44 protein-coding genes (2 of these 44 cut by a window edge) are annotated in these 57,671 nt (G+C 70.5%); 18 read left to right on the top strand and 26 right to left on the bottom strand.

The window, feature by feature from the left end:
- A protein-coding gene (locus IEY73_RS02195; RefSeq protein ID WP_189077303.1) for an FAD-dependent monooxygenase crosses the window boundary here: on the bottom strand, positions 1-937 show its 5' portion. 299 nt of this gene lie to the left of the window's left edge; 937 of the gene's 1,236 nt are visible here — the first part of the coding sequence; the start codon lies at positions 935-937; its stop codon lies off the left edge, out of view.
- A gap of 108 nt (positions 938-1,045) precedes the next feature.
- Here IEY73_RS02195 and IEY73_RS02190 point away from each other — a divergent pair, with 108 nt between their 5' ends.
- Positions 1,046-1,489: a MarR family winged helix-turn-helix transcriptional regulator gene (locus IEY73_RS02190; protein WP_189077302.1), complete on the top strand. Its 444-nt coding sequence runs from the start codon at positions 1,046-1,048 to the stop codon at positions 1,487-1,489.
- Positions 1,490-1,767: 278 nt separating this feature from the next.
- The gene (locus IEY73_RS02185) at positions 1,768-2,691 is read left to right on the top strand and encodes an alpha/beta hydrolase family protein (RefSeq protein WP_189077301.1); all 924 of its coding nucleotides are present in this window, start codon (positions 1,768-1,770) and stop codon (positions 2,689-2,691) included.
- Here the strand turns inward: IEY73_RS02185 and IEY73_RS02180 are convergent.
- The 7 genes from IEY73_RS02180 to IEY73_RS02150 all read right to left on the bottom strand — a co-directional run bounded on the left by IEY73_RS02180 (position 2,654) and on the right by IEY73_RS02150 (position 15,072).
- Positions 2,654-3,496 carry a hypothetical protein gene (locus IEY73_RS02180; protein ID WP_189077300.1) on the bottom strand — a complete coding sequence of 281 codons (843 nt, stop codon included), beginning with the start codon at positions 3,494-3,496 and terminating at the stop codon, positions 2,654-2,656. The genes IEY73_RS02185 and IEY73_RS02180 overlap by 38 nt on opposite strands.
- Before the next feature lie 5 nt (positions 3,497-3,501).
- The gene (locus IEY73_RS02175; protein ID WP_189077299.1) at positions 3,502-5,040 is read right to left on the bottom strand and encodes a class I SAM-dependent methyltransferase; all 1,539 of its coding nucleotides are present in this window, start codon (positions 5,038-5,040) and stop codon (positions 3,502-3,504) included.
- A 209-nt stretch (positions 5,041-5,249) separates the two neighbouring features.
- On the bottom strand, positions 5,250-11,405 hold the full coding sequence (locus IEY73_RS02170; RefSeq protein WP_229715378.1) for a glycoside hydrolase domain-containing protein: 6,156 nt from the start codon (positions 11,403-11,405) through the stop codon (positions 5,250-5,252).
- Positions 11,406-11,668: 263 nt separating this feature from the next.
- A complete protein-coding gene (locus IEY73_RS02165) occupies positions 11,669-12,238 on the bottom strand; it encodes an SRPBCC domain-containing protein (protein WP_189077297.1) in 570 nt (189 codons plus the stop codon).
- Positions 12,235-12,561, bottom strand: coding sequence for an ArsR/SmtB family transcription factor (locus IEY73_RS02160; protein ID WP_189077296.1), 327 nt, complete (start codon positions 12,559-12,561; stop codon positions 12,235-12,237). The genes IEY73_RS02165 and IEY73_RS02160 overlap by 4 nt, the downstream gene beginning before the upstream one ends.
- Positions 12,562-12,634: 73 nt before the next feature.
- Positions 12,635-14,353, bottom strand: a complete 1,719-nt coding sequence (locus IEY73_RS02155) for a hypothetical protein (protein WP_189077295.1) — start codon at positions 14,351-14,353, stop codon at positions 12,635-12,637.
- Between the two features lie 2 nt (positions 14,354-14,355).
- Entirely contained in the window at positions 14,356-15,072 is a 717-nt protein-coding gene (locus IEY73_RS02150; protein ID WP_189077294.1) for a hypothetical protein, read from the bottom strand.
- A gap of 106 nt (positions 15,073-15,178) precedes the next feature.
- On the opposite strand from IEY73_RS02150, the gene IEY73_RS02145 reads away from it, so the two are divergent.
- From IEY73_RS02145 to IEY73_RS02135, 3 genes are all read left to right on the top strand, one after another.
- A complete protein-coding gene (locus tag IEY73_RS02145) occupies positions 15,179-15,535 on the top strand; it encodes a hypothetical protein (RefSeq protein ID WP_189077293.1) in 357 nt (118 codons plus the stop codon).
- A 169-nt stretch (positions 15,536-15,704) separates the two neighbouring features.
- Positions 15,705-16,556, top strand: coding sequence for a hypothetical protein (locus IEY73_RS02140; RefSeq protein ID WP_189077292.1), 852 nt, complete (start codon positions 15,705-15,707; stop codon positions 16,554-16,556).
- 61 nt (positions 16,557-16,617) lie between these two features.
- Positions 16,618-17,076 (top strand): hypothetical protein, encoded by a 459-nt coding sequence (locus tag IEY73_RS02135; protein ID WP_189077291.1) that lies wholly within the window; start codon positions 16,618-16,620, stop codon positions 17,074-17,076.
- 100 nt (positions 17,077-17,176) lie between these two features.
- Here the strand turns inward: IEY73_RS02135 and IEY73_RS02130 are convergent, their stop codons facing one another.
- Positions 17,177-18,526 (bottom strand): glycoside hydrolase family 16 protein, encoded by a 1,350-nt coding sequence (locus IEY73_RS02130; protein ID WP_189077290.1) that lies wholly within the window; start codon positions 18,524-18,526, stop codon positions 17,177-17,179.
- Positions 18,527-18,657: 131 nt separating this feature from the next.
- Between IEY73_RS02130 and IEY73_RS02125 the strand changes: the two genes are divergently transcribed.
- Positions 18,658-19,356 carry a haloacid dehalogenase type II gene (locus IEY73_RS02125; RefSeq protein ID WP_189077289.1) on the top strand — a complete coding sequence of 233 codons (699 nt, stop codon included), beginning with the start codon at positions 18,658-18,660 and terminating at the stop codon, positions 19,354-19,356.
- Here the strand turns inward: IEY73_RS02125 and IEY73_RS02120 are convergent.
- Positions 19,310-20,896 carry a flavin monoamine oxidase family protein gene (locus tag IEY73_RS02120; protein ID WP_189077288.1) on the bottom strand — a complete coding sequence of 529 codons (1,587 nt, stop codon included), beginning with the start codon at positions 20,894-20,896 and terminating at the stop codon, positions 19,310-19,312. The two genes, IEY73_RS02125 and IEY73_RS02120, sit on opposite strands and share 47 nt — an antisense overlap.
- Before the next feature lie 23 nt (positions 20,897-20,919).
- Complete coding sequence (locus IEY73_RS02115; protein ID WP_229715376.1) at positions 20,920-21,606, bottom strand: DUF2306 domain-containing protein; 687 nt, start codon at positions 21,604-21,606, stop codon at positions 20,920-20,922.
- A 132-nt stretch (positions 21,607-21,738) separates the two neighbouring features.
- On the opposite strand from IEY73_RS02115, the gene IEY73_RS02110 reads away from it, so the two are divergent.
- Both IEY73_RS02110 and IEY73_RS02105 read left to right on the top strand, forming a co-directional pair.
- Entirely contained in the window at positions 21,739-22,875 is a 1,137-nt protein-coding gene (locus tag IEY73_RS02110; RefSeq protein WP_229715374.1) for a sensor histidine kinase, read from the top strand.
- Positions 22,872-23,540, top strand: a complete 669-nt coding sequence (locus IEY73_RS02105; protein ID WP_189077286.1) for a response regulator — start codon at positions 22,872-22,874, stop codon at positions 23,538-23,540. The genes IEY73_RS02110 and IEY73_RS02105 overlap by 4 nt, the downstream gene beginning before the upstream one ends.
- Before the next feature lie 33 nt (positions 23,541-23,573).
- On the opposite strand, the gene IEY73_RS02100 is transcribed toward IEY73_RS02105, so the two are convergent.
- Positions 23,574-24,083, bottom strand: coding sequence for a lytic transglycosylase domain-containing protein (locus tag IEY73_RS02100; RefSeq protein ID WP_189077793.1), 510 nt, complete (start codon positions 24,081-24,083; stop codon positions 23,574-23,576).
- Positions 24,084-24,327: 244 nt separating this feature from the next.
- Between IEY73_RS02100 and IEY73_RS02095 the strand changes: the two genes are divergently transcribed.
- Entirely contained in the window at positions 24,328-27,330 is a 3,003-nt protein-coding gene (locus IEY73_RS02095; RefSeq protein WP_229715372.1) for a discoidin domain-containing protein, read from the top strand.
- Positions 27,331-27,365: 35 nt separating this feature from the next.
- Here IEY73_RS02095 and IEY73_RS02090 read toward each other — a convergent pair whose 3' ends face one another.
- The 4 genes from IEY73_RS02090 to IEY73_RS02075 all read right to left on the bottom strand — a co-directional run bounded on the left by IEY73_RS02090 (position 27,366) and on the right by IEY73_RS02075 (position 30,713).
- Positions 27,366-28,445 (bottom strand): aldo/keto reductase, encoded by a 1,080-nt coding sequence (locus tag IEY73_RS02090; RefSeq protein WP_189077792.1) that lies wholly within the window; start codon positions 28,443-28,445, stop codon positions 27,366-27,368.
- A gap of 87 nt (positions 28,446-28,532) precedes the next feature.
- Positions 28,533-29,474 (bottom strand): AraC family transcriptional regulator, encoded by a 942-nt coding sequence (locus IEY73_RS02085; RefSeq protein WP_229715370.1) that lies wholly within the window; start codon positions 29,472-29,474, stop codon positions 28,533-28,535.
- A gap of 73 nt (positions 29,475-29,547) precedes the next feature.
- Complete coding sequence (locus tag IEY73_RS02080; protein WP_189077284.1) at positions 29,548-30,222, bottom strand: response regulator transcription factor; 675 nt, start codon at positions 30,220-30,222, stop codon at positions 29,548-29,550.
- Positions 30,219-30,713 (bottom strand): hypothetical protein, encoded by a 495-nt coding sequence (locus IEY73_RS02075; protein ID WP_189077283.1) that lies wholly within the window; start codon positions 30,711-30,713, stop codon positions 30,219-30,221. Before IEY73_RS02075 ends, IEY73_RS02080 begins: the two co-directional genes overlap by 4 nt.
- A gap of 59 nt (positions 30,714-30,772) precedes the next feature.
- Here IEY73_RS02075 and IEY73_RS02070 point away from each other — a divergent pair, with 59 nt between their 5' ends.
- Entirely contained in the window at positions 30,773-32,119 is a 1,347-nt protein-coding gene (locus tag IEY73_RS02070) for a sensor histidine kinase (RefSeq protein ID WP_189077282.1), read from the top strand.
- Positions 32,120-32,161: 42 nt separating this feature from the next.
- On the opposite strand, the gene IEY73_RS02065 is transcribed toward IEY73_RS02070, so the two are convergent.
- On the bottom strand, positions 32,162-32,893 hold the full coding sequence (locus tag IEY73_RS02065; protein ID WP_189077281.1) for a SigB/SigF/SigG family RNA polymerase sigma factor: 732 nt from the start codon (positions 32,891-32,893) through the stop codon (positions 32,162-32,164).
- 164 nt (positions 32,894-33,057) lie between these two features.
- On the opposite strand from IEY73_RS02065, the gene IEY73_RS02060 reads away from it, so the two are divergent.
- From IEY73_RS02060 to IEY73_RS02040, 5 genes are all read left to right on the top strand, one after another.
- Positions 33,058-33,546 carry a DUF6069 family protein gene (locus IEY73_RS02060; RefSeq protein ID WP_229715368.1) on the top strand — a complete coding sequence of 163 codons (489 nt, stop codon included), beginning with the start codon at positions 33,058-33,060 and terminating at the stop codon, positions 33,544-33,546.
- A 129-nt stretch (positions 33,547-33,675) separates the two neighbouring features.
- Complete coding sequence (locus IEY73_RS02055) at positions 33,676-35,493, top strand: phosphatidylglycerol lysyltransferase domain-containing protein (protein ID WP_189077280.1); 1,818 nt, start codon at positions 33,676-33,678, stop codon at positions 35,491-35,493.
- Positions 35,490-37,649: a transglycosylase domain-containing protein gene (locus tag IEY73_RS02050; RefSeq protein ID WP_189077279.1), complete on the top strand. Its 2,160-nt coding sequence runs from the start codon at positions 35,490-35,492 to the stop codon at positions 37,647-37,649. The genes IEY73_RS02055 and IEY73_RS02050 overlap by 4 nt, the downstream gene beginning before the upstream one ends.
- Positions 37,650-38,011: 362 nt before the next feature.
- Positions 38,012-38,602, top strand: a complete 591-nt coding sequence (locus tag IEY73_RS02045; RefSeq protein WP_189077278.1) for a hypothetical protein — start codon at positions 38,012-38,014, stop codon at positions 38,600-38,602.
- Between the two features lie 357 nt (positions 38,603-38,959).
- Positions 38,960-39,328, top strand: coding sequence for a hypothetical protein (locus IEY73_RS02040; RefSeq protein WP_189077277.1), 369 nt, complete (start codon positions 38,960-38,962; stop codon positions 39,326-39,328).
- A gap of 34 nt (positions 39,329-39,362) precedes the next feature.
- On the opposite strand, the gene IEY73_RS02035 is transcribed toward IEY73_RS02040, so the two are convergent.
- Positions 39,363-42,269: an AfsR/SARP family transcriptional regulator gene (locus tag IEY73_RS02035; protein WP_189077276.1), complete on the bottom strand. Its 2,907-nt coding sequence runs from the start codon at positions 42,267-42,269 to the stop codon at positions 39,363-39,365.
- A 124-nt stretch (positions 42,270-42,393) separates the two neighbouring features.
- Here IEY73_RS02035 and IEY73_RS02030 point away from each other — a divergent pair, with 124 nt between their 5' ends.
- A complete protein-coding gene (locus IEY73_RS02030; protein ID WP_189077275.1) occupies positions 42,394-42,801 on the top strand; it encodes a cellulose binding domain-containing protein in 408 nt (135 codons plus the stop codon).
- Between the two features lie 66 nt (positions 42,802-42,867).
- On the opposite strand, the gene IEY73_RS02025 is transcribed toward IEY73_RS02030, so the two are convergent.
- Positions 42,868-43,893 (bottom strand): DUF1996 domain-containing protein, encoded by a 1,026-nt coding sequence (locus IEY73_RS02025; protein ID WP_229715367.1) that lies wholly within the window; start codon positions 43,891-43,893, stop codon positions 42,868-42,870.
- A 263-nt stretch (positions 43,894-44,156) separates the two neighbouring features.
- Entirely contained in the window at positions 44,157-47,654 is a 3,498-nt protein-coding gene (locus tag IEY73_RS02020; protein ID WP_229715365.1) for a phosphatidylinositol-specific phospholipase C domain-containing protein, read from the bottom strand.
- Positions 47,655-47,790: 136 nt separating this feature from the next.
- On the opposite strand from IEY73_RS02020, the gene IEY73_RS34190 reads away from it, so the two are divergent.
- Entirely contained in the window at positions 47,791-48,882 is a 1,092-nt protein-coding gene (locus IEY73_RS34190; RefSeq protein ID WP_306661461.1) for a protein kinase domain-containing protein, read from the top strand.
- Positions 48,883-48,945: 63 nt separating this feature from the next.
- On the opposite strand, the gene IEY73_RS02010 is transcribed toward IEY73_RS34190, so the two are convergent.
- Genes IEY73_RS02010 through IEY73_RS01985 form a run of 6 tightly spaced genes read right to left on the bottom strand, consistent with a single transcriptional unit; the run spans position 48,946 to position 56,895 of the window.
- Entirely contained in the window at positions 48,946-51,009 is a 2,064-nt protein-coding gene (locus tag IEY73_RS02010; protein ID WP_189077273.1) for a transglutaminase TgpA family protein, read from the bottom strand.
- Positions 51,006-52,085 (bottom strand): DUF58 domain-containing protein, encoded by a 1,080-nt coding sequence (locus tag IEY73_RS02005; protein WP_189077272.1) that lies wholly within the window; start codon positions 52,083-52,085, stop codon positions 51,006-51,008. The genes IEY73_RS02010 and IEY73_RS02005 overlap by 4 nt, the downstream gene beginning before the upstream one ends.
- A 2-nt stretch (positions 52,086-52,087) precedes the next feature.
- On the bottom strand, positions 52,088-53,059 hold the full coding sequence (locus IEY73_RS02000; RefSeq protein ID WP_229715363.1) for an AAA family ATPase: 972 nt from the start codon (positions 53,057-53,059) through the stop codon (positions 52,088-52,090).
- Positions 53,056-54,927 carry a fibronectin type III domain-containing protein gene (locus tag IEY73_RS01995; protein WP_229715517.1) on the bottom strand — a complete coding sequence of 624 codons (1,872 nt, stop codon included), beginning with the start codon at positions 54,925-54,927 and terminating at the stop codon, positions 53,056-53,058. The genes IEY73_RS02000 and IEY73_RS01995 overlap by 4 nt, the downstream gene beginning before the upstream one ends.
- A 55-nt stretch (positions 54,928-54,982) precedes the next feature.
- A complete protein-coding gene (locus IEY73_RS01990; RefSeq protein WP_189077270.1) occupies positions 54,983-56,233 on the bottom strand; it encodes a sensor histidine kinase in 1,251 nt (416 codons plus the stop codon).
- Complete coding sequence (locus tag IEY73_RS01985) at positions 56,230-56,895, bottom strand: winged helix-turn-helix domain-containing protein (protein WP_189077787.1); 666 nt, start codon at positions 56,893-56,895, stop codon at positions 56,230-56,232. Before IEY73_RS01985 ends, IEY73_RS01990 begins: the two co-directional genes overlap by 4 nt.
- Before the next feature lie 120 nt (positions 56,896-57,015).
- Here IEY73_RS01985 and IEY73_RS01980 point away from each other — a divergent pair, with 120 nt between their 5' ends.
- On the top strand, positions 57,016-57,671 hold the 5' portion of the coding sequence (locus tag IEY73_RS01980; RefSeq protein ID WP_189077269.1) for an AfsR/SARP family transcriptional regulator. The gene runs 67 nt beyond the window's last position; the window shows 656 of its 723 coding nt (coding positions 1-656); it begins with the start codon at positions 57,016-57,018; its stop codon lies off the right edge, out of view.

The following is a 57,671-nucleotide window of genomic DNA, read 5'->3' as shown; positions in this document are numbered from 1 at the left end:
CCGCGGCGAGCACGTACGCGCCGACCAACGCCAGGCTGGTCCCCATCCCGCTCAACGGCGCCGGGCAGTAGGCGGCGTCGCCGACCAGGCCGACGCGCCCTCTGCTCCACCGCGCAATCCGCACCTGGCCGACCGCGTCGAAGTAGTACGGGGCGGCGTCCAGCCCGTCCAGGATCCGAGGGGCCACCCAGCCCACGCCGGCGAACCTCCGCCGCAGGATCGCCGTCTGGTCCGGCCGGCTGAGATCCGCCAGTCCGCGGGTGTCGGACATGAAGGCGAGCGTGGCCCGGATGGTGCCGAAGTTGTCCGGGCGCACGGTCACCGCCCGCCGTCCGGGAACCGTGTGCCAGCGCCACCAGTCGGTGTCGTCCGCGGCGCGGGGGATCGTCAGGTAAGCCAGGTAGAGGCCGAGATGCTTGATCTGAGCGTCGGGCATCACCATCGATCGGGTCCGCGACGTCAGCCCCTCGGCGATCACCACGACGTCGAACGACCGCGGCGCGCCGTGGCGGAAGGTCACGTCGACCCGATCACCCCGGTCGTCGAGACCGGTGATCTGATCACCGAAAATGTACTCCGTGGCAGGTTGGGTGGTCTCGACGATGACACGGGACAGTTCGCCGCGCAGGATCTCCAGTTCCGCGGTCGCACCGTCGATCGCGGAGGCGGTCTTCGGAAAGGACGCGACGGTGCGCCCCCGCTCGTCCACGATCTCGGTGCCCTGTTCGCCGCTGGCGGTGGCGAAGACGGCATCCTCGACGCCCATCCGGCGGATCACCTCGCGGGCGGCGCCGCGTACGTCGATGTTCTGGCCGGCGTCACGCAGGCCCTCGAAGCGTTCGACGATGGTCGTGGTCCAGCCGGCGAGGTTGAGCCAGTGCGCCAGAGCCGGGCCGGCGATGCTGGCGCCGGAGATCAGAATGCGAGGTGCGGGCATGGATGATGACACGTCCTTCGGCGTCGAGGGGGCTACGGCAGCCGGGAGGAGCCGCGCCTTCGCAAAATATATAGTTTCTCTAGTAACTAGGCAATGGAGCTAGGTCCGATGGACGATCAGCCGTACGAGCTGCCAGAGCTGGCCGACGCCACGATCGCGGTGCAGCACGTGATCAACGCCTCGCACGAACTCACCGCGCGGGCCTCCCGCGAACTCGGCATCAACGCCACAGACATGAGCGCCCTGTCGCTGCTGGAGCAGCACGGGCCGATGGGACCCGCCGAGCTCGCGTCGCGGCTGGGGATCCGGTCGCCCTCGGTGACCGTGCTCATCGACCGGCTGGAGAAAGCCGGCCATGTGGAACGCACCAGTCATCCCCACGACCGGCGCCGCGTCACCGTCGCCGCAACGCCGACGGCGCACCGGGCAACACTGGACTTCCTGCGACCGTCGATCCTCGCGATCGACGAGGCCAGCAGGGCGCTCACCCCCGACGAGAACCGCGCCGTTGTCGACTTTCTGCGAGACGTCATGCGCGCCATGCGGGCATAGGGGCGACTCGTCCCGTCCGGTCCGACACGGTTTCGGCGGCACGCGGACGCCATTGCGCCTGCGGACTATAAAATGAGTCAGGCTGCACGCCATGACGTTGGCCGTAACGCACCTTCGGCAGACCTCTGAGCATCATTTCCATCCGAGCCCGGGTCCAGATGTCGATGTGGCCTCAGAGATCAGCACTGCCTACGCCATCACCACCGTGCCGCGCGATTTGCAACAATGCAAGCGCCACATGGTACCTTGACGCAAACCGGCGATTGCGAGGAACGACGATGATCCCAGCAAACCGCTCCCCTAACGGCTATCTGGCCCGCGCACGCACCACCGATGATATTGAGCTCGAAGGATTTGTCGTCGAGGCGCTTGATGTCAAGACGGCACCAACGACTCTGGTCCATGTTCATGGGATGTTTGAAAACTTTCACATGCCGGCCTTCGTCGATGAAATGCTTAGCCGCGTATCGGAGACTGGAATGACGATGGTTGCGGTGAACACCCGCGCACAAGACTATACCCACTACCACCGTCATTGGTCAGACGGATCGTATACATGGAAGCGCAACGGCGGTTCTTATGAGATATTCAGCAACTGCCTGCCAGATCTGGATGGCTGGATCGACTATTGCCATACTCAGATCGGCGCGAAAAGAATCATCCTCTCGGGACACAGCCACGGTGCGCTGAAGGTCGCATACTATGCTGCAAAACGCCAGAACGCGCGGATAGACGGCCTCATTCTGATGTCGCCGTCGGACGATATTGAAATGCAGGAAGCGGCATTGGGTGAACGTTATGACGAGGCGTTAGAGCTAGCATCGTCACTCATCGCGGCGGGAAACGGTGAGGAATTTGTGCCCGACTGGATGTACAGCAGTCCCATCTCGGCGGAAATGTACCGCGACATGTTCGGCACGCAGAGTGACTTGAATATCTTTCGACTTCGCCGGCCCGAGTCGTCGAGCGGCTTGGCAGCCTCGGTCAATATTCCGACATTGCTCCTCTATGGCGAGCACGACATCGCAACCGCGGGCTTGCCGTCAGCGGAGGCGGCCGCGGCATGCAGATCCCTGCTGGGCGAGAAGGCCGACGTCACGACGGCGGTTGTGGCGGGCGCTGACCATCAGTATCTCAACCATGAAGAGGAATTAGTAGCTCTCGTCACCGGGTGGGCGGCCCGGCACGTCGATAAATCCTGATAGAAGAGAGCCCCTGAAAGTTGTAAAACGGCAGAGGTTCAGCGATCACAGTTTGTGCACCCCAGCGCACGTACCACGGTGCAATATTCGCTCCGGTCTGTGCATAGACAACGACCGGTACCCGCGCGGCTCCAGCATTGATGAGTATTTGCTGCAACGTATTGGTCGACAAAGCCATGCCCGTCACCACGACAGCGCTAAACGTGTGGAGAGACTCCAGCAGCTTTGATCCATGACGTATCAGAATTCCATTGCGCAGGCGCGAATTCACAAGAGGCCGGTACAGGTCAAAAGCCTCAACCCGTCGGCTGAGGTGAAGAAGCTCATCTGCGATAAGCGCGGACACGCCGACGAGGGCCACCGATCCGTCGTCGCGATTGCTGATCGGCTGTGCGGATCTCAGCGCGGCAGCGGTTTCCCTCGCGACGATACGTGCACGCCACAAAGCCTTCTCTTCGGGACTGCCGTCAAGCAACTCCTCGGCATCGGGGGTGATTGACCGAGAGGGGTGCGCGCATAATGCATCGGCAACTGCAATTCGCACGGGGAGGGACGCCTGCCGTGCAACCGAGTAGTGCTTCCCAACCAGCCACTGCAGATCCTTGTCCAGGATATCCTGCGCTACGAACGAGCAGCCCTGGTATTCAATGGTGATTACTAGGTATTCGGCCTTGAAAGTAATCTCTCGCCTTGATGGGCGTAGCCACAGGACGGTTCGCCAGGCGCCGGTGATGACCAGTTCCTGCGATTCCTCGTCAGACAACAGACCTTCTGCTGTCGACCAGATCGAGTCGATGAGGGACACGACTCTCAACGCTTTCGTGCAATGACTAACAATTGTGAACTGAAACGTGGCAGGCGCGGTGCCAGGACGCGTTCCAGTGGGCCGATCACTTTAAGCATTGATTCGACGATGCGTGGCTGGCGCAACCTCAAGGATCGCGGTATTAGAGGGGTTATCAAGCCGAGGCCGAGAATCTTGATCTCAAATCCTCGCAGCAGATTGCGCACCTCGGCGCAGGTGTAAAGGTGGCTGTACACCTCGACGTCCTCTCCGTCCACCGCGTGTACCCAGGTCTCGGTCTGCCGAGGATCGCTCTTGCGCGATACTATACGGGGTGATTTCACGTGCCAGTACCGCGATATGGGACGCTGACGGTTGTCCAGCATTAAAAGCGCTAAGCCATCCGGTTTCAGCACGCGGCGAATCTCGCCGAATGCGCGCGCGTATCGAACAGTATGATCAAGCGCGTTGAACGGTGAGATCACGCCGTCGAAGGCACCCTCTTGAAAGGGCAGGCCAGACGCCTCCGCGGTCACCAGTTCCGTGTTGCCTGCATGCCGCGCGATACGCAGCATATTCTGGGATATGTCTAGGCCGACTGGCCGGATTCCAAGGTGCCTCGCCATGAGGGCCAGCCAATGTCCCGTGCCGCATCCAATTTCTAGGATCGACGAATTCGGCTGGAGATTCTCTCGCATATGCCGCCACACTTCACTGACGTCGAAGGCGATGGCCGGATCAGCCTCGGAGCCGTAAAAGTCGCGCACGAACACCTGCGAAGATGCGTCATAAAATTTGGCCGTTTCGACAACCTTGTCATCCATCGAAGAGCCTCCCTCCTGAATACCTTCCGTGCTGGAAGCGCGCCGCATCACGGGCGTGCGGTCATTGCGTGCCGGACCACCCCGAATATTGTGGATGGCATCGCCCGCGGGCGTCGGCCGAGGGTCGCCTGCAGATTCTGGAACTGAATCGGCGATGCGGCGGGCGATGCGGCCAGCAAATATGCGCTCAGAGGCGAGCGCAGCCGCATAGGCGAACAGCCACAACGCGAAGGACGCAGCCAGCCGCACCACCGGGGAAAAGCCTACTACCGTGTCGACGGCATACATCGCCACGAAAAGGACGGTCATCAGCCCGGATGATACGTTGTATGAATGCAGCCGTGCGGCATGCGACGAGGAACGCCGGATGAGGATCACATTAATCACGATCCCCCGCGCCGCCCGCAGTGCCATGAAGATGGCGAAGTATTGGGAACTTCCGCTAGAGAAATAGATCAGACCAAAGTAAATGAAGAGCGCGATGAAGTCCAAGCGGATAGCGGCCGCACCAAGTGACACATTTACTTCAAGACTGTGTTCGCCGTACCAGTCATAAATCAGATACAGCAATGCGGTTCCAGTCAATGCGGCCTCAGCCCAATGACGCCCGATGACCATATCCAACTTTTGTAAGCCGTAGCCCAGGAGACCGGCATAGACGAGGTCGGTGAAGGAGATGACGTAACGCGATCTCCCGCCCCCGGACGTACCGACCGGGCCGGCAGCATCGTCCTCGGCCAAGATACCTACGCACCTCTCCGGCGACGACTACAGCACGACCCGATCCTCGTTTCACCAAGGCAGGTGGGTGAACCCTGTCAACCTGACATCGAGCGCGGCAATGCCCCGCAGTCGATCGCCACCCTTCGATGACCGTACGTCGCCGTCGGCAACGCGTCCATCGAACCGTGCCATCCCGTGCCGAGCGGCCGTACGGTCCCGGCCCGACCCTATTTTCTGTGACCGCCCGGCTTCGCTGGTTCCTTCGACGGGCCCGGGTGGCCGGGGCGGCCCGGGCCGTGGTCGCCACCGGTGCGGAAGAAGACCACCGTGTACGTACCGGTGATCTCGCCGTTTGCCGAGGTCACCGTGAGCACGCGGGTGCCGTCTCTCGCGGTCGAGGCCGATACCGTCGCGCCGCTCTCGGTCGGCTGCGCGGCGACGGTGGGCAGGCGCCGGTTCCGGGGCCAGTCGACCATGTACGTCCGCGTGGCGGCGTCGAACCCGTCGACCGCCACGTGGTCGACGGTCAGCGCCGAGGCGGTCGCCACGCTCGCCCTCGTCTCGTCCGGGTAGTTCGTGACCGTGACCGTACCGTCGTCGTTGATCTCGACCCGCGCGGTCATCGCCCGCGCGAGGTCGATGCGCTGCCAGCTCGGGTCGCCCGCGGCGGTCAGATCCAGCGGGTAGCCGGAGTCGAGCGCCGTCTGCTCCAGGATCTGCACCCGCTGCGCGTTCGTGAGCCCGGGGAACGCGGTGGTCAGCAGCGCGCCGGCCTCGTTGGGGACGTTCGCCGGGACACTCGGCCGCCCCACCCGCGGGAACCCGTACGTCAGCCGCTGCGTGTACAGCGACTCGGCGCCCTCGGCGTCGAGCCCGCGGTACGGCTCGCCCGCGCAGGCGGGCAGCGTGTCGAAACCGTCCTGGCGGCAGGCGTCGAGCAGTACCGACTCGATCTCGTCGTGCGACTGCATCAGCAGGTCCTCGAAGGCCGGATCCGCCCACCGGTGCGCGACCGTGGCCTGCCCGGTCATGCGGGATCCCATCACGTCGAGCGGGTAGTGGAAGCCGAGCACGATCCGGTTGTCGCCGTACTCCGAGGTCCGCGCGAGGATCTGCGGTGCGAGTTCCGGCAGCAGCGTGGCGAGGTACGTGCCCGCCGTGTAGCCGCCGTACGTGTGGCCGCTGGGGAACGAGCCGTCGCCGGCGAGCCCGCCGTACGAGCCGTTGCTCGAGTCGCGGACCAGCCCGCCCTCGCCGACCAGTCCCATGCGGACGTACGGGCGCTGGTAGGCGTACGTGTTCTTGGCCGCCCCGGTGCCGTCGAGCCCGGAGGTGATGCGGCCGAGAAGCGCGTCGGTCTTCGGCAGCTTGCCGTCGCCGCGCGCCTGAAGGTAAAGGTCGCCCAGCCGCGAGCCGAGCCCGTCCGCCATCGTGGTGTCCGCGCCGTGGTCCGCGTCGTTCTCGGCACGCTTGACCTGAGCGCTCGACGCCGAGCCGTTGATCTCCAGGGCCTTCGTGTCGTTGTACGCCGACACGGAGTCGAGGTCCGCGACCTTCTCGTTCGCGCCGCGCACGTCGGTGCCGAGCTGTGGGAAGCCGCGCAGCAGGTGCACGAAGTACGGGCTGCCGTCCGGCGTGGCCGGCCACGAGTCCGAGTCGTACCGTGCCGACAGGACCTCCGAGGGGAACGGTCCGGGTGTGGCCGCCGTGGTACGCGGCGCCGCGACCGGCGCGGCGCGCCCGGCTCGGCTGTCCGGGGCGCCGACGGTGACCGGTTCGGTGAACGTGGACCAGGTGGAGGGCCCGACCTTGTTCACCGCGCGCACCCGGGCCCGCACCACCGTGCCGCGCCGGAGCCTGGTGAACACCGCCGACGTCTGCCCGGCATCGCGGACGACCAGTTCGTGCCGGTCGTCGAGGGCGACTCGGAAGCCCGTCACGGGCGAGCCGCCGTCATCCTCGGGAGGTGACCAGCGCACCGTGACGCTGCCCGCGGCGGGCTCGATGGAGACGGCCGCGGGCACCGCCGGGGCCTCGTTCGGCTTGACCGTCAGCCCGGACAGCGCGCTCGTGAGAGCCGCGTCCGCGTCGTTCAGCGTCGCGTCGGTCGCGTCCCCGTCGGCGAGCGCGGCCTTGGCCGCGTCGAGCGCGGCGGTCAACGCGGCCCACGAGGTCTCGGTGTAGCGACGTGTCTGCACGGAGCCGGCCCGCCCGACGGTGTTCTCCAGCGCCCGGCGGGCCCGCGGTACGAGCTGCCCGAACGCCAGCCGCAGGGCTCGCGCCCGGGCGTCCACCTCGGACTGGGTGGCGGTGCCCCGGTCGGCGACCGCGCGCGCCGCGGCGAGTTCCCGCTCGAACACCCCGAAGTCGATGCTGCCGTAGCGGGCCTCGTCGTCGGCGAATGCCTGCGCCGCGGTGATCGCGGCGGTCAGCGCCGACGTGTCCGCGGGGCCGTCGCCCGGCGGGTCCTCACCCGTGGGGGCCTTGGCGAACGTCACCGACGTGACGTTCGCAACGTACGGCTGCGCGTCGCTGTGGGTGGTGGAGCGGAACACCGCGACCACGTCCCGTACGCCCGCGAACACCGACGCGGGGACCCCGGCCGTGGCCGTGCCCTGGGTGCCCCAGCCGTCGCCGGTGTAGGGCAGGGGAACGTCGACCATGCGCTCGTCATCGGCCGCGCCGAGGTGCAGTTCGATGTGCGAGTCCGACGCCGCGCGCGAGCGGGGCTTGTCGTACGACACGGCGACGCTTGCCACGCCGTCGCCGAGGTCGACGCCGGTCCACCGCGCCCACGCGCCGTCGGTCACGTTCTCGAACAGCCCGCGCGAGGTGTTCAGCGGCAGCCGGCCGTCGCCGGTCTGGGCGGCGTTCGGCGCGGTGAGCGGATCGAGCGTGGCGTCCGGGTTTCCGGGGTCTTCCCCGGGCGCGGTCGCGCGGAACTGGAACCAGTCGAAGTTGGACACCCAGTCCTGTTCCGCCGGGGCGTGGAAGACGAGCGTCACGTCGCGGGCCTGCAGGAGCGTCCCGGGGTCGGTGATCTCCGCCTGGGTGGTGACGTAGGCGCCCCAGCTTCCGGTGCCGGGCAGCTCCGCCCGGCCGACAACCGGGCCGTCCTGCGTCCCGGCACGCACCTCCACAGAGCTTGGCGTGCCGCTGGGCGCATAGCTGCTCGCGTACCGGATGGTCAGCGCCTTCGGCCCGACGCCAGCGAAGTCGAGGTTCCGGTACCGGATCCACGACCCGTCGCGGACGCCGCCGAGGTTGCCGTTGGAGTTGTACGCCTCGTTCTTCAGGTCGCCGCCCGACCACTCGTCGGACTGCTCCGCCTCCAGCACGCGGTAGCCGCCCTTGTCGAGGGTGAGCGCGTCGATCGCGCCGTTCAGCGACTCGGTCGCGGTGCGCAGCGTGGCGGTGGTCGACGCGTCGTCCGCGAGTGCCGTCTGGGCGCGTTCCAGCGCTGCCCGGAACGCGTGGTACGAGGCGTAGGAATAGTTGCCCTGACGCACCAGCACGCCCTCGTCGACAAGCGTCCGCAGCGCCGCCCGCGCCGCCTCGGCGACCGAGATCGACAGCGCGGTGCGTGACGACAGGCCGTCGCCGGTCACCCGCGAGGCCGGCACGTGACCGGCGAACGCGGAGTCGGCGAAGGTGATGAAAAAACGGGCGCCCACCGTGGTCGAGCCGGACAGCACCACGCGGACCTTCCTGGCGTCGGCGACCACCACCTTGGCCGAGACGCCGTCCGGCAGGCCGGTCACCGTGGCCGCGCCGGTCGCGACCAGGTCCGTGCCGCGCCGGCCGGCGAACCTGGCGCCGCCGCGCAGCGAGAGATCGATCGTGCCGTCCACGGTGCCGTCGGCGCGAGCGGCGATGGTCGTGGACGACGCGTGCACGGTGGAGCCGTGCGTGCTGCCGCCGTCGCCGTCGCCGGCGGTGCTCATCGAGTAGGCCGGCGTGCCGTGCGCGCCCCAGCCGGACGGTTGCGCACCCATCCGCAGGTTCAGCGCGCCGCCGCCGATGAGCGTGCGGTAGTCGAGCCAGGTGTTACCGAAGGCATGGCCGTTCAGCGCGGCGGACTGGACGTAATACGAGTCGCCGGAGACGCCGCCCGCCGACACGGAGAACCGGTGTCCGTCGTCGTACGAGATCGTCGTACGGTCGAAGAACGGCGAGCCGATCTGATACTGCGAAGAGCCGGCGGTCACCGGGAACAGGCCGATGGCGGCGGCGACGAACATCGTCGACATGGTGCCCGCGTCGTTGTCCATCGTCGGCAGGAAGCCGCGCGGGTCGAGACGGTAGACCGCGGTCTTGAGCGGCGGGTGCAGTTCGCCGCCGCCGCTGGGATATTCGTCGGTGCTGCCCGTGGCGATGTAGCGGTTCCAGCTCTCCTTGGTATAGATCGTGCGCACCCATTTCTGGGTCAGGCTCGGCACCCCCACGTAGTTGAACAGATAGGGCGCCTGAAGGTCGATCTCGTTCGCGTTGGAGTGCAGCATGGCGAGACCGTTGCCGGGGTCGTCCTCGCCCATGAAGTGGGTGACCGCACGCCGCGCCGCGTCCCGGCCGCCCATGGCCGCGACCACGCCGTCCATGTCATAGGCCGGGTACCAGTTGTACTGCCAGAGCGTGCCCTGGTAGAGGTTCGCCGCCTCGAAGCGGGCGTGGTCGACGTCGTCCCAGGCGCCGTCCGCGTCGCGCGGGGTGAGCAGCCCGGCCTCGGTGCCGTCGGCCGCCGTCCACGCGCCGGGCTTGTAGAGGTTCGCCATCGGGAAGGCGGCCTGCTCGCGCAGTTTCTTCGCGTCGTCGGCCCGGCCGAGCGCGTCGGCGATGATCGCCAGCGCCCACTGGTCGTATCCGCGCTGCACCGTGTCGCCGGGGCGGTTCTCGACGTACCCCTGGCGGAGCTGGTTGCCGTTGTAGTAGCCGACGTAGTCCTTGAGCGCCGGGTACGCCTGGGCGAGGCGGTCGAAGCCGGTGAAGCCCTTGGAGAGCGCGTCGGCGATGATGACCGCCGAACGCTCCCAGCGCACCGTCGGTACGGAGTGGGTGAGCCCGCCGATGCCCTTGCCGGTGCTCTGCACGTCGGCGAACAGGTAGACCAGCGACTGGATCATGTCGCGGTACATCTCGGGATCGACGTACGCGAACACCGAGTACTTCCGGAAGTCGTCCCAGGACGACCATCCGTCGTAGTAGGTGAACTCGTCGACCTTGTGCACCACGCCGTCCACCCCGCGATAGGTGCCGGAGGTGCTCGTGGCGTTCATCGGAAGCGCGAACATGCGGTACAGGTGGGTGTAGAAGAGGCGGCGCAGCGTGCCGTCCGGGTCGGCCCGCACCGAGGCCGAGACGTCCACCCGGCCGAGTCGTGCGTTCCACACGCCCCTGGTCTGGGCGCGCACGTCGTCGAAGGAGAGGCCGCCCACCTCGGCGCGCTGGTCGACGCGCGCCTGGTCCGCGGTGATCGGCGACACCGTGATCCGCAGCCCGATCTCGCCCGCGTCCGCGGGCGCGAACGTCAGCACCGCGCCGGTGTCGGTGCCGCGCCGGGACGCCGCGTCGCCGAACTCGCCCGATCCCCACGTCGCGACCGACACGACCGGCTGCTCGGTTTCGGCGTAATAGTGCAGCGCGTACGACGCGCCGTTGAAGGTGCCGCTGATGTCGCCGGACAGCGCGACCCGGCCGCTGTCGAGACGCGTCACCTCGACCGACGAGCCGGTCCGGCTGGTGAAGTTGTTGTTCAGGTCGACGACGAGTTCGGGCGCCGCGCCGTCCGGGAAGGCGTAGCGGTGCACCGCCGTACGGGTCGTCGCGGTCACCTCGGCGTTTATCGCACCCGGACCGCCGCGCACCGCGCCGTCGCGGCCCGAGATCTCGCCCAGCGACACCTGGTAGTAGCCGGGGGCGGCGGTCTCGTCGTCGTGGGTGAACGGGTGGGCGTACGAGGCGGTGGACGGCCGGGCGGCGTACTCCACCTGGGTCGGCACGACGAGGATGTCGCCGCCGCCGCCGGACCCGCCGACCCCGTCGAGGTTGGTCTGCGTGAACCCGGCGATGTGGGACTGACGGTAGTCGTAGCCGGTGTGGTTGCGGCCCGGCATGGTGAGCGGGTTGACCTTCACGATGCCGTTCGGCGCCTGGGCACCGGGCAGGTCGTTGCCGTCGTCGCCGGAGGTGGACACGAACGGGTCCACAAACGACGTGTAATCCGTCGTCGCGGCGGGCGCGGCGAACGCCGGCGAGGCGATCACTCCCCCGGACGCCGCGGCCACCACGGCGGCCACCGCGGCGGTGCGCCACCGGCGCCGACCGCGGGCCGCTCGCGCCGGTCCGGTGTGGACTTCCCCGCGGAGGCGGAACCAACTCGATGTCACGGAACAACTCCCCACCAGGTCGGCCAACGACATGACCTTGCCGGTGCGGCATGTCGGGTCGGCGAACAGTCGTCCAGCCGAACGTGAACAAAATTCGGCGAACATCGAGAAGATATCGAAGTCGATGGACCTTTGTCAGCCGTGGAGCCGAAGCCGGACGGGTGGGGCGGATGCGGCTACGGTGCCCAGCCTCGGCTGCTGGACGCACCTCGCCGCGCGCTGACGGCGCCGGGACCGCCCCGGACAAGGCGACGAGGGACCACTCAGGCGGGGCCGTGCTTGTCCTCCCACTCCTGCGGCGGTCCCATCGTTGACGCCTCGGGGCCGAACCGGGCCGCGTAGACCTTGTTGACCTCACGCCAACGGTCCCCGTGCTCGGTGTCGTTCCGGTCGCCGGCGAGGTCGGTGGCGAGGTCGGTGGCGAGGTCGTCGAGGCAGAGGTGCCACGCCGCGCCGTCGCGTGCCGCCTTGCCGAACTCCGCCATCGTCACGGTCAGTGTGAGCACGGTCCGCGCGTCGCCGTCCGGCGCGAGTTCGAAGCGGAGGATGTCGCCGCCCCAATCGAACTCGAGGACCGACGGCGGATCGACGACGCGCATCGCGCCGGTCATCGCAGGCATGTCGATGTCGGTGAACCGGAACGTCAGGGCCGCCCCCGGCGCCCGTTCCCCGTCGATGGTCGTGGGGAACCACGCGGCCAGGTCCTTGTCGTCGGTCAGCGCGCGCCACACCGCGTCCCGCGGGTGCCCCAGATGGCGCGTGTAGCGGACGACCGCGCGGCCGTCCTCGGTGTGCAGCTTGCCGTAGCGGTCCTCAACGGACTGTCGGGTCACGATGGCTCTCCCTCGGTGTGGGCTGTCCGGTCCAGGTGGCGTTCCAGGGCGTCCAACCGGTCGGCCCACAGCCGCCGATAGGGCGCCAGCCACTCGTCAACGGCGCGCAGCGGCTCGGGCCGGATGCTGTAGAGCCGGCGCTGCGCGTCGACCCGCACGTCGACCAGCCCGGCGTCGCGCAGCACCCGCAGATGCTTGGAGACGGCCGGCTGACTGACCGGCAACGCCGCCACCAGGTCGCCCACCGGGCGGGGGCCGTCCAGCAGCAGATCGAGGATCTGTTGGCGGTGTGGCTCAGCGAGCGCGGCGAGAGCGGCAACCATGACCCGAAAGTATCCGAACGGCAATATAACCGTCAAGGAATATAACCATGCCGTATGCCATCGCCGATGGTCGCTAGCGCCCACCGATCGCGGGTAGCGCGGACAACCGCCGTTCGGTGTCGGCGATCCGCCGATCGGTGCGCATGGTCGCGTCGGCATCGTCGAGGTGTTGATAGGCGAAGCGGAGATTCTGCAGGAAGACGAGTTTCCGTTCCAGATAGGTGCTGCGGAGCGCGTCGATGCGGTTCATCATCGCCAGCGCCCGTTCGAACCCGGCGGCGGCCTCGGCGTAGGAACCGGTTCCGGCCAGGGCGTCGAGCGCCTGCCCGGCCCGCGCCTCGGCGGCCAGCCACCGGGCGTGGCGGTCGGCCGCAGCAGTCAGGTCGGCGCCCCGCTGCAGCCGAAGGACCTCGGCGAACTCGGCGTCTGCCCGCTCCCAGCCGGGCTCGATGCCGGCCAGGCTCAGGCATTGGGCGGTCAGACCCAGGCCGAGGTGCGCCTTCACGTCCAGAAGCGGGTTCGGAGCCTGCCGCCCGGCTCGGCCCAGACGCAGCGAGCGCCGGTAGTGGCCGATCGCCTCGTGGAGCCGGCGCGCGTCGGATTTGCCCGGTGCGCAGGGGTCGGGCGCCCGGAGAGCCTCGGCGAGGCCGATCTCCGCACGCCGGTAGCCGCGGTCTTCGGCGAGCGCGCGCCGGAAGTAGCCCGCGGCCCCTGCCGGATCCTGTCTGCCGACCGCGTTGCCGATCATCAGATGCAGGACGGCCCGGCGGATGTGCTGGTCGCCGACGCTGCCCGCGACGGTGTCGAACTCGTGGCCGGCTCGGCGGAACTGCTGCTCGGCCGCCGGGAAATCCGCCAGCGCGTACGAGCCCAGGCCGCGGACGAAGAGCACGACAGCGCTGAGGTAGCGCCGCGTGGCGGCGGTGAGGCTCTCGTTGAGGCTCAGGTTCTGGTCGACGACGTCGACGGGCTCGCTCACGCTGATGTCGTGCCGCCCGGCGAATTCGGGGGTCTCGGCGAGGGTTCGGTCCGCGATGAAGATCTCCACCGTGGTGCTCAGCCGGTCCGCCGTGAGCCGGAACACCGGCCGGAGGACGACGTCCGCGCCGTGCTCGGCGGCGATCCTGCGCAGCGCGGCGTCCGCCGCGTCGTCGGCCACCGTCTCGGACGGCGCGCGGCGGATCTGGACCGACGACATGGCGCCCGCCCAGGCACGCAGGTCGCGGTCGATCGATCCGTCGAGCCGCTCGGCGAGCAGGGCGTACCGGTCGCCGCCGTGCCACCCGCGCGGAGCGAGCACGATGTTGTACAGGCCGGTCATCGCCGCCGGTCCGGCCGCCTCCCCGGCCGGCAGCGATGTCGCGGTCACGAGGAGGATGACAGCGGCGAGAAGCAGGCGGCCACGCCGCCATCTCCGCCGCGTCGGTGGGGCCGCCGCGACGGTCGGTCGCTCGGCGTGGCGGCCCCGTTCGGCGAGGTCCGCATGTTCCCAATCGATGCGCCACCGCGGCAACACCCGGGCGAGTTCATCCTCGCGCCCGGCGTGGCGAAGGCAGCCGATGACGTACGCCCGGGTGGTCTCCCAGGTCGGCAGGCGGCGCCCACCCGCCGCCTCGGAGAGCGTGCCCGACGCGCAGTGCGACAGCACGCTGAGCACCCGGTACGGCGGCGCCTGGCACTCGATCCGCAGGTCGCGCAGCCGCTGGGCGAAGACCCGTCGATGTTCCGGGGCGGCCGGATCGATCAGCGCCTCCTTGCGACCCCGCCGTGCCGGCGGTCCCGCGCCGGGCATCGTCATCCGCCCGGCGCGGTCGTGCAGAACACGTTTGTCGAGGTCGGTCCCAGACCGCCGGGGTCCGTCGAATCGCCGAGATCCGGATGGCTCACTCCCCAGCAGGCCACCGGGTCGCCCGGAGCCGTGCGCAGCACGGCGCGCCCGCCGCCGCGCGCATCGACCGGCACGGGAAACGACGTGCGGTAGTGGTGGAAATAGTACAGATTGAGCACGACCGTGCGGCTCGGCGGGAAGCCCGCGACGTACATGTGGACGTCTTCGCCCAGGACGACCTGGCCCGGCGGCTTGTCGAGCCACAGCCGAGGTGTTGCCGGCCGGACCACCGTGAACACCTCGGTGACCGTGCTGCTGCCCTGCTGTGCTGCGACCCGGTAGGCCCCCGCAGGGTCGTTCGGCAGCCGCGGCCAGCGGTAGACGAACCCCTCCTCCGAGCCACGCGCCAGGGTCTTCGCGATCGCTCTGCCGACCGGGGGCGCGATGGTGATGCGCAGTTGCCGGTCGTGCCGGAATCCGTAGAAGCAGATTATGAAGGCCGTCGGGATCACCGATCCACTGCCGAGCTGGATCTTCGGCGCGTGGGCCTCACCCTCGAAGGCACAGGTCTGACCGCCGCCGAAGAAGAACGACACCTGTTCCGGGACGCCCTCGGGCAGGGGGTCGTCGCGCCGCAACAGCCCCCGCAACGGCGCCGGATCATCGGCGCGGGCCGGCGGCACCGGCGGACCGGGTGCGGCCGGTACGGTTCGCCGCCCCGCGCGTTTCGTGGCACCCGGCTCGGGTCTTTTCGAGATGCCCCGCGTGCCAACCGGGGAAGAGCCGGTCATGGCGGGTGAAGACGGCCGCCGGACCGGCGCCGGCGGCAACGGCGCGGGTGCGGAAAGAGGGGGTACGGGCCGGGCGGTGGACGGCCGGACCGGGGGCGCGATGGCCGCGCCGGACACGGGCGGTCGTCGCGTGGCAGCCGGATCCGGCTCGCCCGGCGAATGCGCGATCCATCCCGCCGGGACCGCCAGCGCGACCCCCACCGCCGTGCCGGCGACGACCCTCCGCCGCATCCGGGTGGCGCCCGGTCCGCTGCCGTCACCCACCTCGCCGCCTCCCCCGCGTCGTCTGCCACCCATGGTGGACATCAACGCGGTGAAGCCGTCGACAGAGTCGGATTCCGGTCATCGCATCTGATCGCCGATGTTCGCCCCTCGCCCACGAACAATTCGCTGACCAGCATGAACAACGGCGTTTGTTCGGCCATCGACGGCACCCGTAGCGAACGGCCGAACCCGCCGATAGACCGGTCCACATGCCACGAAACCAACGCCCGACCGGCTCACCGGGGTGGGCCGGACGGACGGTGACCGTCCTCGTCGCGACGACGCTGCTGGTCTCCGGCTGCCACGCCGCCGACCCGCACCGGCCTCCGGGCATCACCGCGGATCAGTCCACGCTGCTGGACCGGGCCGAGCAGTTCCTGATCCGCGACTGCATGCGGCGGCACGGCTTCGCCTACACCGTGGTCCCTCGTGCTACGCAGCCGCGATACCGGGACTTCCCGTACGTGGTCGACGACCCCGGCTGGGCGCGGGCCCACGGATACGGCACCGACCTGCTACGCCGGCGCGACGCCGCCGCCCGGGCGGAACCCAACACGCGGCGCTGGGACCGCATGCCGGAGTCGACGCGCGCGGCAGCCTTGTTCGCGCTCAACGGCATGCCCGGCGCGCGTACCGACCTGACTGCGGTGCTTCCGTCCGGAGTGACCACCCGGCGCAGCGCGACCAGTTGCACGTCGCAGGCGGAACGGCGGCTCTACGACGACCTGCCGACCTGGTACCGGGCCACTCGGGTGACCGAGAACCTGGCCCCGGTCCGCATCCGCCTGGTGGCCGACGACGCACGGTTCCGGCGCGCGGTGGCGCGATGGGGCCGGTGCATGGCCGACGCCGGCCACGACTACGACACTCCGGCGCTGGCCCGCGCGGCGGTCCTGTCGGCCGTCCCGCCGATGCCGCGGCGGCGAGAGGTCGCGCTGGCGGTCACCGAGGCGACGTGCGCCGGCCAGACCGGCCTGTCCGGCACCGCGCGCCGGCTCGACCGGCAGTACGCACGCACGGTCGACGGCCGGTACGCCACGGCCATCGCCGACCGGAAGCGGCTGCAACGCACCGCCATCCCCCGCGCCCAGGCCGTCGTCCTGGCGCGCTGAGGGGGCCCACGACTCCATGGCAGTCCGCCATGGTGCACCACCAACGATCGGGGAGAATCGAATGAAAAGGATCTACGGCCTGCTGGCCGGCGCGACCCTCGGGCTTGCGCTGCTGGTGGGGCTGCCGGCCACGGCCAACGCACAGCAGGCCGCCGCACCGTCGGCGCAGGCCCAGGCCCAGGCCACGGCGCTCGGCGACGGCTACTTCTACGCCTGGGACCTGCCCTACAAGTCCGGGGCCAGTTGCGCCTGGTTCAATTCGGACAACAACTGGGGCGACGACTGCGGCGGCTTCCGCAACCGGGCGTCGTCGGTCATGAACAACAGCGCGCACGGCAACTACGCCAACCTGTACTACCACCCCAACGGGACCGGCGCGTGGGCCTGCATCGCCCCCGGGGACACCTGGCAGGACCTGACCTACTACTACTTCACCTGGGGACCTGCCGACGGCAAGGGTCAATCGACGAACAACAACATCGCCAGCTTCCGGTGGACCACCACGCAGTGCGGGCAGTGACGCGGAGGTAGCCCTCGCCCGCCATGCAACACGCCGATGAGCTGCCCCTCCCACCATCGGGGGTGGAGGGGCAGCTCCGTTGCGAAGGCTCGCGGTCGGGCTACAGGTCCCAGCCGCGCACCCAATCGACCTCGGTGACGGCGCTGTGCCCGGCAGCGTCGCCGTGGTCGTCGTTCTGGATGGTCAGGTGACCGGCGGGCATATCGCAGAGGTTCCCATACGAGGCGCAGTTGAACTGGTACCAGAGAACCCCGTCGACCCAGCCGGCCATCCTGGTCGACGACCACTCGAATGCCACGTTGTGCCACTGCGAGGTGCCGCCGGACGGGCACTTGTCCGGCAGCCCTTCCTGCCTGTTGTCGACGCTGGGATAGTGCAGGAAGCCGGTGTAGCAGGACGAGCCCGCGGTGTGTTCCCGCCAGTCGTATTCACCGTATCGGGGCCAGCCCTCATTGATGTAGGGCCAGATGATGAACAGGCTCTTCCAGCCGGTACCCGTGGACTTGACCCGGGCCTCCCAGCGCCCGTGAGTCTGGTCCCGCTCGTGCGACATGCCGCAGGTGTCGCGATTGGTTTCGGAGACCAGCTTCAAGGTTCCGTTGGACACCTGGCAGTTCTCCGGCTTCCGGACGCCATGCTGGTTGCCCGGATCGTCGTAGAGTCCCCACGCCGAGCTCGGAGCGGTGCCGTTGAAATCGTCGCTCCAGACCGGCGCCCCCCAGTTCTGCGTGGCCTGTGCGGTGTCACCCGACGACGGCGGTGGAGTTCCGTCGCCGCCGCCGGCGGTCGCCGTCGCGGTGACCGCCGGAAGATCCCCCGACGCGGTCTTCGGAATCAGGGTGAAGGTGTACGTCGTCCCGACGACCAGCGAATTGAACGTATGACTACGGTCCCCCGCCGCCTTGTCAGTGGACCAGGCAGGAGTCCCCCGGTCGTCGTAACCGTCCCGGCCGACATTCCAGCCGGTGATGTCCGTCCGCGTCGTCGTCCAATCGACCCGCACCCGATTCGACTCGATGGGCGTCGCGGTGATGGTGACCTCACCCGACGACGGCGGTGGAGTTCCGTCGCCGCCGCCGGCGGTCGCCGTCGCGGTGACCGCCGGAAGATCCCCCGACGCGGTCTTCGGAATCAGGGTGAAGGTGTACGTCGTCCCGACGACCAGCGAATTGAACGTATGACTACGGTCCCCCGCCGCCTTGTCAGTGGACCAGGCAGGAGTCCCCCGGTCGTCGTAACCGTCCCGGCCGACATTCCAGCCGGTGATGTCCGTCCGCGTCGTCGTCCAATCGACCCGCACCCGATTCGACTCGATGGGCGTCGCGGTGATGGTGACGTCGGCCTGCTCTGCGGAGGCGGAGGTGTTGCCCCCGAGAGTGAGGCCGGCGGTGGCACTCAACACCAGCGCCGCGCCGAGTGCGATGTTCGTCCGCCATCGTGGAATACTCAAGGCAGGACTCCTTCCACGGTTGGTCGTCTCGTCGATCCGGATCTTCCTTGGCGCCGACCGGACGCTATGCGACGGTCCTACACGCGCCCTACACACACGCATGCCGCGACGTCAGGAACTGCGAGCCCACCATGGCCAAAGTGATCGCCTTCGACGTGAACGAGACCCTGCTCGATCTGCGAGGCTTGGACGGGCCCTTCACGGAGGTCTTCGGCGATGCCGCACTTCGCCCGCTGTGGTTCGCCCAGATGCTGCAACTGTCCTTCGTCGGCGGTCTCGTCGGTGACTACGTCGACTTCACCACCGCGCAGCACGCCGCCCTGCGGATGCTCGCCGAGCGAACCGGCACGGCGCTGACGGACGACGAGGCCGACCGGATCGTCGGCGGGATGAGCGCCCTGTCCCCACATCCGGAGGTACCCGCCGCTCTCACCCGGCTCCGGGGCACGTCGCTGCTCATGGTCGCCCTCACGAACTCCGTTGGTGCCGTGGCCGAGGCCCAGCTTGAGCACGCCGGGCTACGCGCTCTCTTCGATGCGGTCCTCTCCGCCGACGCGGTCCGGCACCTCAAACCGGAGCCCCAGCCGTACCGGTCGGTCGCGGAGCATTTCGGAGTTCCGATCGCCGAGGTCAGGCTCGTGGCGGCGCATTCCTGGGACGTTTCCGGAGCCCTCGCCGCCGGATGCCGGGCGGCCCTGGTCCGGCGTCCCGGTGTGACCGCCAGCCCGATCGGTGCTCAGCCGGACATCGTCGCACCCGACCTCGCCGCGACCGTGGAGCGCATCATCGAGGTTGACCGGCCGAGAGCACGCGCCGATGCAAGGCGGTGACCACGGCACGGGCCGAGACGAACGCGCCGTGTTGCCAGGCGACCTCGTGGCTGAGCCAATCCCCTGCGAAGTAGACCCGGCCAGCCGGTTGCAGCAACAGCCGGTAGGCGGCGCTGTCCCACGGTGGTGACGTCCAGGCGCCTTCGAGATAAGGCGTGCGGTGCCACGCCATCGAAAACCCCGAGGCGAGCTCGGAGCGGTACTTCTCACCGTGAATCTTCACGCCCTGAGCGACCGCCCGCGTGATCCGCTCGGACGGCGTCAGTGCGCCGTAGGCCACGGCCGCCGCACCGGTGTTGTAGTACCCGACGACCACCCCGCGCCGGGCGTGGAAATCGTAGGAGGGGTACCAGATGTGGGTCACGTCCAGGTCGGTCTCGGTGATGCCCCCGTAGATCCTCAGGTCGGTCTCCCACCAGCGGCTGCGGTATTCCAGGCCGAGCTTGCCCGACGCGGTGACCGGGAACGAGCCGAGTGCGGCGGTCACCTCCGCGCCGAGGTTGTGCGGGATCCGGGCCATCAGGTGCGGCGGCAGCGCGGCGATGCAGAAGTCCGCGGTCAGCGCGTGCACCCGCCCGCCCCGACGGTAGGTCACCGTGACGTCGCCGGAGCGACCGGTCACCTGCTGCACGACGGCGCCGAGGCGCACCCGGTGCCCGCCGATCGCCGCGGCCAGTGCGGCGGCGATCCGGTCCATGCCACCGACCGGCTGGAACATCATCATCGCCTGGTCGTAGCCGAACTCGAAGCTGAAGTAGCGGCCGACGTTGCTGGCGAAGACCTCGGACAGCGTGGGCGGTCCGGGCAGCGGTGTGCCCGCGTCCTCACCCGCACCGGGATACGAGAGGAATCCGCGGCGGGTGCTGCCGGTGTATTCGTGCGCCGAACCGATGGCACCGAAGCTCTCCATGAAGGACAGCAGGCGGCTCTTGTCCTCGCCGGTCAACCGGTCGTCGAGCGCGCCCTGGTCGGTGGCCTTGGCCAGCAACTCGGACACGTACCCGTAGACGTCGGCCTTCGCCGTGCGGTAGCGCACCGGCGCGCCGTTGGCCTCGTTGTAGATCAGCGCGTCGGCGTTCGCGTTGACGAACGGCTGAATCGGCACGCCCAGCTCACGGCAGTAGTCGAGGGTGACCATCCACTGTGCGATCCGGGCCGGCCCGGCGTTGAGGTAGGTGCCGGGAGCGAACGACGCCCGCTGGGTGTGACCGTCGAGGTCGGTCTGCACGGTGCCGCCGCGCACCGTGAAGTTGCGGCCGCCGGCCACGTCCCGGGCCTCCAGCACCGTGCAGTCGTATCCCGCCTTGCCCAGCTCGTAGGCGGCGGCCAGTCCGGCGATGCCGCCACCGAGGATCACCACCCGGCGGGCGCCGCGGCCGGTCAGGTGAAAGTCCGACCGTCGTGGTGCACGAAAATCGGGGGCGGTGGCGTGCGCGGGGGCCAACCCGAGCGCCCCCATCGTGGCGAACAGGGCCCCGGCGCCGCCGCTGACGCCCACGGACTGGAGGAAACGCCGCCGGGTGACTGCTCCATCACGCATCATCGCAGTCTCCGGGCACTCGATTACATCGATGCTTGTCGAATGTTGCGTGGCCGTTTCGTCGGCATCGCGTGTTGCCGGCCCGCCCCGCCGGGCGCGCGCCGAATGATCCATTCGGCGGTTGCCACGTTGATCGCCCAGGCGGCGGCCATGGTGAGCGTTCTTGTCGACGGGGTGACCGGGCCGACGGCGAGCAGCCACGCCACGTGGGTGAACAACTGCGTGCCCGCGCCCACGCCGAGCGCGTAGCCGCGGATCATCCAGGCCCGGTGGTGGACGAAGTCCCGCCGCCGGATCGCCACCACGCCCAGGACGAGGAACACCGTCATGGCCGCCCCCACCACGAGGCGGATCGCCGCCAGCGCGCCGCCGGTGATCGCCGCGGGCGTGAACGCCAGCCACATCCCGGACAGCGCGGTGATGACGCCCGCCGGGGCCACCACCCGCCCGGCCCGCCGATGCCGGGCCCGGTGCCGGCGGCGCAACCCCGGCGCGAATTGGAAGGCACCAGCCACGCTGAACACGACAGCGCTCACGATGTGCACGGCCACCACCACGGCCTCCGAGGCGAGCCGGTCGTGATCGGACAGGACCGCGGGGCCGCCCGAGAACTCGGTCAGCCGGAGGCTGCCTGCCACCGCCGGGACGAGGCTGAGCGTGAGCAGCCCGGCCAGGATGAGACCGTCGCGGTTCTTTGCCTTCGTCGTCACACACCGATGGTGCAGGCTGCCCCGGGGCGTACTCATCGGACTGTGGGACGGACCCGCATCGACCGATAGTCGGGGATGACGACGGTCCTTTGGGCCAATCCGCCGGTCGCGTCAGCTCCGTAGCATGACAGTGTGCTGTGGGACGAGCCTCGTCCGCCCGGTGCGCCGGCTCGGGTCTGGCGGGACTGGGCTCTCGTCGGTGTCCTGGCTCCGGCGGCGGTCCTGGAGGGCGTGCTGCGCACGGATCTGCGCGACGCGCCCGTCGAGGTGGTCCTCGCGCTCGCGCTGCTGCCCACCCTGCTGTGGCGCCGGACCCGGCCACTGCCGATGGTCGCCATCGCCTTCCTGGCCACCGCGGTCGAACCGCTGGTCATCGGCTACGAGCCCCGACTGACCACCATGGCCTATCTGCTGATTCTTCCGTACGCGTTGTTCCGCTGGGGATCCGGCCGCGAGGCGGTGATCGGGGCCGTCGTCGTGCTGCTCAAGATCTGTCTGCACGCGGCCTTCGGCTATCTCAGCGCGGCGGAGGCGCTACCCGGCTTCGTGGTGATGTTCGCGGCCTTTGCGCTCGCCAGCGCGTACCGGTACCGAGCCCGGCTGCGGGCCCGCGAACTGGATCGGGCCAGGCTGCTGGAGCGCGAGCGGCTGGCCCGCGACCTGCACGACACCACGGCCCACCACGTCTCCGCCATGGCGATCCGCGCCCAAGCCGGTATCGCGCTCGCCCAGAGCACGCGGCGCGTCGACGTCGCCGTCGACGCGCTGCACGTGATCGAGGCCGAGGCGACGCGCGCCCTCACCGACATGCGCACCCTGGTCCGCGCCCTGCGCCGGGCGCAGGAGGCCGATCTCGCGCCCAGCCCCGGCATCGCCGACATCCCCGCGCTGGCGAGCCGGTCCGCGCCCGGTCCGGTGGTCGAGGTGCACCTGGCCGGCGACCTCGACGACATCCCGTCGACGATCGGCACCGCGGTCTACCGGCTCGCTCAGGAGTCGGTGACCAACGCCCGGCGACACGCCAGGCACGCCACCCGCATCGAGGTCCGCGTCGCAGCCGATGACCGATCCGTACGTCTGCGGGTCAGCGACGACGGCGACACCGGCGGCGCCGGCGCCGCATCGTCCGGCGGCTACGGTCTGGCCGGGATGGCCGAACGGGTCGGCCTGCTCGGCGGCACCTGCGAGGCCGGACCGGCCCCGGACAGGGGCTGGACCGTGACCGCGGCGATCCCGCGCGCCGGCGCCGCCGCGTCCACGCCGGCATGAGCATCCGCGTGCTCGTCGCCGACGACCAGGAGATCGTCCGCACCGGCCTGACGATGATCCTCACCACCCAGCCGGGCATCGAGGTGGTGGCCGAGGCCGCGAACGGCAACCGGGCGATCGAGCTGGCCCGGCGGCTGCGCCCGGACGTGTGCCTGCTCGACATCCGCATGCCCGGCCTGGACGGCATCGAGGCCACCCGTCGGCTGGCCGGACCCACGGTCACCGACCCCCTTGCGGTCGTCGTCATCACCACCTTCGACCTCGACGAGTACGTCTACGCGGCGTTACGCGCCGGGGCCCGGGGGTTCCTGCTCAAGGACGCCGGTCCGGCGCTGCTCAGTCAGGCCGTGCATGCCGCCGCCGAGGGGGACGCGCTGATCGCGCCGAGCGTCACCATGCGGCTGCTCAAGACCTTCGCCGGGGCCGGTCCCCGTCCCGTGCCGCACGCACCGGCCGACCCGCTCACCGACCGGGAGGAGGAAGTCCTGCTGGCGGTGGCGAACGGCCGTACGAACACGGAGATCGCCGCCGACCTGTTCATCAGCCTCAGCACCGTCAAGACACACATCGGCAGCCTGCTGGCCAAGCTCGGCGTGCGTAACCGGGTGGAGATGGCCATGTGGGCGTACCGGACCGACCGCGTGGCCAGGGGCCACCGAAACTGATCACGGTGGCGCGCCGGCGGCTTCCATCGCCATTTACGGCGTGTACTTGGGAATCAGCTCGTTGATGATGCGGTTGGCGTACTGCTCTGCCTCCGCGGTCGGAGGCTGGCCGTTGGCGTCCCGTGTCGCCTGGGGTCCCGCGTTGTATGCCCACAGCAGAGCCGTGGTCGGGTCGGCCGGAACCGTCGACACCTGGCTGACCAGGTCACACATGTAGATGCCCTGAGTAATGATCGCGTCGGCCGGGTCGAACGGGCTGGCCGTGCCGTCACCGTTGGCGTCGACGCCGTACGCGTCCCACGTTCCGGGTAGGAATTGAGCTATTCCCTGCGCGCCGATGGAGGAGACGGCGTTGGGGTCCCATTCGGACTCCTGCTCGATCTGGGCTGCCAGCAGCGGGCCGTTGACCGCGTCACAGGTGACCGCAGCTTGCCTGATCAAGCCTTCGTACTGCTGTGGAACGTTGCGGACATCCGGGGAGCCGGCCCACGCCGGTGCCGCCGCGGCCGCTGTCAGCCCGCACGCGGCGATGGCGGTAGCCATCGCTTTGCCGATGGTATGGGGCATCGGTTGCCCTCCTTTCGGTCGTGTCGTCCCTTGCTGCCCGACCCACGGCAAGATAAGCGCAAACACATCATAGTGACACGTAAATGTCATAAACAATCTTTATGTAATGCATTGCTTACAATGCGTCGACGACGATCTATGACCTTCTCCATGGAGCGTTTGGTGTTGGGCGCCGCCGCCGGCCGCACACGGGCGGCATCGGTTGACGATCACCAATGCCGTGCTGAAGAGTGCCATCATGGTCACCCGTCGCGCTCTCCTTGCTCTGGCCGGTGCCGCAGGTGGGGCCGCGACGCTGCCCACGCCCGCCGCGGCCCGCGTCGCGGATGCGGTCGCCGACGACTATCACCGCCTGCTGCTGGTGCACACCCGGTGGGTGCGGGAGCAGTGGGATCCGGCGATCGGCGCCTACCGCGCCGCCGATTTCCGGTTCGCTGCCGTGCTGGGCAACGCCGTTCTGCTCACCACCGACGGGTACGACGCCGAACTGGCCGGTGTCGACGCGGCCACGTTGCGGCGGCAGACGCTCGCCACGATCAGCCGCTTCGCGGCCACCAACCGCCTCGCCGGCGGCTCCGAGTGGGGTCAGCGCCTGTTCTGGGACTCGACCTTCGAGCTGTACATGGTGCTCGCCGCCCGGCTGCTGTGGTCCGAGCTGGACGATACGACCCGGGCACACGTCGAGGCGATCACCCGGGGACAGGCGGCCTACGCGTACGGTCTGGGCACCGGTGACGACCCGCTCAGCGGCGGCTGGACTCCGAACGGCAGCACCGGCGGGTACCGGGGCGACACCAAACTGGAGGAGATGGGCGTCTACGCGCAGGCGATCGCGCCCGGCCTCGCCTGGGCCCCGGACGGCGACGCCGAAGCGGCACGCTGGCGGGAACGGTTCGACTTCTGGGCGTCCAACGCGAGCGGCCTGCCCGCGGCCGACCGGGCCAACCCGGCGATCGTGGACGGTCGCGCGGTCAGCTCCCGGAACGTCGCGCACAACCTGCACGACACCTTCGTGGTGGAGAACCACGAGTCGGCCAACCCGCACTACCAGGCCGAGCTGTGGCGTACCGCCGGACGGGCCGCCGCGCATTTCCTCGCCGCCGGCCGAGCGCTGCCGCAGGTGCTCACCCGTCAGCCGAACGGGCGGGAGTTGTGGGCAACGCTGCGCCTGCTCGCCAGTGACGCGGGCGAACCCGTGATGCCGATGGTGGCCGACCGTTATCACCTCTACGGGCGCGACGTGCTGCCGCTGGCCTTCCTGGCCCAGGTGCAGGGCGACCGGCACGCCGCCCGCGCCGAGGCCGACCTGGCCGCCCGGCTCATGCCCTACCTGAAGTACGCCCCCGAGAACCGGCTGACGAAGTTCAGCGGGGAGGAGAAGTACGAGCCGGAGGCACGCGCCGAACTGGCCATCGCCTATCTGTTCCACCGGTGGCGCGGGAGGCCGGTGCGCCCGGTGCCGGCCAGCGAGTTCTTCGCTGCGGCAGCGGGCGCTCGCGACTTCGGCGCAGCGGTCGGCATGACGGTGCAGCAGAGCACCGCCGGTTTTGCGGCGGCGGTCACGAAGCCCGGATTCGTGAACTTCCTGTGGCAGCCCGGCCACGACAACTGGCTGATCGACACCCGGTCGCCGGCCTTCCTGCCGGCCCAGACGTCGGCGCCCGTCCGGCAGTGGACGGCCGCGTACACCGCCACCCGCGACGGCGTCGACGCCACCGCCACGGTGCTGCAGACCGCCGCCGGATGGGCCGGCTACGCCACGCTTCCCACCGGAACCGTCGTGTACGCCGGGCCGGGCCCCTCCGCACTGACCTTGTTCAACCTGTCCATGCCCGGCATGCCGGGTCTCGACGGCAGCCGCACCTTCACCGGCGCGAACGGCGCCGTGACATCACCGTCGGGGCTCGGCGACGGCGGCACCGACGAGATCACGTTCGCCGCCCGGTCCGCCCGGCACGTACGCTTCCTCGGCCGTTCGGCCGCCAACCAGTACGGCTATTCGCTGTTCGAATTCGAGGCCCTCGACACCGCGGGCGTGAACCGGGCGCTCGGCGGCGCGGTCACCGCATCGTCGGCCGACTCGAGCTACCCGGCCGTCAACGCCGTCGACGGGAACGCGGGCACCCGATGGGCAGTCGCCCGCGCCGAACGCGACCGCGCCGACAGTTGGCTCGCCGTGGACCTCGGCGCCACCGTCGAGCTGACCGGCGTCCGGTTGCGCTGGGAGGCCGCGTACGCCACGTCGTACACCGTGCAGACCTCGACCGACGGCACCTCCTGGACCACCGCGGCGAGCGCACCGGCCACCGCGGCGCTGGGAACGTGGGCCGACATCGACGGCCGCGCCGGTCTCGTCGCGCACGACGCCGACGGCCCGATCACCGCGGCGGCGACGACCGTCACCGTGCCGCCCGCGGCCCTCATCGAGGGGTACGCCCGCACCGACACCGATCTGGCCGCCGCGGCGCGCCGGCGAATGCCCACCGGTGGCCCGGCGGCGCTGCGGCTCAGCGACGCCGACGGGTTCCTGACCCTGCTCAACCTCTCCCCCACCGCCCTGGACGACGTCGTGCTCACGCTTGCCCGCGGCAACCGCTTGTATCGCGGAGTGTCGGTGGTCCGCGCGGACGGTGGCCTGGACGTGACCGTGTCGGTGCCCGCGGGCGGCGGCGCCGTCGAGCCCACCCGTTTCACGGTGACCGGCCGTGCCCCCGCCGGCACCAGGTTCGCCGTCTCCGACTCACACCACGTCACGGTCACCGCGCCGGAGCGGAAAGCCGTCGACGTACGCCTCGCGGCAGGCCGACGGCGGCTGCGGGTGCGGTTGCCCGCCAGGGCAAGCAGAACCTATGCCGTGCCGGTCGAGGGTCCGGTCACCCCGACCGCGGACCTGGCCCGCGGGCGCACCACCTTCCCTACCTCGCCACTGCCCGCGGGCATGGGTGAACCGTCCCGCGCCGTGGACGGCAACCCGCGCACCGCGTGGCGCCCCGGCCCGAACGGGCGGATGGTCGTCGACCTCGGCGCGGCCCGCACCGTGCAGACGGTCGAGCTGACGTGGACCGGCCACGCCCGCCCGCACGCGGTCGTCGAGATCTCCGTGGATGGGGCGACCTACACGCCGGCCGGCGCGCCGACGACCGCACGATACGTCGCCGTCACCGTGCCGGGCTGGCACTACGGACGTCCGGAGCTGGTGGAGATCGCGGTGACCGGTCGCTGACCGGGCCTCGGACGTCTCCCCCTCCGCCGCCGGCCTCACACGATCCGGTCCGCCGCGAGCGGTGGGTAGACAGCGCCGACGACGCCGTCAATGGTCGTGCCGCCGAACTGAAGCATCGCGCCGACCATCTCATTGAGGTCGTACGGATAGTTCAGCCGCGGCGTCGACGCGGCGTCGAGGCGAGCAAGCTGGTCGGCCGACAGCTCCACGTCAAGAGCCGCGAGGTTGGACTCGAGGTGCGCGAGCCTGCGGGCACCGATGATCGGTGAGACGACACCCGGCTGACGGCGCAGCCAGGCGAGCGAGACGGCGGCGTGTGTGCTGCCCAGTTCCCGGGCGATCCGGCCGACCTCGTCGATCACGGTGAACTGCTGCTCGGAAGGCTGGCCCGCCATCCCCGCGCGTTTCGACTCGTCGGTGATGCCGTCGCGGGTGTACTTGCCGGAGAGGAAGCCGTTCTTGAGCGGGCCCCACGGCACGATGCCCATGCCGGCATCCAGCGCGAGCGGCGCGAGTTCACCCTCGACCGTGCGGGCAAGCAGTGAATACTCAACCTGGAGTGCGATGATCGGCTCCCAGGCGCGCAGCAGCGCCATGGTCTGGGCCTGCGCGGTGACCCAAGCCGGGATGTTGGAGAAGGCGACATAGCGGATCTTGCCCGCGCCGACCAGACCGTCGAGAACGGTCATGGTCTCCTCGATCGGCGTGTTCCGGTCGTAGTTGTGCAGGTAGTACACGTCGAGGTAATCGGTCTTCAGGCGGCGCAGCGATCCGTCGACCTGCCCGAGGATCGCCTTGCGCCCGGCACCGCCCGCGTTCGGATCGCCGAGGTGCAGGTTGGTGAAGAACTTGGTGGCGAGCACCACCCGGTCGCGCTGCCCCGGTTTCGAGGCGAAGAAGTCGCCGAGGATCGCTTCGGAGTGGCCGTTGGTGTAGAAGTTCGCGGTGTCGATGAAGTTGCCGCCGCGATCCAGATAGGTCTCAAGGATCGAGATCGATTCCTCGGAGCTCGTGCCGATGCCGCCTTCATGCTCGCCGAACGTCATCGCGCCGAGGGCAAAGGGAGACACGCGCAGGCCGGAACGACCGAGGGTGACGTAGGAGTCCAATGGCATGACACCATTCCAGCAACCCGTGCTCGCGCGGGCCCAGCCCGATGCTGCCCGTACCGTGCACATTCCTCTCGACTTGCCGCCAGACGCTCACGGCAGTCCGGCGCCGTGCGCCTCAGCGGGAGCCGAGCGCAGGATCGCGGAGTCCTGTCCCGGGGGCCGGCCGAACTCGCGTCGATACTCGCGGTTGAACTGAGACGGGCTGTCATAGCCGACGGCAGAGCTCGCGCCGAGAACGGTCGCACGACGGCTCACCAGCAAGAGGCGTGCTTGCTGCAGACGCACCTTCTTCTGGAACTGGATGGGGCTCATGCTCGTCACCGCACGGAACTGGCGGTGGTACGCCGAAACGCTCAGCGATGCGCGTTCCGCCAGATCCTCGACCCGGAACGGTGTCGCAAAGTTCTCCCGGATCCAACTGATCGTCCGGCCGATGTGCGTGAGGCTGCTGTCCGACAGGCCGATCTGGCGCACGGTTTCGCCATGCGCTCCGGTCAGCAATCTCCACATGATCTCGCGTTCGACAAGGGGAGCCAGGATGTCTTCATCGTCGCCCGATCCAAGCAGGCGAAGCCGGCGTACGGTCGCGTCGAGCATCGCATCGGATGCGGCAGCGACACCGATTCCCGCCGGCGCCCGGGTATTCCTGACGCGCCGCTGCGAGTCGAGCAGCAGTGCAGCCACGACATCCGGACGCAGCATGATTCCCACGCCCAGGAAGGGCCGCTCACGGCTCGCCTGCGAGAAGAAGCCGGTCACCGGCAAGTCCACGGTGACCACGGCATAGTCGCCCGCGCCGTAGTCATGGACGGAATCGCCGACGACGAGCCGCTTGGTTCCTTGCGCGACAACGGCCAAAGTCGGACTGGCAATCGAGGAGGTTGGGGCGGTGGGGGCGCTCACGACCGCGAACTGGACGCCGTCCCGCCGGCCGGCGACGCGGCCGGCGTGGTGAGAAATCAATGCCCGTAGTTCTTCGAGCAGGATGTTTCGCCCCAGCGTGCCCGGAGCACGGCGCCCGCCCGTCGTCACCAGCCGACCTTAAACCCTTCCCATCAATACCTACACCATATCGGTATATGGTGCCGGGACCGGCGCGGTCCGCTCAGGCGTCGGGATCGAGCCGGTAGCCGGCCCCGCGCATCGTGCGGATCGTGTCGCGGCCGAACGGACGGTCCACCTTGGCGCGCAGGTAGCGCACGTAGACGTCCACGACGTTCGAGCCGCCGTCGTACGCGAAGTCCCAGACGTGCTCGATCAGATGCGTCCGGGTCAGCGTCTCCCCCGCCCGCCTCATCAGCTCCTGCAGGAGTGCGAACTCTTTGGCCGACAACGCGATCCGGGTGTCCCCGCGCCGCACCGTTCGGCCGGCGGGATCCAGCACCAGGTCACCCACGCGCAGCTCGGTCGGACGGCGCGTCGGCTCGCGGCGGATCAGCGCGCGGACCCTGGCCAGGAGCTCGTCGAGAGCGAACGGCTTGGTGAGATAGTCGTCCGCGCCCGCATCGAGGCCACGGACCTTGTCGTGGGTGCCGTCACGCGCGGTGAGCATCAGCACAGGGGTCCAGCGGTCCTTCTCGCGGATCTGGCGGCAGACCTCGAATCCGTCCGGGGCGGGGATCATCGCGTCGAGCACGACGACGTCAAAATCGGTCTCCACGATGGCCCAGACCGCGTCGGTGCCGGCGCCGACGCTGTCCACGGCGTAGCCCGCGCGCTGCAGACCACGGCGCAGCATGGCCGCCATCGCCGGATCGTCCTCGACGATCAAGACCCTCACCTGCCCAGCATAGGGCCGTTCGAGCGCCGACCCGGCTGGCCCGCGATGTCGGCGTGCGCGGCGATCCGGGCGAGGTCGGTGTGCAGCCGCTCCATCTCGTCGCGGAGGTCCTCGGCGACGGCGGCCGCGCGCCGGCCCTGATCGAGGTGGTAGAGGGCCAGCTCGATGGCGATGCGCTCGGCTCGGCGGGCGGCAAGCAGCACGAGTGCCGTCCCGATCAGAGCGAACGCGGACAGACCGACCGCGAGACCCGCCAGAGCGGCGTCGTTGCGGTCGGACGGCACCACCTCGACCACACCGGCCACGACCACGCCGGCCATCGCGGTCAGGCAAGTCCATGGTCCGGCTGCCCGGCTGGCTACGTCGGCGAGGTGTTCAGCCGGGCGCAACCGGCGGCCGGTGCGCACCCCAGGGTGCTGGTCCCAGCCGCGCCGTCCGCCGGTGCACGGCTGTCCACGGTCTGCAGGGCCGGGCTGGTCCCGGGAGGTCATGCGGGGATTCTTGAGCGTCCCGCATGAGAGGATGGTGAAAATCCGGCGGAGGAGAAGCGGTGCGGCTGATTCCCACTTCGCTGCGCGCCCGGCTGGCTCTGGTATTCGGCGCGGGCACCTCGGCGGTGTTGCTGCTGGCGTTGTTCCTGCTCTATCTCGCCCTGGACCGGCAACTCGACCGTGCCGTCGATGCGGACCTGTCGGGGCGCAGCGCCGACCTCGCGGCCAGCGTGCGGGCACACGACCTGACCGCCGTCGCCGGTGACCCGATGGCGCAGTTGTACGCCGCCGACGGCACCCCGGTCGCCACCTCCGTCGCGATCGCCGGGCGGGTGCTGCTGACCCCGGCCCAGGTGCGGGCCGTCCACCACCTCACCGCGGTGAGCAGCACGCTTCCGTTGGGTGCCGCCGACGCCCCGTTGCGGGTGCGGCTGCTGTCCCGGCCGGTCGGCCACACCGGGCAGATCCTGACCGTCGCCCTGCCCTCGGAGGCCATCGAACGAGCGGGCACACGCCAACTGGCCGTTCTCGCGGTGGCCTGCCCCGCGCTGATCGCCGTGCTGGTGATGCTCGGCTGGATGCTGCTGCGCGCCGCGCTGCGGCCCGTCGACATGCTGACGCGGGAGGCTGCCGCCATCTCGACGCTCGATTCCGATCGCCGGTTGCCGGTGGTGCCGGGCCACGACGAGATCGCCCGCCTCGCGGCCACCCTCGGCGCCATGCTGTCCCGGCTGGCGACCGCCTTCGACCGGGAACGGGCCTTCGTCGACGACGCCAGCCACGAGCTTCGCACGCCCGTCGCGATACTCCGCGGCGAGATCGACCTGGCGCTGGCCGCGGTCGACGACCCGCAGGAAGTACGGCAGTCGCTGCTGGCCGCGCAGGGCCAGGCGGTCCGGTTGGGCCACCTCGCCGAGGATCTGCTCCTGCTCGCACGCGAACGCATCGGATCGCTCGTCATTCACCGTGAACCGGTCGATCTGACCGACCTGGTCCAGGCCGACGCGGACGCCCTGGGACGGGTTACCGGACTGACGATCGACGTCGGCGGTGAACCGGTCGTCGTCGAGGCCGAAGCCGAACGACTCCGGCAGGTCCTGGCCAATCTGGCCGCCAACAGCGCCGCGGCGGGCGCGACGTCGGCACGGGTCACGGTGCGCATTGATGAGCAGCAGGCCCGCATCGACTGGGCCGACGACGGGCCGGGCTTCCCGCCGGCGCTGCTGGACTCCGCCTTCGGACGCTTCGTCCGCGGAGACGCATCGCGCACCGCGGCCACGGGCGCGGGCCTGGGCCTGTCCATCGTCCGCGCCGTGGCGACCGCGCACGGTGGCACCGCGCGGTTGCGCAACGGCCCGCCGCTGGGCGGCGCGGTCGTCACCGTCCGGCTCCCGCTGACCTCGTGACCGGAGTTCATCAGAGCAGCGTGAGACGGCGCCGACCGGATGTCAGCGCCGTGGTTCGTCGCCAGGCTCGATGGCGGACCGCATCCTGTTCATGATCTGCGCCAGCAACCGCGAGATCTGCATCTGGGACACGCCGAGCTCGGCGGCCATTTCGGTCTGGGTCCGGCCCTCGACGTAGCGCAGATGAAGAAGGCGCCGGTCCCGCTCGGGAAGCGCGGTGACGACGTCACGCAGCGTCTCCCGAGCTTCGACGGCGGCGTAGCCGCGGTCGCTGGCCCCGAGCAGGACGCCGAAGGGCGATTCGCCGGCCTGCGATATCGGTTGGTCGAGTGACTGGAGGCGGTAGGCGCTTCCACAGCGTTGTGCGGCGTAGACCTCACCGGTTGACACGCCCATGTACCCGGCGATCTCCGCCCTCGTCGGCGTGCGCCGCAGGGCATGAGTCAGGTCCTCGGTGGCCCGCGGCACCCGGATGGCCAGTTCCTTCAGCGCGCGGCTGACCCGCACCGCCCAGGTGGTATCGCGGAAGTGACGCTTGAGCTCACCGAGGATGGTCGGTGTCGCATAGCTGGTGAAGGCCACGCCGCGGCTCTCGTCGAAGCGGTCCGCGGCCTTGAGCAGCCCGATCATCGCTACTTGAGTGAGGTCTTCGAGAGGCTCACCGCGACCGGCGAACCGGCGGGCCAGGTGCTGGGCGAGCTGGACATGCTGTGCGAAGAGCAACGATCGGAGGTCGCGGTCTCCGCCGGCATCCGTTCGAAGGGTGACGGTCATCGGAACCTCCCAGCTCACGGTCGCGTCAGGACAATGTGCAGCCGCCGGGATGAGAGAACGGTGAGAGGCCGGCGGTGCCGGTCCCCACCCCGCGATGAAGCGTTGTCGTTCAGCCGCCGCCCGAGCCACGATGGGAGTGGAAGTGCTCCCCTGAGGAGGCCGCCATGACCACCATCGAATATCCGGGAGGTTCGCCCTCCGCCCAGCATGAGTCCGGCAACGGCGACCGGCGCCGGCCGCCCTCGCTGAACGCGGGACGGCTGTGGTCGGCGGGGCTGGCGACCGCGGCGGTCGCCGCGCTGGCCGGCTTCGTGGGTGTCCTGGCCGGCCGGGCGCTGTTCGGGGTTGCCCTACACGCTCCGGACGACGTGCGGATGTTCGCCGACGCCGACGCGGTCCGGCTGTGCGTGGGCGCCGCAGTCGCGGCGCTCGCCGCCACCGGACTGGTCCATCTGCTGTGGTTGTCCACGCCACGACCCCTGACGTACTTCGGATGGATCGTTGGCCTGTTCACCGCCGCAGCGGTGTTCATGCCGTTCCTGGCGGGAGGCTCGCTGGCGGTGGCGTTGATCGTCGCCGTCATCCACCTGGTGGTCGGGCTGGCGATCGGCACGTTGATCACCGGTGCCGCCGCGAGCGCCGCCCGGTCGTAGAAACCTCCCCGGTCCCGTCTCATCGTTCTCTCATCGACGCCGTCCTAGGTTCAGCGCACAAGGGAAGCGATCCGGCCCAGGTCTGCGTCTCCACGGCCACGACCTCGGTCACACACCTGAGGGCCAGACATGACGGCACACGCACCGACCTCGCCGGAACGTGGTGGGGGCACCTGGGCATCACGGCCACCGCTGTCCCGCACGGCTGTCGCCCGGCTGGTGCAGATCGCCGGGGCGTTCAACATCCTCAGCGCCGTCGTTCCGCCCCGGCACGGCCGGATGACGGCCCTGCTCGAGTTCGTTCCCGCCGCCGACATCCTGTCGGCGCGCGCCGCCACCGCGGCCGTCGGTGCCCTGCTCATCTATCTCGGCGCCGGTTTACGCCGCGGCAAACACCAGGCGTGGCAGCTCGCCGTCGCGCTGGCCGGAACCGGCGTCGTGCTGCACGTTCTGAAGGGCCTGGACGTCGACGCGGCGGCGGTGTCGGCCGGCCTGATGGTGTTGCTGATCCTCGTCCGGGGCAGGTTCCACGCCGTCGCCGACCCGCGCGGACGCTGGCGCGCGCTGGCCGCCCTCACCGGGTTCGCCGCCACCGGCTTCGCGCTCGGGCTGATCGAGATCGCCGTCCACTCGCATCGGCTCGTCGGCGCGCCCGGCATCACGCTCTGGGTCCGGGAGTCAGCGCTCGGTCTGCTGGGCGTCACCGGTCCCCTGCGATTCGACCATCCGCTTCCCGGCGAGGCGGTGACCGTCACCACCGGGACATTCGGTCTCCTCTCCGTGGTGACCGCCGCCGTTCTGCTGCTGCAGTCCGCCGGCCACCAAGCGCTGCGCAGCGACGCCGACGAACGGCGACTGCGTGGCCTGCTCGATCAGTACGGCGGCAACGACTCGCTGGGCTACTTCGCGCTGCGCGCCGACAAGGCGCTGATCTGGGCGCCCTCGGGCAAGGCAGTGATCGCCTATCGGGTGGTGCACGGCGTCAGCCTGGCCGCCGGTGACCCGATCGGCGTCGAAGCGGCATGGCCGGACGCGATCGGCGCGTGGCTCGTCGATTGCGCGGCGCACGGCTGGACACCCGCGGTCCTGGGTTGCGGCCGGGCCGGGGCTACCGCCTATCGGCGCAGCGGCCTCGACGTGATCGAGCTCGGTGACGAGGCCGTCGTGGACACGACCGCCTTCACCCGGCACGGACGGCCGATGCGCGCCGTCCGGCAGGCGGTCAACCGGGCCGGGCGCGCCGGGTACACCTGCACCACCGTCCGGCAGCGGGACCTGGCACTCGACGACCTGGCAGCCGTGGTGCACGCCGCCGACGCCTTCCGCAACGGCCGGGTGGAGCGGGGCTTCTCGATGGCGCTGTCGCGGCTCGGCGACCGCCGGGACGGCGACTGTCTGCTGGTCCTCGCCCACGACCGCCACCGGCGGATGCGCGGCGTGCTGCAGTTCGTGCCGTGGGGTGACGACGGTCTCTCCCTGGACCTGATGCGCGGCGACCGCGGAGCCACCAACGGCCTGACCGACCTGATGATCGTGACGGCCATCGAGGCCGCTCCGTCGCTCGGCGTCCGCCGGTTGTCGCTCAACTTCGCCGTCATGCGCTCGGTATTCGCCCGCGCGGAGGAGCTGGGAGCGGGTCCGGTCCTGCGGCTATGGCACCGGCTGCTGATGATCGGCTCGAAGCTCTGGCAGATCGAGTCGCTGTATCGCGCCAATGCCAGGTATCAGCCCTCGTGGCAGCCGCGCTATCTGTGCTTTCCCACCGCCCGTGACCTCCCGCGGATCGCCTTCGCCGCGCTGACCGCCGAGGCGTTCCTGCCCACCGGCCGGGAGCGTCCGGACGCACACATGCGAGCGCTCACCGCCACCGGCCCCGTCAGCGCGCGGAGGTCAGCGGCTCATGCCGACGGCACCCTGCCGATGGTGCGGGGCACGGTGAGCCGGTGAGCTCCCCCAGGCTCGGGAACGGCCGCAGCGCGTACCACAAGGCCATCTCTCTTCTCCTGTGCGGTGGCCTGGTCGGTGTGGTGACCGCCGTGAGCCTGCTTCCGTTCGCAGCCGTGCCGGCCCTGTACGGAACGGCGGCCGACAGCTTGCCCGGCTACTTCGTGAATTTCAGCCCCCCGCAAGCCAGCCGGATATTCGCCGCCGACGGCGTCACCCAGGTCGCGACCTTCTACCACGAATATCGCGTCGATGTGCCACTGTCCGGCATCTCCGCGAACATGCAAGACGCCATCATCGCCGCCGAGGACCGGGACTTCTACCACCATGACGGGGTCGATCCGCGCGGTGTCATCCGCGCGTTCGTGGACGATCGCAGCGGCACGGAGCTGCAGGGTGCCTCGACCTTGACGATGCAATACGTGCGCATGGTCCGGGTGGGAGCGGCGACCACACCGCAGCAGGTCCTGGACGCCACCCAGGACACGCTCTCGCGCAAGATCAGCGAGATGAGGTACGCCCTGGAGGTTGAGAAGCGGCTGAGCAAGGGTGAGATCTTGGACCGCTACCTCAACTTGGCTCCGTTCGGCAACAATGCGTACGGCGTGGACGCGGCCAGCGAGATCTACTTCCATACGAGCCCGAAGGATCTCACCGTCGGTGAGGCGGCCCTGCTGGCCGGGATGGTGAAGGCGCCCACCGGTTTCAATCCGGCCACCGCGACCGGATACCCGCAGGCGGTGCAGCGGCGCACGTACGTCATCGACGCGATGGTGAAGACCGGCGCGATCAGCCGGGCGCAGGCCGCCACGGCGCTCGCCGAACCGATACCGCGCCACATCGCGCCGGCCGGAAACGGCTGCCTGGCGGTGACGTCGCACGAATGGGGCTTCTTCTGCGACTACTTCTATCGGTGGTGGCTGAGCCAGCCGGCCTTCGGCGCGACCGCCTACGACCGGGAGCAACGGCTCCTCGATGGCGGCTACCGGATCACCACCACCATGGATCTCGCGGCGACCGCCTCCGCGTACCGCAACATCGGGCAGCAGATCTCCGACCGCAACAGGGACGCCCTGATGCTCGCCGCCGTGCAGCCCGGCACGGGGCACGTCCTCGCCCTCGCGGCCAACCGCCGATACGCGGTGGACGACCCCGATCACCCCACGAACGGTCTGTCCTCCGATCCGGCCGAACGGGCCCGGGGTGTACGCGGCACTCATCCCGACACGGTGAACCCGATCATCACCGGCGGCGGTGGCATCGACGGTTACCAAGCCGGATCCACGTTCAAACTGTTCACGCTCGTCGCCGCCTTGGAACACGGTCTGCCGCTGAGCACCACGATCGACGCCGGAACACGAGCGCACACGCATTACGTCATCGACCCGTCAAGCCCGGCCGCCTGCCCCGGCACACGCTTCTACTGCCCGGGCAACGCCGGCGAGAGCGAAGCCGGCACGTACACCATGTGGTCCGCGTTCGGCCACTCGGTCAACACCTACTTCGTGCCCCTGGAGGAACGGGTCGGCGCCCAGCACGCCGTGGACGTGGCCGAACGCTTCGGCATCCACTTCCGGGCGCCCGGCGACGCCGCGATCGCCGACAACCCGCGGGCTGCTGCCCAGTGGGGCGCCTTCACCCTCGGTGTATCCGAATCCACGCCGCTGGATCTCGCCGACGCGTACGCCACCCTGGCCGCCGACGGCACGTACTGTGCCCCGACACCGGTGTCACGAATCGAGACGTCCACCGGACAGCCCCTCGACGTCGGCAGCCCGGACTGTCACCAGGCCACCACGCCGGAGGTGGCACGCGCCGCCCTCGACGCCGCGCGCTGCCCGGTCGGCGACACCGCGCAACTGGGCAGTTGCGGCGGTCCGGGCACCGCACCGCAGGCGCACCGCGTCGTCGGGCACCCCGTCTTCGGCAAGACCGGCACCACCGACGGCCAGCGGACCGCGGCTCTGATCCTGGGCACCACCTCATTCGTGGTCGCCGGCTACCTGGCCGACCCCGACTGGCCGCAGACCACCCAGCACATGAGTCACACCACCGTCAATCCCGCCGTGTGGAACACCGTCGCGGACTACATGCGCGGTCGGCCCAGCGTGCAATTCCGCACGCCGGACGACGCCCCGGCGACCGCGGGCTCGGGCTGACTTGATCAGTCGTTCACCGCCGGCCGGTCATTGCCCGGCCGGCGGGACCGGCGTTGCGGGACAGGTGAAACCGCGGCGTGGTGCCGCGCCCGGCCGCACGACGAACGGCCGGTCGTCGACGCCGAGCGCCTCCCGCTGATCACTCCCACAGGGCACCTTCGAGACGTACGTCCGGGCCGTCGACGATCACGTGGCGGCCGAACTTCGGTAGGAGACCGTTCTGGTCAAGCGGGGCGTCCAGAGGGTGTCCAGCGCCCGTCCAGTAGGTCTGAATAGCTTTTCCACAACAGATCAGGGCACACCGGAAATGAAAAGAGAGGGACATGCCCCATCGAATGTGGAGAACCTGCGCCCGGACCGCAGTGGCAATCATCACCGGTGCCGTGGCCTTCGCGGCCGGAACTCTGGCTGTCACCAGCCCGGCAAGCGCCGCCCGGTCCGCGACTTCGTCGGCGATCGACGTCACCCACGGGAAGTTCAACGTCATTCTTCCCAACTCCGGGGTCGCGAAGCTGGCGGACGACGGCAACATCACGGCCTACCACGGTTTCAGCACCTTCCAGTACCTCACCATCCAGTCGCAAGGCTTCGATCTCGAAGGTCGCATTCAGGGCACCCTTCGCAGCTACAACTACAAGAGCCTGTGGCAGGTCTACAACCTTCCGTCGTCGTCCGGCTGGAAGGTGTGGGCCCTCAGTTTCAAAAAGGACACCAGTCAGAGCGTCCTGAAGGAGACCTTCCGCGAGGAGCAACTGATCAATGTCAACATCGACATCAGGTTCCGGGTCTCGGCCGCCGCGCTGCACGGAGTGTCCACCCTGCGCATCGGGTTCGAGACGCTGCGGCTGGAACTCGACGGCATGACCAAGGACTTCACGGTCGTCAACGGGGCCTCCGGCAGCGCCTGGGACCAGAACAACAACGAAGTCCCGGTCGACTTCGAGGAGATCTGACAAGCGACCCCGGCGGATTGCGCCGACCCCTGGCGATGAAGCGCTGACGACGGCGGCGACGGGTTCCGGGCAGAACCGGCACCGGTCGCCGCCGATCCTCATGGAGCGGAACGTGGCGAAGACCAGCGTGCCGCCTTCCTGATGAAACCGACGATGGCCGAGGAGGCCGACATGTCATACACCACGAAGACTCCGGTTTCGAACGCCGCTCCGCGGCCCGGTGCCCCAGCAGCATCATCGGGGACGCCGCGGCGCGTTGCGGCGCGATTCGTCTCCACAGCGATTGCGGCGATGATCGCCGCCGTAACGCTTCTGATCACAGGCTCCGGTGCGGCGTACGCGGAAGGTGCACATTTCGTGCCGGAGGCCACCGACGTCAATTGGGACGGCTCCGTCGCCACCGTGACATTCCGCGAGGTGGACGTGGCACTGGAAACGGAGGAAACCACGATCTCCGTCCGGGTGACCGCCGACGTCTACGCCGTCTGCGATCAGGGCCCGTCCACGGTTCAGATTCACCGGATGGGGACCTCCCTGCAGGCGAACGACTATCCGATCGGCGAGGACGGCGTCGTCGAGGGCACCGCCCGTGTGCCGCTGCGGGTGGCGGGGCTGCAGTTGCCCGGCTACACGTGTCAGGTGACGTGGGTGTCGGTCGTGGCGTACCTGGAGGACTTCTGGACCGGCGCGACCCTTGTCCGCAGGGCTGGCGAGGTATCGATCTGACAGCGGTAGCGGCCTGCGCGGCAGGGCGGAACCGTCATCTGGTGGTGGTCTTCCCGGTGGAGGTCGCCGACGCGAGCCGGCCTTCGACCTCCACCGGCGATGCCAGGGCGGCCCGTGCCCGCGACTGCTCGTACCGGTTGCCGATCTCCTCGGCGAGGCGCAGCGCGGACGTGTGATGGGCGCGCGCCTCGGCCGGGCGGCCCATGGCCGCGGCGACCTGTCCGAGGCTGTTCGCCACCCGCGCCTCGCCGGCTCGGTCCCCGACCTGCCGAAACAGCGCGAGTGCCGCACTGAGCCGGTCCACGGCTCGTTCATGCTCACCGCGCAGCAGGTCGACGCCGCCCAGACCGTCCAGGGCGTACGCCTCGCCGGCCGGTTCGGTCGCGCCGCGGAACAGGGCGAGAGCGTGCTCATGGTGCTCGCCCGCCGCGTCGTACCGGCCGAGGGCGGACTCGACGTGGCCGAGATACACCAGCGCGTAGGCCGCGCCCACGGCGTCACCGATGTCCCGGCAGATGGTGATCGACGCGCGGAGGTCCTCCGCCGCGTCCGCGTAGCGGTCCTGACGCAACCGCACCTGGCCGAGGTTGCCCAGGCCGCGCGCCTCGGTGCCCCTGTCACCTGTCTGGCGGGCCAGGTCGATCACCTCGGTGAGCATCCGCGCGGCCTCGGAATACCGGCCCTGCCACTGGTAGACGTGCCCGAGATTGCCGAGCGCGCGCACCCGGACAAAGGCATCCCCCACGTCGTACGCGAGTTCCAGCGCCCGCTGCAGCTCGGCGCTGGCCTCGGCGTACCGGCCCTGCTGGACGGCGACGACGCCGAGGTTGATCCGCAACTGAGCCGCGCTGCGGCGATCCGCCAGGCTCTCGGCGGCCCGCAGCGCGTGCTCGTGGAGGGTGACGGCATCCGCATAGTGACCGCCGTTCTCCAGATAGCGCAGAAGCACCAGGGCGAGCTGCACCGGGTACCAGGCCTGCCCGTGCTCCGCCGCGTGCACCGCGGTGGCCACCAGGTTGGCGCGCTCGGCGTCCAGCCACGCGAGCGCCGTGCCGTCACGCAGCGAAGGCACCGCTATCGCAGGGTGCGGCACCCGTGGCCGCCGGCCCCGCTCGACCGGATAGAGCACGTCCATCGCCGCCGCCGCGGTGTGCAGATAGAACTCCAGGACGCGACGCGGCAGGTCGGCCTCGCCGTCTCGGGCGGCCAGTTCCTTCGCGTACGCCCGGAGCAGGTCGTGCAGGCCGTACCGCTCGCCGCTGCGCTGCACCAGGTGCCGGCCGGCCAGCAGCGCCAGGCTGTCCCGCGCCCCCACCTGGTCGCCGCCGATCAGGGCGGACGCTGCGAAGTCGTCCACGTCGACGCCGGGATGCAACCCCAGCAGCCGGAACATGCGAGCCGCATCCGGTGGCAGGTCCCGGTACGACCAGGAGAACACGATGCCCATGTCCGAGTGCGGGTCCCCGGTGGACAACAGGTCCAGCCGGCTCCGGTGATCGGCGAGCTCGCCCACCACGTCGGCCAGCGTCGCCGGCGTCTTGCCGTGCACCAACTCCGCCGCGATCCGCAGGGCGAGCGGCAGCCTGGCGCATTGTGCCACCAGCGCCTCGGCCGCCGTGGCCTGCGCGGTCACCCAATCGCCCGCCAGCCGCCGCAGCAGCACCAGGGCGTCCTCCCGGCGCAGGACGTCAAGATCCAGCCGACGCGCTCCGTGCCGCACCACCAGGCCGGGCAGGCTGTCGCGGCTGGTCACCACGACGACGCTGCCGACCGACCCGGGCAACAGCGGCCGGACCTGGTCAACCGAGGCGGCGTTGTCCAGCAGGATCAGCACACGGCGCCCGTCGAGCAGGCTGCGGTACCGGGCGGCGCGCTCCTCGACGTCGCCCGGCACCTGCTCGCCCGGCAGTCCGAGCGAACGCAGGAACCTGGCCAGGGCGGCGCCGGGCGACACCGGCTGCTCGGGATCGTAGCCGCGCAGATCGATGTAGAGCAGGCCGTCCGGAAACCGGGCGCGGGTGCGGTGCGCCCACCGGGTGGCGAGGGCGGTCTTGCCGACGCCCGCCGTGCCGGACACCACGGCGATCACGACGGTGTCCGGTTCCGGCGCGGTGGTCAGCTCGTCCAGCTCGTCCAGCTCGTACGCCCGGCCGGTGAACCCCGGAACGTCGGCCGGCAGCTCGGCGGGCACCGTCCGGCCGGACGCCGCGGGTGGCCCGGTTGCCGCCGGTGCCCGCGAATCCTCGTCCAGGACCTCCAGGTGGGCCGCGGTCAGCTCCGGCCCCGGATCGACGCCGAGCTCGTCGGCCAGGTGGCGGCGCACCGCGTGATAGGTGTGGAACGCCTGCGCCCTGCGGCCGGCGGCGGCGTAGGCGCGTACGAGCCGCGCCTGCCCCACCTCGTCCAGCGGATCGGCCGCCGCGACCTCCTCGAACGCGCTGATCGCCCGGTCCACCGCCCCGGCCGCCAGCATGGCGGCGCCGTACCGGCCCAGCGCCGCCCGGTGCTCGGCCAGGATCGACAGCACCCGCGGATGCTCGGCCAGCAGGGGCAGATCGGCGAACGGCCGGCCCTGCCACAGCGTGAGCGCCTCGGTCAGGGCCGCCAGTTCATCACCGTCGGGGGCGTGGTGGACGAGGCGGCGGAAACGCATGATGTCGATCTGTTCCTCGGGGACGCCGAGGCGGTAGCCGCCGCCCAGATGAGGCAGCACCTCGCTGCGCGCGTGCGGGGCGCGCCCGGGTTCCAGCAGCCGGCGCAGCCGCTTCACATGCGTCTGGATGACGTTGACGGCGCTGGCCGGCGGCTGATCGCCCCAGAAGGCGTCGATCAGGCCGGCCATGCTGACCGGCTGACCGCCCGCCAGCACCAGCAGGCCCAGCACCGCGCGTTGGGCGGGCGGTCCGAGCGGGAGCGGCTCGTCGTGAAGCCAGGCACGCATCGGCCCGAGTACCTGGATCCGTAGCGTCATCCCCGCGTCCAGTCCGCGTCCAGTCGGCCAGTCCACCATGGAGCGACGCCAGTTTACCGATCTGACCAGGAAAAAAGCGATGGAGGAGCCGTACATGTCACGAATCGGACGTGTGTTGATGGGAGTGGCACTGACGCTGGCGGGCATCGCCGGGCCCGCCGGAGCCGCCCGAGCCGACGCCACCGGCGCGGCGTGCGAGGTGACCTACCGGGCGTTCCGGTACACCGGCGGGTTCACCGCCGGGATCACGATAAGCAACACCGGCACCGTGGCCATTTACGGCTGGACGTTCCGGTTCCCGCTGGACACCAGCGCGACGGTGGTCGACATGTGGAACGCCGACCTGGAGTCGGACACCGGCACGATCGTCGCGCACGACCTGGGGTGGAACGCCGACGTCCTGCCCGGCAAAGCGATCGACATCGGCTTCCGCGCCGACGGCACGAGCGGCACACCGTCCAGCTTCACCGTCAACGACCTCCCGTGCCAGGTGGCAGCCTGACCGGGGCGGCTACGGTCTCCGCCCCGACAGGATCGCGCGGGGGACTTGCCATGGGGGAAGATCTCGCTATCGGCAGTCTTCGCCCTCGTTCAGGCAGGTGGCGATGCGGTGCATGGTCTGGGCGGAGTTCACGTTGATGAAGTCGTTGTGGTCGGAGGCGGGGTTGTGGTCCTCCTCGGGGAAGGAGTCGAGGGCGTATTGACCCCCGGCCTGCACCTCCTGGGGGATGTCGTAGGAGAGGGTGATGCGCAGTTGCGGGATCGTGGCGAAGCCCTGCGGACAGGCGCCGGTGGTCGTGTCGGCGAAGGCGACGTGGTCGCGGTGGTTGGCGCTGTCGATGTTCGTGCCGTCCCAGCAGCCGGGGAAATCCTGCACCCGCTGGACCTGGCTGCCGGTGGGACAGATCGGGTATTTGTCCAAGAGCCGGTCGGCGAATCCCGAGCAGGTCCAGGTGGCTCGGGCGTTGGCGGGGCCGCGGCTGGTGGGTTTGGCCTCGCCCGTCAGCTCGCGAAGGAACTTGGGCATGGGTATGACCTTGCCGACCGGATTGCCGAGGTATTCGATGAGGACCGACGCCGGCCGGAGGATGTCGCCGGTGTTGTTGGGCAGTTCCAGGTTCGGGCCTTGCGGTTCGGGCAGCGGGCCCGCGCTGCCGGTCGGCGCCGCGGACGGTTGGCCGTTGTCCCGCTCGGTCGAGAGGTCGATCCGCACCACGGGCCAGAAGTACGCGGACTTGTCGCCGTTCTCGCAGGTGGTGTCGGAGGCGTCCAGGTCGGCGTCGGAGGAGTCCGCGGTGATGACCAGGTTGCCGACGAAGTCGTGCACGTGCTGGGCACCGTTGCGCACACCGGGCTGCGCGACCGGGTTGTCCGCGCTGAACTTGCCGTCGCCGTTCGTTCCGCAGTCCACGGTGAACCGCCCGGTCGAGGCGTCCGGCCCGGTGCCCGGCGGCACCACGTTCGGCTGGACCTGCTCGATCGGGACGAAGTCCGACGGGCTGGTGGCCGCGTCCGCGGCGCCCCTGCCGCCGCTGGAGACGAACGTGGCCGTCAGCCCACCCGTTGCCGCCAGCGCCGCCGCGACCAGGACCAACCGAGTGGTCCCGGGCTTCGCGCTTCGTGTCGGTCGCCGTCGATGATTCTGTCGCATGCCGTCCACTCCTCGGTCACGGTGGCCGGCCCTTGCCGGGCCGGCCGTCGCGTGGGGATACGGCCGCATCAGGGACGTCGATCGATGTCCGGCCGACACGTCACCGATCGGTAAGATTTCGGGAACGACTCGTGGGGTCGGACTGGCGAATCGCGGTCGGCTGACCGGAGAAAGGGGGACCCGGTCGGTCCCCCTTGCTCATGCGGTCAGCTTGCCGGTCCGATCAGCTTCCACGGCTCGTGGTCCGAGTCGGGCCCGGTGCCGGGGATGTTGTTCTGCGTCCACCACTTGGCCTTCCACACCTTGCCGTTGTATTTCACGGTGGTGTTCTCGACGGTTTGCGTGGACGGGTCGTACACCTTGGTCGAGCTCCAGTTCGGGGCGTTGCACCCGCCCGCCGCCGGGGTGCCCGCCGATAGACCGCGCCAGTTGTCGGTGACCGGCGCGAACGAGGTGCCGCCGACCGAGACGGTGGTGTTCACCGGGCCGGTGATCGGCAGGTAATAGATGATCGGCAGGTCGAGCTTCTGCCCGGCCGGGATGATCTGGCAGTAGTCGAGGGTGGTGGTGACCCGGTGGAACGTCGACCCCGACGTGACCTTCCACTGCCCGCCCTGCGCGCCGGTCTGCCAGTTGCCGTCCTTGACCAGCGGTGAGGTCGCCGCCGGGATGTCGAACGAGATCGTCGTATCCTTGCCGCCGCCCAGGGTCCGGCCGGTGTTGTTGGTGAGCCGGACGGTCGGGGTGAGCGGCCACAGGTTCGCCGTCTGGTTCGGGTAGTCGACGAAGTCGACCGTGAGGTTAGCGGTCTGGGACGGCACCCGGGCCGTGCTGCCGGTGTTGCGGCTGGCGCCGTAGGCGCCCGCGTTGCCCATCGCCTGGTTCAGCTTGGTCGTCAGGGTGTAACCCATCCCGCACGGGTGGTCGGCGTCCACGGTGGCCGGGCATTGGTAGTCGCCGCCCAGCTCCCACATCATGACGCCACCCGCGCCGGTGCTGCGAACCAGGGCGGCGACGGCGTCGATGCTCTGTTCCTCCTCGGTGGACAGGAACACCTTCTTCGACGAGTTCCACAGCCATGAGGTCTTCGTGGTGTCGTCCCAATGGCGGGTGTACGTGCCGGAGATCCGGTCATTGGCGTCGGTGTCCGGGTCCAGGCCGACGTTCGGCGCGTACCGGGGCATGACGTTGCGCTTGAGGTTCTCGGCGTGCCACAACGGGTTCGTGCCCGAGCCGAGCTCGCCGCCGTTGCTCGTCTCGTCGTGCCAGATGTTGTCGATGCCGATGGCGCCGTCGCCGCACGGCCGTTTGATGCCGGTGCCCGGCTCGCAGTCCGTCTTCGTCGAGGTACCCCACATTCCGTTCGTGCCGCCGGTGACGTTCTTCCAGCCACGCGTGTAATAGGGCACGCCGATGTTCACGCGGCCGGCTTGCATCTGGCCGCGCATGTATTTCATCGCCCAGTCGGTGTTGAAGTAGCCGATCCCGCCGTACTCCGGGGTGCTGTAGAGGTCGGCGAGCTCCGGGTCCTTGTGGTCGTCGTAGAGTGTCGCGTTCGGGCCGACCACGTCGTTCCAGGTGCCGTGGTAGTCGTAGGCCATCAGGTTGGTGAAGTCCTGGTAGCGCAGGGCCTGCTGGTTCGCCATGCCGCGCACCAGGTACCCGGACGCGGAGGAGGCCGACGTCAGCAGGTAGTAGTGACCGTCCGCCGCGGAGGCGCGGTCGAGGTTCTCACGCAGCGTCTTCATCAGCGCGGTGTACGCCTGCGGCAGGCCCTTGCGACGCGGGTTCGACACGGCCCAGTCACTCGGGTTGCCCGAGTCGTCGAGCACCGTGGGGTACTCGAAGTCGATGTCGACGCCGTTGAAACCGTACGTACGCAGGAAATCCACCACGCTGCCGGCGAACGTGTTGATGCCGCCCTGGTTCACGCTGCCGTCCGCGTTCGTGGTCATCGCGTAGAAGCCGGTGGACCCGGCCCACCCGCCGACGGAGATGAGTGTCTTGACCCGCGGGTGCAGCCTCTTGTATTTGGTCAGCAGGTTGAAATGCCCCTTGTAGGGCAGCGAGCCGTCCATTTCGGCGCCGACCTCGCCCGGCCATTGCATCTGGGTGGCCGCCGCGTCGACCGCGATCCGGTTGTTCTGCACCGCCGCGAAGGCGTAGTTGATGTGCGTCACCTTCGACCACGGGATGTTCTTCACCAGGTAGTGCGGAGTGCCGTCGGCGCCGGTACGCCCACCGTTGAAGTACGCCACGACACGACGCGGCCGACCGTTGCCCAGCCACTCCCGGCCGTCGCCCTGGTAGACGTCGCAGTACGGCGTGGCGACGTTGGCGGTCGGGACCATCCCCTCGGGCCGGCAGTCGCTCGCCGCGGCGGCCATGCTGGACGGACGGGGTCCGCCGTCGTCACCGCCGGGATGGTCCTCCATCGGGTTGCCGACGCCGCCGTTGTCCCACGGGTCGTCGCCGAACGGGTTCCGCGCGATGATCGAGTTGACCAGGCCGCCGCCGGGGAAGTCCATCATGATGATGCCGGTGCGGTCCATCGTCTCGCGACCGCTGAAGTTGTCCGGCCGTTCTGGGTAGAACTCCGGGCACCGGCCGTTGGTGCCGTGCAGGCACTGAATGAGGAACTCGTTGACGCCGTTCACTCCCGGCAGGCCGCCCGCCACATTGGCCGGGAAGATGCCGGTGCCGCTGGTGTAGTTCATGTACACCGCGTCGGGCTTGTACGGTCGGCCCTGCTCACCACGGTTCGCGTCGTAGACACCGTTGGTCCTGCGCAGCATCGTGCGGACCTTCTCCCACTTCTTGGCGATGTCCTGGATCACCGGGACGCTGTATTCGTCCTGCACGTATTCGTTGTTCTGCCCCTCCTGGCTCCCGGCCTCGGTGAGCTGATCGAGTCCGTAGCCCCCGAAGTAGCCACCTTTGTCGCCGCGCAGCGTGGCGAGGACGACCTTCCCCCGGATGTCGCCGAGCTTCGGCGTCGGCGCGTCTTTGGTACCGGTGACCGAAGGTCCCCAGAACAGGTCGCCGTAGTCGGTGGCCGGGTGGCTCTCGTCGCCGTCACCGGTGTACCGCTTGCCCTCCAGATATCCGCGCAGCACCTTCAGGCGCCACGCGTCGCTTTCGTAACCGTCGGCGTCGTGGCAGGTGCTGGGGCCACTGTTCTCGCACTCGTACTTGAGGTTGAGCAGGACGGCTTCGCGGGGGTGCGCGGAGAGGAAATCGCGCAGCTCAAGCAGCACGTCGTCGAAGTTCGCCTGCTGGTAGTAGACGGCGTGGTGGATCGTGAAGCTGAGCCCGTTGCTGTCCTTGCTCACTCGGACGCGGATGTCGATGGATCGGATTCCGCCGTCGAGCTGCTTGCGCAGGGTGGGCCGGCCGAAGCCGAAGTCCTGCTGGGTCTTCGAGATGTCGGTGGAGACCGGGTCGCAGAAGTTTGACACCTCGTAGTAGCCGCACAGCGCGAGCGTCTCATGCGTTCCGGGAACGGACAGGGCGGCGATGCTCTTGTCGCCGGGGACCCGGCTCATCCAGTCCTTGTTCGCCGCGTCGGCCTCGTGGATGGAGTTGTAGTACTCGTTGGCGAGGGCGGGGCTCTCGGTGATGGCCACCACGGCTGCCGTGCTCGTGACGGTCAGGGCGGCGGCGACGAGAAGCCGCCCCGCACGGCTGAATCTTCTTTTTGACACGCTTCCTCCTGAATCGCAGGGAGTGACGCGCGCCAACGCTAGGGGGGAACCGAACATCGACCAAGATCATGCTATATATCGGACAAAAGCCGAGAGACGAACGTCACGCGCTCACGGATGTCGATACGGTGGGGTGGTGTCCGACGACGCCGAACCGATCGTGCTGGCCGAGGGCCGGCTCGGCCCGGTACTCGCCCTCGTCGATCAGGACACCGGCGCGGCCTACGCGCTGAAGGTGCTGCCCGACCGGATCGGCACCGCGGACCGGCGACGGCTCGCGGCCGAGATCCGTCACCTGTCGGTGTTGCGCGGCCGGCCGGAGGTGGTGGTGCCGGACCGGGTGGACCGTCTGCCGGACGGCCGCTGGGCGGTGCGGGTCGAGCTGTGCACCCAGTCGTTGCCGGAGCTGCTCACCGAGTCCGGGCCGCTGTCCGCGGCCGAGGCCGCCGAGATCGGCGTCGCCCTGGCCGACGCGCTGGCGGCGGCCCACGCGGCGGGCCTCGTGCACGGCGCGGTCCACCCGGGAAACGTGCTGTTCCGGCCCGGCGGCGAGCCGGTACTGACCGACTTCGGCACGGTGCTGCGGCCCGGACCGACCGTCCGCCGCGAGGACGACCTGCGGGGGCTGGGCACGGTGCTGGAGCTGATCGGTTCGCGCACCGGACCGCTCGCCGAGCTGGCCGCCGACCTGCACGGCGAGCAACCGCCGACGGCGGCCGAGGCGGCCCGGCGGCTACGCGCGATGCGCTCCGCGCGGCCCCCGGCGGTGCCGGTGTCCGGGCCGATCGTGGAGTTCGCGCCGCAGGATCGAAACAGCCGCCGTCGGCGCCGCGCCGGATGGGGCGTCGCGCTCCTGCTCCTGGCCGGAGTGGCGGTCGCGGCGACATGGGCGGCCCGGCGTCCGGACCCGGCGGAGCCTGCCCGCCCTCCGGCCCCACGTCCGGCGGCGGCTTCCTCGCCGGAGACCGCGTGGCTGCGCCTGGCCGAACCGGTCGACCGCGGCGACGTCGTCGAGCTGGCCTGGCAGGGTAGCCCGGACTTGCTGGTCATCGTGGTGGTCACCGGCGAGCGGGCGGAGCCGCGCCGGGTGGTCGCCGGCCGGGTGAACCACTTCCAGCTTCCCGTCGAGCCGGACGGCGGTTATTGCTTCGCCCTGCTGGCGACCGACGGAGGCGAGCCGATACGGGCCGGCCCGCGGCCGATCCGGGGTGCGGCCTGCCCGCGTTGACCGCGGCCACCGGGCGGCGACGGCCGCACACGCGAGAGTCGCCGGGCGGTCCGCGGCGACGGCTCACCGGGTCCCACGCAGGCCGCGCAGGCCGAGCGTCGCACGGAACCGGCGGCGCCAGGGGACGCCGCGGCGGACCGCCCGGACCACTCCCCAGGCCAGCCGCACCTCGCCCGCGTCGGGAACAGCGCCGGACCACAGCGCCCGGTCGACCACGCCGCCCAGCCGGCGGATATCCGCGGCGATCGCATCGCCGACCACCGGCCGGGCGGACTCGGCCAGGTCGCGTGGCGTCATGGCCGACGACACCGCGACGCCGTACGCCGACAGCCGGTCCCGGGCTTCGACCCAGGCACCGGAGACCGCCGCCGGCGGCGGCCGTCGGCGGCGGCGCCAGGCCCGGATCGTCCAGGCCGCCGGCACCGCCACCGGCCACATCACCGCCGCGGTGGGCACCGCCAGCAGCACCGCCCACCACGGCACCACCGGCCGGGTGGGAGCCGTCGAGTTCGCTGCCGGCACCGGCTGCGGAGCCGCGGTCTCCGGCGCCACGTCGCGGGCCTGCGCGGTGGCCTCGGCCAGGCCGCCCTCGGCGGGACTCATGGCGGTCGCCGCGGTGGGATCGAGCGGGACCCAGCCGACCCCGGCGACCGCCACCTCGGGCCAGGCCAGCGCGTCGCGGTTGCGCACCGTGTACCACCCGTCCGGGTCCGGCCGGGGCGGCGTCCGGTAACCCACGGCGAGCCGGGCCGGTATCCCGGCGAGCCGGGCCAGGACCACGTAGGCGGCCGCGAACTGTTCGCTGGTGCCGCGCCGGGTCTCCCGGAGGAAGGCGGTCAACTGCGGCCAGCCGTGCCCGGTCGGCAGGGCGTCGCCGGGCCCGGCGAGCCGGTAGTTGGTGCGCAGGTAGCTCTCCAGGTTCAACGCCGCCGCAAACGACGGGCGTCGACCGCCGACCCCGGCGCCGGCCAGTTCGGGATAGCCGGACGGAGCCGGGCCACCGGCGGGCAGTCCGCCCGGCGCGCCCGGATCCACCGTGGCCCGGGCCAGGTCGGCGCCGTCGACGGACGGCTCCCACCAGTCCAGCCGGTAGTCCAGGGGGCCGGAGGCCGCCGGTCCGGTCCGCAGCAGCGTGCCGTGCACCGGGTCGACCCGAGGCTCCGCCCCGTGCACCGTGGCCGGCCAGGTCTGGCTGGGCAACCACCGGTCTCCGTCGCCGGCCCAGCGGATCGCCGCGGTCCGACGCCGGGTCGCTACGGTCACCTGCGGGCCGGGCGGAAGCAGCCGGCCGAGCCGGCGGAACCGGCCGCCCGGTGCCCAGTTCACCCCGTCGAACTCGTCCAGCACCAGCAGCGGCCACCGGTCCGGGATCACCGCCCCCGTCACCCGCAGGACCTCGACGTTCGGGTCGAGCAGGCGGCCGGCGAGCTGGTCGAGCGGGCTGGTCAGCGGCGAACCGGCCGGCGGCCGTGGTTCGGTGCGCAGCGCCACCCGCGGCGCAGCGGTGGGCAGCACCAGGCCGGTGATGACCGCCGCGGCCAGGGCGACCACCCCGAACGGCCACCGTGGACCGGCCCGGTCGGTGGCCAGCACGACGCCGGCCAGCAGGGCCAGCCCGAGACCCGCGGCCACCGCGACGACGCCGGTCGATGCCACGTGCAACTGGCTGAAGACGGCCAGGCCGAGCGCGGGCACCACGGCGGACAGCGGGCTGCGCAGCCGCAGCAGGAGTTCGCTGCCCAGCACCCCGCAGACGAGCACGAGCAGGGGCACGAACAGCACCGAGCCGGCGTCTGGCCGGGCCGGCCAGGTGGACTCCATCGTTCGCCACCACGATCGGGTCACCCCGTCGGCCAGGGCGACGGCGGTACGACCGGTGGGCAGCCCGGCGACCGTGGTGGGCCACAACAGCGTCTCGGCCACCGCCAGCAGCCCGGCGGCCGTGGCCAGCAGCGGTCGCCAGTCGGTCAGGGCGGCCACCCGCCGGGCGCACAGCGTCGTCACCAGCACCGCCGCCGCCGGCACCAGCACCGGGACGAGCAGCGTGGACAGCCCGAACACCGGGGCGAACAACAGACCGCCGAGTGCGCCGGAGAGAACCACCGCACCGACCCGCAGGGCGGTCATCCGCGGCTGCCGTTCCAGGTGCGCAGCACCGCTTCTGCGGTTCGCCCGGCGCCGACGGCCAGCACGACGACGTCGGCGGCGGCCGGATAGCGCTGCCGGGCCACCACCCGATCCGGTCCGGTGGCGGTGACGATCGCCAGCCGGCCGACCGTCTCGGCCCCCACCCCGAGCGCGCCGGCGGCCGGCGCGTCCGGGCGGACCTCGGCGAGGACGTCCAGGATCCGCCGCCGGCCGTCGATCGCCTCGTCGGCGGCCACGACCGTGCTCGTCGCGGTTCGCAGCCGGGCGCGATGGCCGGCGGTCAGGGCGGCGTCGAGCAATGCGGCGGCCACCTCGACCGCCTCCTCGAAGACGGGGGCGTCCATCACCCCGGCCCGGGTGTCCAGCAGGACGGTGAGCATCGACTGGCGCGGCTCGGCGAGGTCTCGGACCATCAGGCGGCCGGTGTGCGCGGTGGCTTTCCAGTGCAGGTGCCGGGTCTCGTCGCCGGGTAGGTACTCGCGCACGTCCCGCAGGTCATCGGAACCCTGCCGGAACAGTCCGGCGGCCGGGCCCTCCGGCTCCGCGGGACCGATCCCGCCACCCGAGCGGGCGAGCCTGCGGCGAGGATGCACGATCAGTTCCGCCGGGCCGCCGACCACGGTCCGGTGCCGGGCCAGCCCCAACGCGTCCCCGCGATGCAGGATGAGCGGGCCGAGCCGGAACCGTCCCCGCGCGTCGGTGGGCAACCGATGTTCCAGAACGGTGACCGATGCGGCCGCCGGGCGACCCGGGCGCAGCACATAGGGCACCCCGTCGACGTGGTCGAGCACGGCGAACCCGGCCCGGCGCGCCCCGGCCGGTACCCGCAGGCGCAGCACCGCCGTGGCGGTGCCGCCACGGGCCACCCGGCCCGGCCGGACCGACCGCGTCAATTCGGCCGTCGCCGGGCCGGCCACCAGGACCAGCGCGCACAGCACCAAGGCGGCGCCCGCCGCGCCCAGCACCATCAGCAGTCCGAGCCGGGTCCACCAGCCGGCGGCCAGCAGCAGGACCGCCGTGCCGAGCACCGCGTACCCCCGACCGGTCGGACGCACGGTCAGCGGCCCGCACCGCTCGTCGGGGAGACGGTGGCGGACACCACGTCCCTGACGACCTCCATCGCACCGCCCATGGCGAGTTCGGCCTCCGGACTGAGCACCAGCCGATGCGCCAGCACCGCGCCGGCGACGTCCTTCACGTCGTCCGGGGTGACGAAGCCGCGGCCGGCGAGCACGGCCAGCGCCTGAGCCGCGCGGACCAGGGCGATGCTGCCGCGCACGCTGGCTCCGAACCGGACGTCGGGGTGCTCACGGGTGGCCGCCGCCAGCCGGACCGCGTAGTCCGCGACCGCCTCGTCCACCCGCAGGTCGCGCACCTGCGCGATCGCCTGGGTGAGGGTCGGCACGTCCACCACCGGGCGCAGGTCCTCCGGGGACGCGCCGGCCTTGTCCGCCAGCACCACCCGCAACTCGTCCTCGGCATCCGGATACCCGACCGACAGCCGCATCAGGAATCGGTCCAACTGGGCCTCCGGCAGCCGATACGTGCCCGCCAGCTCGATCGGGTTCTGGGTGGCCACCACCAGGAACGGCCGGGGCACCCGGTGCGTCTCGCCGTCCGCCGTCACCCGGCCCTCGGCCATCACCTCCAGCAGCGCGGACTGCGTCTTCGGGGTGCCCCGATTGATTTCGTCGGCGACCACCACGTTGGCGAACACCGCGCCGCGGTGGAAGGTGAAGCTTTCCTTGGCCGGCTGGTAGACCGAGACGCCGGTGATGTCGCCGGGCAGCAGGTCGGGCGTGAACTGGATCCGGCTCAGCGAGCCGCCGACGCTGCGGGCCAGGCACCGGGCCAGCGACGTCTTGCCGAGGCCGGGCACGTCCTCGATCAGCACGTGGCCCTCCGCCAGCAGGGCGGCCACCGCGAACCGGATCAGATCGGGCTTGCCCCGGATGATCTGGCCGACGTTCTCGACGATCCGCGCGGCGACCCGGTGGGCGGCGATCCGCGCCGGCCCGGCCGGGTTCACCGGGCCGGCCAGACGTAACGGTTGGACGTCACACCGTCCACCTCGACCCACACCGTCTCGCCGACGCCGCTGTACGGGAACCGGTGCCGGGCGATGAGCGTGCCCTGGTCGTCCGTGCCGAGACCGGCACCCGGGTTGAAGTGACCCCACTGCGACGAGTACGGCTCCAGGCCGTACTGGGTGTTCGGTTCGAATCCGTGCAGCTCGACCTGGATGTAGGCGCAGTTCGGCGGCAGGCAGTCGGGCTCGTGGGTGGTGTCTTCGCCTCGGTAGACGGTGACCGACCGGGAGGGCATCGTCACCGCCGTGTCGGCGGGTGCTCCGGCGCCCACGGCGTTGCCTGCGGCCACCGTCACCCGGTAGGTGGCGGCCAGGGACAGGCCGGTGAGGGTGATCGCGCGGGAGCCTCCGGGCAGCACCCGGGACGACGGCTGTCCACCCTCGGCCGTCCAGGTGACCACGTAGCCGGTGATCGGCTTGCCGTTGTCCGCGCCCGGGGTCCAGTCGACGGTCAACTCGCCACCTCCGACCGGCGCGGCGACCAGCCGGGTCGGCGGATCCGGCGGCCCGGGAGCGGCCGGTGGCCCGGCGCCGTCCGCCGGCCCGGCGCCGTCCAAAGATTCAGTGCCGTCCAAAGGTCCAGTGCCGTCCAAAGGTCCAGTGCCACTCTCTACCGGCCCGGTGGCTGGCGGTCGCGGTGTGGCGCCGCTGGGCAGGCGGCTCGATGCGACGTCGGGCCGGCCTGCCGCGGACGGACGGGCCGCACCGGACGATTCGCCCGGCGCCGACGGCTCGTCATTACCCGTCACCGCCACGGCCCGGCCCTGGTCGTCGAGCACGAGGACGCGTCGGCCGTCGTCGCACACCAGGTACACCCGCCCGTCCTGGCCCTGCCGGATCTCCGGGGATCCCGCCCCCTTCGGCACCGTGACGGACTCCCTCTCCTCGCCGTCCCGATCGAACACGACAATCCGCCGGCTGCTCGCATCCAGCAGCGCCACCGACGACCGACCGGACACCGGTGCCGCCCAGTCGCCGGGCGGCAGGGGCACCGGCTGCGCCGAGCCGTCCGGGCCGAGCAGCAGCAACCGGTTCTTCCCCGGGTCGACGACCGCGACCCGGCCGGGTAGCGAACCGGCGCCGATCAGCGCGTCTGCGGGCAGGTCGGCGGCCAGGTCGACGGGCTCGCCGAGGCCGTCGCCGGTCACCGGGGTCATCCGGTCGTCGATGGTGTCCACGAACACCACGCCGTCGTCCAGCGTGGCCAGGCCGCCGCGGTCGCCCACCGGAACCCGGGCCGGGCAGGACACCCGGTCGTCTCGCGGGGTCAGCTCGCAGAGCAGGCCGCGGTCCGCGCGGTGCAGCCAGAGCGTGCCGTCCGGCCCGACCGCCGCGCCGGCGACCGGCCCGCCGGCCTCCATCACGGTGGGCTCGTCGGAGAACCGGACCACGCGGCCTTGCCCCGGATAGACCCCGTACGGCCCGCTCGGCACGTCGAACGCCAGGGGCTGCTCCGCCGCCGGTGCGGGAATGCTCGTCTCGACCGTCAGGTCGGCCTTGTCAACGGTGTCGATGCGGCGCCGGCCGACCACGTAGACGCCCAGATCGCCCTGCACCACCTCGGCGCCCGGCTCGACCCGGTCGAGGCGGGCCTCGGCGTCGACCGCGTGGGTCGTGCCGTTGACACGGTAGATCCGGCTGGTCTGCGGGTCGGCGAACCACCGGCCGACGTCGGCGAAGGTCAGCCCGGGTGGCGTAGCGCCGGCGCCGGACACCGCCGCGGTGCCGGCCACCAGGAACACGGCCACGAGCAGCACCAACGGCAGCCGCAGGCGGCGTACGCGCGGGCGCGCGCCGGGGCACCTCATCACCCGCCGAGCATAGACAACCACGTACATATTTGGTCCACACTCGATACATCCGTCATGCGGTGCCGTCCGGCAGCACCAGCTCGAAGATGGCCCCGCCCTCCTCCGCGTTGTAGACGCGCAGCGTGCCGCCGTGCGCCTCGGCCACCCAGCGGACGATGGACAGGCCCAGTCCGCTGGACCCGCCGGTGCTGCTGAACCGGTCGAACGAGGCCCGGGCCAGAGCCGGGTCGACCCCCGGGCCGTGGTCGGCGACCAGCACCCGCCCGCCGGCCACGGTCAGATGCACGATGGCACGCCGGCCCGGCGTCCGGCCGTGCCGTAACGCGTTGTCCAGGAGGTTGGCCACCGCCCGGCGGACCAGGGCAGGATCGGCTCGGATCCGGGTCGGCGCGGCGGTCAGGGTCACCTCGGCGCCGTCCGGCGGTGTCTCGTCGACCACGGTACTGACCAGTTGATCCAGCCAGAGCGGCTCGGCGTGCAGAGCTTCCACCCCGGCCGCCAGCCGGGCACGGATCAGGACCCCGTCCACCACCGCACCCATCCGCTCGGCCAAGTCGACCGCGCGGGGTAACAGCTCGGCCCGCCGGTCCGGATTGAGCAGCGCCGCCTCGGCCAGGGCGCGCAACGCGGCCACCGGAGTACGCAGGTCATGGGCGGTGTCGGCGAGCAGCACCTCGTGCTGTTGCAGGGCGGCGGCGACCGGCTGGATGGCCCGGGTGGACAGCAGGTATCCGCCGACGGCGACCGCCGCCAGCAGCATCAGTCCGCCGCCGGCCACCGCCAGCATGGTCCGCCGGTGCGCGCTGCGCTGCGGCTCGGCGTCGGCCACCGCGACCACCGCGCCGATCACCTGACCGTTGTCCTGCCGGAACGGCTCTACCGCCAGCCGGGCCGGCCGACCGTCGTCGGCCCGCACGGTGGTGGCGGTCAACCGGCCGGTGGTGGTGGCCCGCTCGGCCCAGTAGGCCAGCACCGCCGGGTCCATCGGCACGCACGGTCGCTCGCTGACGTAGCCGGGGAACCGGGGCGCCGCACCGGGCAGCACGGCGAACTGGGGGCAGCCGGTGCTGACCGGGTCGGCGGACACGTCGGTGATGTCGACCGCCACGTCGTCATGGACGAGCCGGAGCACCGCCGCGGTGACCCGGCCCAGCTCGCCGTCCAGCACCGCGTCCCGGTGGACCCCGTCGAGGTGCACCAGCAAAACGCCCAGCACGAGCACCCCGAGGGCAGTGGAGGCGCCGGACCACGCCGTGACCCAACGCGGCAGCGCCCGCAGCCGGCCGAGCGCGGAGCCGCTCACCGGCCCGGTTCCGCCTCGGCGAACCGGTAGCCGCGGCCGCGTACGGTGCGCACCACCTCCGGCTCGCCGAGCTTGATCCGCAGCCGTCGCACCACGACGTCCACCACGTTGGACATCGGCTCGGCGCTGCTGTCCCAGCAGTGCTCGATCAGGTCGGTGCGGCTGACCGCCTGCCCGGGGCGGGTCATCAGGTACTCCAGCACGGCGAACTCCTTATGCGTCAGACCGAGCAGCACCCCGGCACGGCGCACCTGCCGGCGGACGCCGTCCAACTCGATGTCGGCGTGCCGCAGCAGGGCCGGCCGCGCGCCGGCCGACCGGCCGGCCAGCAACCGGACGCGGGCCAGCAACTCGGCCATCGCGAACGGCTTGACCAGGTAGTCGTCGCCGCCGTGGGCGAAGCCGGCGACCACGTCGGCGACCGTGTCCCGTGCGGTGAGGAACAGCACCGGCACCGTCCAGCCCTGCCTGCGGCGGCGCCGGACGTGTTCCATCGCATCGCCGTCCGGCAGCATCCGGTCGAAGACCACGCAGTCATACCCGCCTGTGGCCAGCGCGGCCGCGGCGGCGGACACCGAACCGGCCTCGTCGACCAGCAACCCGTCGCGGGTCAGTTCGGCGGTCACCGCCAGCCGGAGGTTCTCGTCGTCCTCGACGACCATTACGCGCACCGCTGGTCCCCCGTTCCTGATGGTCGGTCCGGCTGTCATCGGATCCTCATGCACTTCGATGGATGGTATTGCTACGGCCGCCGTCCGGTGGTCCACGGGGAGGTAGGAACGGTGCTCTTCCACGTACTCGGTCCCGTCGAGGTGCACACCACGGGGGTGCACCGGCCGATTCCGGCCAAGCCGGCGTTGGTGCTGGCCATGTTGCTGCTGCACCGCAACGCCTGGGTCACCCTGGACCAACTGACCGAGGAGGTCTGGCCGGGCGGCCGGGCGCCGGCGTCGGCGGTGGCGAACCTGCAAACGTACGTCTGGAAGCTGCGCCGGACGCTGCCCGGCGAGGAGCGGTTGCAACGGCGGGGGGACGCGTACCGGTTACTGGTCCACCCCGATGAGATCGATGCGGACCAGGCGGTACGGCTGGCCGCCGAGGCCCGCTCGGCCGCCGCCCGCGAGGCGCACGAGACCGCGCTGAGCCTTGTCGAGCGGGCGCTCGGCTGGTGGCGGGGCCGCCCCTACGGCGGCCTCGCGTGGGCCACCGAGGGGATCGAGGACCTGCGGCTGGACCTGTGCCAGCAGCGGGCGGCGGCGCAGCTTGCCCTGGGCCGGGCGACCGGTGCGGTGCGCACCCTGCGGGAGGTGACCGGCGCGGCGCCGTTGCGCGAAGATGCCTGGGCTCAGCTGATGCAGACTCTGCACGCGGCCGGACGGCGGGCCGAGGCATTGCAGGTGTACCGCCGGGCCGGCGAGGTGCTGGCCACCGAACTCGG

It is taken from the genome of Mangrovihabitans endophyticus (assembly GCF_014646155.1).
Classification (GTDB): domain Bacteria; phylum Actinomycetota; class Actinomycetes; order Mycobacteriales; family Micromonosporaceae; genus Actinoplanes; species Actinoplanes endophyticus.
The sequence above is the reverse complement of the archived record's forward strand: the minus strand, read 5'-3'. Positions and strand labels throughout refer to the sequence as shown.

Excerpts from the sequence above, each read along its gene's own strand:
- IEY73_RS02190 (WP_189077302.1), top strand. The coding sequence starts at position 1,046 with ATGGACGATCAGCCGTACGAGCTGCCAGAGCTGGCCGACGCCACGATC.
- IEY73_RS02185 (WP_189077301.1), top strand. The coding sequence starts at position 1,768 with ATGATCCCAGCAAACCGCTCCCCTAACGGCTATCTGGCCCGCGCACGC.
- IEY73_RS02160 (WP_189077296.1), bottom strand. The coding sequence starts at position 12,561 with ATGGTTGCCGCTCTCGCCGCGCTCGCTGAGCCACACCGCCAACAGATC.
- IEY73_RS02155 (WP_189077295.1), bottom strand. The coding sequence starts at position 14,353 with ATGCCCGGCGCGGGACCGCCGGCACGGCGGGGTCGCAAGGAGGCGCTG.
- IEY73_RS02145 (WP_189077293.1), top strand. The coding sequence starts at position 15,179 with ATGGCGGGTGAAGACGGCCGCCGGACCGGCGCCGGCGGCAACGGCGCG.
- IEY73_RS02135 (WP_189077291.1), top strand. The coding sequence starts at position 16,618 with ATGAAAAGGATCTACGGCCTGCTGGCCGGCGCGACCCTCGGGCTTGCG.
- IEY73_RS02125 (WP_189077289.1), top strand. The coding sequence starts at position 18,658 with ATGGCCAAAGTGATCGCCTTCGACGTGAACGAGACCCTGCTCGATCTG.
- IEY73_RS02120 (WP_189077288.1), bottom strand. The coding sequence starts at position 20,896 with ATGCGTGATGGAGCAGTCACCCGGCGGCGTTTCCTCCAGTCCGTGGGC.
- IEY73_RS02105 (WP_189077286.1), top strand. The coding sequence starts at position 22,872 with ATGAGCATCCGCGTGCTCGTCGCCGACGACCAGGAGATCGTCCGCACC.
- IEY73_RS02100 (WP_189077793.1), bottom strand. The coding sequence starts at position 24,083 with ATGGCTACCGCCATCGCCGCGTGCGGGCTGACAGCGGCCGCGGCGGCA.
- IEY73_RS02090 (WP_189077792.1), bottom strand. The coding sequence starts at position 28,445 with ATGCCATTGGACTCCTACGTCACCCTCGGTCGTTCCGGCCTGCGCGTG.
- IEY73_RS02075 (WP_189077283.1), bottom strand. The coding sequence starts at position 30,713 with ATGACCTCCCGGGACCAGCCCGGCCCTGCAGACCGTGGACAGCCGTGC.
- IEY73_RS02065 (WP_189077281.1), bottom strand. The coding sequence starts at position 32,893 with ATGACCGTCACCCTTCGAACGGATGCCGGCGGAGACCGCGACCTCCGA.
- IEY73_RS02060 (WP_229715368.1), top strand. The coding sequence starts at position 33,058 with ATGACCACCATCGAATATCCGGGAGGTTCGCCCTCCGCCCAGCATGAG.
- IEY73_RS02055 (WP_189077280.1), top strand. The coding sequence starts at position 33,676 with ATGACGGCACACGCACCGACCTCGCCGGAACGTGGTGGGGGCACCTGG.
- IEY73_RS02035 (WP_189077276.1), bottom strand. The coding sequence starts at position 42,269 with ATGCGTGCCTGGCTTCACGACGAGCCGCTCCCGCTCGGACCGCCCGCC.
- IEY73_RS02030 (WP_189077275.1), top strand. The coding sequence starts at position 42,394 with ATGTCACGAATCGGACGTGTGTTGATGGGAGTGGCACTGACGCTGGCG.
- IEY73_RS02010 (WP_189077273.1), bottom strand. The coding sequence starts at position 51,009 with ATGACCGCCCTGCGGGTCGGTGCGGTGGTTCTCTCCGGCGCACTCGGC.
- IEY73_RS01995 (WP_229715517.1), bottom strand. The coding sequence starts at position 54,927 with ATGAGGTGCCCCGGCGCGCGCCCGCGCGTACGCCGCCTGCGGCTGCCG.
- IEY73_RS01985 (WP_189077787.1), bottom strand. The coding sequence starts at position 56,895 with ATGGTCGTCGAGGACGACGAGAACCTCCGGCTGGCGGTGACCGCCGAA.